Annotated in this window: 33 protein-coding genes, 1 tRNA gene and 12 pseudogenes (2 of these 46 cut by a window edge); 29 read left to right on the forward strand and 17 right to left on the reverse strand. The window is 54.3% G+C overall.

Annotated elements, in window-relative coordinates; genetic code table 11:
• From ldtD to AU509_RS06890, 3 genes and pseudogenes are all read left to right on the forward strand, one after another.
• Window positions 1-1,453 (forward strand): annotated as a pseudogene (ldtD, locus tag AU509_RS06880) (L,D-transpeptidase); it begins 265 nt to the left of the window's first position.
• 167 nt (window positions 1,454-1,620) lie between these two features.
• On the forward strand, window positions 1,621-2,169 hold the full coding sequence (locus AU509_RS06885; protein WP_026742703.1) for a YcbK family protein: 549 nt from the start codon (window positions 1,621-1,623) through the stop codon (window positions 2,167-2,169).
• A gap of 65 nt (window positions 2,170-2,234) precedes the next feature.
• On the forward strand, window positions 2,235-2,879 hold the full coding sequence (locus tag AU509_RS06890; protein WP_094117979.1) for an MBL fold metallo-hydrolase: 645 nt from the start codon (window positions 2,235-2,237) through the stop codon (window positions 2,877-2,879).
• 89 nt (window positions 2,880-2,968) lie between these two features.
• On the opposite strand, the gene AU509_RS06895 is transcribed toward AU509_RS06890, so the two are convergent.
• The 5 genes and pseudogenes from AU509_RS06895 to AU509_RS18875 all read right to left on the reverse strand — a co-directional run bounded on the left by AU509_RS06895 (window position 2,969) and on the right by AU509_RS18875 (window position 8,548).
• Complete coding sequence (locus AU509_RS06895) at window positions 2,969-4,159, reverse strand: amino acid aminotransferase (protein ID WP_094117980.1); 1,191 nt, start codon at window positions 4,157-4,159, stop codon at window positions 2,969-2,971.
• Between the two features lie 243 nt (window positions 4,160-4,402).
• Window positions 4,403-5,470 carry a porin gene (locus AU509_RS06900; RefSeq protein ID WP_085650857.1) on the reverse strand — a complete coding sequence of 356 codons (1,068 nt, stop codon included), beginning with the start codon at window positions 5,468-5,470 and terminating at the stop codon, window positions 4,403-4,405.
• 292 nt (window positions 5,471-5,762) lie between these two features.
• Window positions 5,763-7,162, reverse strand: a pseudogene (gene asnS / locus AU509_RS06905) (asparagine--tRNA ligase).
• Between the two features lie 181 nt (window positions 7,163-7,343).
• Window positions 7,344-8,291, reverse strand: a complete 948-nt coding sequence (gene pncB, locus AU509_RS06910; protein WP_303393917.1) for a nicotinate phosphoribosyltransferase — start codon at window positions 8,289-8,291, stop codon at window positions 7,344-7,346.
• Window positions 8,195-8,548 (reverse strand): beta/alpha barrel domain-containing protein, encoded by a 354-nt coding sequence (locus AU509_RS18875; RefSeq protein ID WP_303393918.1) that lies wholly within the window; start codon window positions 8,546-8,548, stop codon window positions 8,195-8,197. The genes pncB and AU509_RS18875 overlap by 97 nt, the downstream gene beginning before the upstream one ends.
• A gap of 577 nt (window positions 8,549-9,125) precedes the next feature.
• Here AU509_RS18875 and pepN point away from each other — a divergent pair.
• Window positions 9,126-11,741, forward strand: coding sequence for an aminopeptidase N (gene pepN, locus AU509_RS06915; protein WP_094117981.1), 2,616 nt, complete (start codon window positions 9,126-9,128; stop codon window positions 11,739-11,741).
• 274 nt (window positions 11,742-12,015) lie between these two features.
• On the opposite strand, the gene ssuB is transcribed toward pepN, so the two are convergent.
• The 5 genes from ssuB to ssuE are packed head-to-tail and all read right to left on the reverse strand — an operon-like array spanning window position 12,016 to window position 16,296.
• Complete coding sequence (ssuB, locus tag AU509_RS06920) at window positions 12,016-12,810, reverse strand: aliphatic sulfonates ABC transporter ATP-binding protein (RefSeq protein WP_094117982.1); 795 nt, start codon at window positions 12,808-12,810, stop codon at window positions 12,016-12,018.
• Window positions 12,807-13,598, reverse strand: a complete 792-nt coding sequence (ssuC, locus tag AU509_RS06925; RefSeq protein ID WP_094117983.1) for an aliphatic sulfonate ABC transporter permease SsuC — start codon at window positions 13,596-13,598, stop codon at window positions 12,807-12,809. The genes ssuB and ssuC overlap by 4 nt, the downstream gene beginning before the upstream one ends.
• Before the next feature lie 9 nt (window positions 13,599-13,607).
• Window positions 13,608-14,753 (reverse strand): FMNH2-dependent alkanesulfonate monooxygenase, encoded by a 1,146-nt coding sequence (gene ssuD, locus AU509_RS06930; protein WP_085650851.1) that lies wholly within the window; start codon window positions 14,751-14,753, stop codon window positions 13,608-13,610.
• A gap of 22 nt (window positions 14,754-14,775) precedes the next feature.
• Window positions 14,776-15,729, reverse strand: a complete 954-nt coding sequence (locus tag AU509_RS06935) for a sulfonate ABC transporter substrate-binding protein (protein WP_094117984.1) — start codon at window positions 15,727-15,729, stop codon at window positions 14,776-14,778.
• Window positions 15,730-15,738: 9 nt separating this feature from the next.
• On the reverse strand, window positions 15,739-16,296 hold the full coding sequence (gene ssuE / locus AU509_RS06940; protein WP_085650849.1) for an NADPH-dependent FMN reductase: 558 nt from the start codon (window positions 16,294-16,296) through the stop codon (window positions 15,739-15,741).
• A gap of 249 nt (window positions 16,297-16,545) precedes the next feature.
• Between ssuE and pyrD the strand changes: the two genes are divergently transcribed.
• From pyrD to rmf, 8 genes and pseudogenes are all read left to right on the forward strand, one after another.
• Window positions 16,546-17,553 carry a quinone-dependent dihydroorotate dehydrogenase gene (gene pyrD / locus AU509_RS06945; protein WP_094117985.1) on the forward strand — a complete coding sequence of 336 codons (1,008 nt, stop codon included), beginning with the start codon at window positions 16,546-16,548 and terminating at the stop codon, window positions 17,551-17,553.
• 158 nt (window positions 17,554-17,711) lie between these two features.
• Window positions 17,712-18,271 (forward strand): annotated as a pseudogene (locus tag AU509_RS06950) (cell division protein ZapC).
• Between the two features lie 524 nt (window positions 18,272-18,795).
• Window positions 18,796-20,912: pseudogene (gene rlmKL, locus AU509_RS06955) on the forward strand (bifunctional 23S rRNA (guanine(2069)-N(7))-methyltransferase RlmK/23S rRNA (guanine(2445)-N(2))-methyltransferase RlmL).
• Between the two features lie 4 nt (window positions 20,913-20,916).
• Window positions 20,917-22,836: an ABC transporter ATP-binding protein gene (locus tag AU509_RS06960; RefSeq protein WP_094117986.1), complete on the forward strand. Its 1,920-nt coding sequence runs from the start codon at window positions 20,917-20,919 to the stop codon at window positions 22,834-22,836.
• 58 nt (window positions 22,837-22,894) lie between these two features.
• Window positions 22,895-24,135 (forward strand): annotated as a pseudogene (pqiA, locus tag AU509_RS06965) (membrane integrity-associated transporter subunit PqiA).
• Between the two features lie 13 nt (window positions 24,136-24,148).
• Window positions 24,149-25,791 (forward strand): annotated as a pseudogene (pqiB, locus tag AU509_RS06970) (intermembrane transport protein PqiB).
• A gap of 3 nt (window positions 25,792-25,794) precedes the next feature.
• Complete coding sequence (pqiC, locus tag AU509_RS06975; RefSeq protein ID WP_085650842.1) at window positions 25,795-26,358, forward strand: membrane integrity-associated transporter subunit PqiC; 564 nt, start codon at window positions 25,795-25,797, stop codon at window positions 26,356-26,358.
• A 255-nt stretch (window positions 26,359-26,613) separates the two neighbouring features.
• A complete protein-coding gene (gene rmf / locus AU509_RS06980) occupies window positions 26,614-26,781 on the forward strand; it encodes a ribosome modulation factor (RefSeq protein ID WP_071999766.1) in 168 nt (55 codons plus the stop codon).
• Between the two features lie 83 nt (window positions 26,782-26,864).
• On the opposite strand, the gene AU509_RS06985 is transcribed toward rmf, so the two are convergent.
• Together AU509_RS06985 and ppsR are read right to left on the reverse strand one after the other, a co-directional pair.
• Window positions 26,865-27,962 carry a 3-deoxy-7-phosphoheptulonate synthase gene (locus AU509_RS06985; RefSeq protein WP_094117987.1) on the reverse strand — a complete coding sequence of 366 codons (1,098 nt, stop codon included), beginning with the start codon at window positions 27,960-27,962 and terminating at the stop codon, window positions 26,865-26,867.
• 134 nt (window positions 27,963-28,096) lie between these two features.
• Window positions 28,097-28,924 (reverse strand): posphoenolpyruvate synthetase regulatory kinase/phosphorylase PpsR, encoded by an 828-nt coding sequence (ppsR, locus tag AU509_RS06990; protein WP_085650840.1) that lies wholly within the window; start codon window positions 28,922-28,924, stop codon window positions 28,097-28,099.
• A gap of 277 nt (window positions 28,925-29,201) precedes the next feature.
• On the opposite strand from ppsR, the pseudogene ppsA reads away from it, so the two are divergent.
• Window positions 29,202-31,578, forward strand: a pseudogene (ppsA, locus tag AU509_RS06995) (phosphoenolpyruvate synthase).
• 502 nt (window positions 31,579-32,080) lie between these two features.
• Here the strand turns inward: ppsA and ydiK are convergent.
• A pseudogene (ydiK, locus tag AU509_RS07000) lies at window positions 32,081-33,185 on the reverse strand (AI-2E family transporter YdiK).
• Window positions 33,186-33,485: 300 nt separating this feature from the next.
• Here ydiK and ydiJ point away from each other — a divergent pair.
• Entirely contained in the window at window positions 33,486-36,539 is a 3,054-nt protein-coding gene (ydiJ, locus tag AU509_RS07005) for a D-2-hydroxyglutarate dehydrogenase YdiJ (RefSeq protein WP_094117988.1), read from the forward strand.
• Window positions 36,539-36,961 (forward strand): hotdog fold thioesterase, encoded by a 423-nt coding sequence (locus tag AU509_RS07010; RefSeq protein ID WP_094117989.1) that lies wholly within the window; start codon window positions 36,539-36,541, stop codon window positions 36,959-36,961. The genes ydiJ and AU509_RS07010 overlap by 1 nt, the downstream gene beginning before the upstream one ends.
• A 15-nt stretch (window positions 36,962-36,976) precedes the next feature.
• Here the strand turns inward: AU509_RS07010 and AU509_RS07015 are convergent, their stop codons facing one another.
• On the reverse strand, window positions 36,977-37,378 hold the full coding sequence (locus AU509_RS07015; protein WP_085650835.1) for a hypothetical protein: 402 nt from the start codon (window positions 37,376-37,378) through the stop codon (window positions 36,977-36,979).
• Between the two features lie 419 nt (window positions 37,379-37,797).
• Here AU509_RS07015 and sufA point away from each other — a divergent pair, with 419 nt between their 5' ends.
• From sufA to AU509_RS07050, 7 genes and pseudogenes are all read left to right on the forward strand, one after another.
• Window positions 37,798-38,169 carry a Fe-S cluster assembly scaffold SufA gene (gene sufA / locus AU509_RS07020; protein ID WP_085650834.1) on the forward strand — a complete coding sequence of 124 codons (372 nt, stop codon included), beginning with the start codon at window positions 37,798-37,800 and terminating at the stop codon, window positions 38,167-38,169.
• A 14-nt stretch (window positions 38,170-38,183) separates the two neighbouring features.
• Window positions 38,184-39,725 (forward strand): Fe-S cluster assembly protein SufB, encoded by a 1,542-nt coding sequence (gene sufB, locus AU509_RS07025; protein ID WP_094117990.1) that lies wholly within the window; start codon window positions 38,184-38,186, stop codon window positions 39,723-39,725.
• 61 nt (window positions 39,726-39,786) lie between these two features.
• Entirely contained in the window at window positions 39,787-40,533 is a 747-nt protein-coding gene (gene sufC, locus AU509_RS07030) for a Fe-S cluster assembly ATPase SufC (protein ID WP_094117991.1), read from the forward strand.
• The gene (gene sufD, locus AU509_RS07035; RefSeq protein WP_094117992.1) at window positions 40,508-41,803 is read left to right on the forward strand and encodes a Fe-S cluster assembly protein SufD; all 1,296 of its coding nucleotides are present in this window, start codon (window positions 40,508-40,510) and stop codon (window positions 41,801-41,803) included. The genes sufC and sufD overlap by 26 nt, the downstream gene beginning before the upstream one ends.
• Window positions 41,800-43,026 (forward strand): cysteine desulfurase SufS, encoded by a 1,227-nt coding sequence (sufS, locus tag AU509_RS07040; RefSeq protein WP_085650830.1) that lies wholly within the window; start codon window positions 41,800-41,802, stop codon window positions 43,024-43,026. Before sufD ends, sufS begins: the two co-directional genes overlap by 4 nt.
• A 19-nt stretch (window positions 43,027-43,045) precedes the next feature.
• Window positions 43,046-43,461: pseudogene (gene sufE, locus AU509_RS07045) on the forward strand (cysteine desulfuration protein SufE).
• Window positions 43,462-43,707: 246 nt separating this feature from the next.
• Window positions 43,708-44,712: a L,D-transpeptidase family protein gene (locus tag AU509_RS07050; protein ID WP_085650828.1), complete on the forward strand. Its 1,005-nt coding sequence runs from the start codon at window positions 43,708-43,710 to the stop codon at window positions 44,710-44,712.
• Between the two features lie 186 nt (window positions 44,713-44,898).
• Here AU509_RS07050 and AU509_RS07055 read toward each other — a convergent pair whose 3' ends face one another.
• Both AU509_RS07055 and pykF read right to left on the reverse strand, forming a co-directional pair.
• Window positions 44,899-45,135 (reverse strand): major outer membrane lipoprotein, encoded by a 237-nt coding sequence (locus tag AU509_RS07055; protein ID WP_026740320.1) that lies wholly within the window; start codon window positions 45,133-45,135, stop codon window positions 44,899-44,901.
• 335 nt (window positions 45,136-45,470) lie between these two features.
• Window positions 45,471-46,883, reverse strand: coding sequence for a pyruvate kinase PykF (gene pykF, locus AU509_RS07060; RefSeq protein ID WP_085650827.1), 1,413 nt, complete (start codon window positions 46,881-46,883; stop codon window positions 45,471-45,473).
• A gap of 647 nt (window positions 46,884-47,530) precedes the next feature.
• On the opposite strand from pykF, the gene licT reads away from it, so the two are divergent.
• The 6 genes and pseudogenes from licT (at window position 47,531) to AU509_RS07095 (ending at window position 56,550) form a co-directional block, all read left to right on the forward strand.
• Window positions 47,531-48,385, forward strand: a complete 855-nt coding sequence (licT, locus tag AU509_RS07065; RefSeq protein WP_085650826.1) for a BglG family transcription antiterminator LicT — start codon at window positions 47,531-47,533, stop codon at window positions 48,383-48,385.
• Window positions 48,386-48,650: 265 nt separating this feature from the next.
• Window positions 48,651-50,539 (forward strand): annotated as a pseudogene (gene bglF, locus AU509_RS07070) (PTS beta-glucoside transporter subunit IIABC).
• Between the two features lie 26 nt (window positions 50,540-50,565).
• Window positions 50,566-51,957 (forward strand): annotated as a pseudogene (locus AU509_RS07075) (glycoside hydrolase family 1 protein); the annotation flags it as partial.
• A 92-nt stretch (window positions 51,958-52,049) separates the two neighbouring features.
• On the forward strand, window positions 52,050-53,750 hold the full coding sequence (locus tag AU509_RS07080) for an alpha-L-rhamnosidase-related protein (RefSeq protein ID WP_208640005.1): 1,701 nt from the start codon (window positions 52,050-52,052) through the stop codon (window positions 53,748-53,750).
• Between the two features lie 136 nt (window positions 53,751-53,886).
• Window positions 53,887-55,472: pseudogene (locus tag AU509_RS07090) on the forward strand (carbohydrate porin).
• Between the two features lie 85 nt (window positions 55,473-55,557).
• On the forward strand, window positions 55,558-56,550 hold the full coding sequence (locus AU509_RS07095; protein ID WP_244200948.1) for a nucleoside hydrolase: 993 nt from the start codon (window positions 55,558-55,560) through the stop codon (window positions 56,548-56,550).
• A gap of 411 nt (window positions 56,551-56,961) precedes the next feature.
• Here AU509_RS07095 and AU509_RS07100 read toward each other — a convergent pair.
• Window positions 56,962-57,038, reverse strand: a tRNA-Val gene (locus AU509_RS07100).
• Between the two features lie 547 nt (window positions 57,039-57,585).
• Here AU509_RS07100 and AU509_RS07105 point away from each other — a divergent pair.
• Window positions 57,586-57,671: the 5' portion of a response regulator transcription factor gene (locus tag AU509_RS07105; protein ID WP_085650821.1), read on the forward strand. 475 nt of this gene lie beyond the right edge of the window; only the first 86 of its 561 coding nucleotides appear in the window; its start codon is at window positions 57,586-57,588; the stop codon falls past the right edge of the window.

A 57,671-nucleotide genomic window follows, 5' to 3' on the forward strand; every position in this document is an offset into this window, starting at 1 on the left:
CAGTCAGTGCTTTCCAGCAACAATTAGCCGAGCTTGCGCTAGCTGGCATTCAGCCACAGTTCACCACCTGGGTTTCTTGGTTGACCGATCCTAAACTGACCGGGTTGGCGCGGGATCGTGTGCTTTCCGATGCGATGCTGGGCTATCTGCAGTTTGTCTCCGGCGTAGAAAAAAACGGAAGCAACTGGTTATACGCCAATGTGCCCTATACGTTATCTTTGCCTCCGTCAGGCTGATTGCGGAGTGGCAAAATGCGGTTAAAGAAGGTCGCAGCGCCGAGTTTGTGGCCTCTTTGGCGCCAAGGCACTCCCAATATGCGAAGATGCATGAAGCGTTGAAGGCGAGCCTGCTGGATAATCGCCCATGGCCGAAATTGCAGCTTGCGGGAACCTTGCGTCCGGGCGATCAAAGCAGCGAGTTGACCGTTCTGCAGGAAATTTTGCAACGCACCGGGATGTTGGCGTCGAATACGACCACGCTGCCGCTGTTCAATGAATCTTCTTCGACCGACGGCAGTGTGAACGTCACGCCATCAGGAGCAGAGAATGTTTACACGGGCGAATTGGTGGATGCGGTTAAGCGCTTCCAGCATTGGCACGGTTTGCAGGATGATGGCGCGATTGGGAAACGAACTAAAGACTGGCTGAATGTGTCCTCGCAGATGCGAGCAACGTTGCTGGCGCTAAACATTCAGCGGCTGCGTTTAATTCCCGACAATGTATCAACCGGTATCCTGGTCAATATTCCTAACTTTTCACTGACCTACTATCAAAATGGTGCGGAAATTTTATCCTCTCGCGTCATTGTCGGACAGCCAAAACGCAAAACCCCGATGATGAGCAGCGCCTTGGTCAACGTGGTGGTAAATCCCCCTTGGAACGTACCAACGACGCTGATCCGTCAGGACATCATCCCTAAAGTGATTATGGATCCGGGGTATTTGCAGCGTCATGGGTATACGCTGTTGTCTGATTGGAGTGAGAATGCTCAGCCAATCGATCCTTCCATGATCGATTGGTCTCAGGTTTCGGCTGAGCGATTCCCCTATCGTCTGCGTCAGGCTCCGGGAAGCACTAACTCGTTGGGGCGCTACAAATTCAATATGCCGAATTCCGAGGCCATCTATCTTCACGATACGCCGAACCATAATCTGTTCCATAAAGATATTCGGGCACTGAGCTCGGGTTGCGTGCGAGTCAATAAGGCCGCTGAGCTGGCGGGCTTGCTGTTGCAAGATGCGGGCTGGAACAGCGCGCGGGTTTCTTCCACGTTGGAAGAGGGCAATACGACTTATGTCACCATGCGCAAACGTATTCCGGTGAGCTTCTATTACCTGACGGCTTGGGTCGCAGAGGATGGTAAAGCGCAATATCGTACAGATATTTACAATTATGATGGCCGGTCAAAAACCGGTGAAAGCACACTGTCTAAAGTCGGGTTATTACTGCAGTAAACAAGGATTTCCGTAAGTTACGGCTGAGTCAGCCCGCCCAGGGGGGAGAAAAGGTGATAACGCCCCCCTGTCGGGCGGGTTGACTCAGCTAATGACGACGGTTAAGGTTCAAAGCGGTGCGCGTTTTGTGCCCTCACACCGATTATTAGCCTGGGTAATATTGTTATATGGAACACATCGATAACCATCGTCGCAAATGGTTGACGCTCGGAGGAGCTGCTCTGGGCATAGCCTTGCTTCCCGGTCAGTCACTCGCCTCATTATCAACTGCACGTCCTCGAATTTTAACACTCAATAATCTTAATACGGGCGAACGCCTCAAAGCAGAGTTTTTCGATGGACGACGGTATATCAAAGAAGAACTTACCCGATTAGATTATTTCTTTCGTGACTATCGTGCGAATAAAATCAAAAGCATTGATCCGCAACTTTTCGACCAGTTATATCGATTGCAGGTCATGTTAGGAAACAATAAGCCGGTACAGCTGATTTCTGGTTACCGCTCTCGTGGCACGAATGAGGATCTTCGCTCGCACAGCCGTGGCGTTGCCAAGCAAAGCTACCATACGCAAGGTAAAGCGATGGACTTCCATATTGAAGGCGTGCAACTCGCGAATATTCGAAAAGCTGCCGTCAAGATGCGAGCTGGCGGCGTCGGATACTATCCGCGTAGCAACTTCGTCCATATTGATACCGGTCCCGCGCGTACCTGGTAAGGCATAGAATAAAAACGCGGCCAGGTTCAATGAATCATCGGCTGTGAAGGCGAAAGCGGAGCGATATGAAATACCAAATTATTCCTGTGACGGCATTTAGCCAAAACTGCACCTTGTTGTGGGCTGAAGAGAGTGGGGATGCTGCTTTAGTCGACCCAGGCGGAGAGGCTGAAAAGTTGAAGCAAGCCGTGGCCCAAGCTGGTGTGACGGTTAAGCAAATCCTTTTGACCCATGGACATTTGGACCATGTTGGGGCGGCAGCGGAACTTGCCAGCTATTATCAGGTGCCTATCAAAGGTCCGCAGCGTGCCGATGCATTCTGGTTGGATGGTCTGCCAGCGCAAAGTCGGATGTTTGGTCTTGATGATTGTCAGCCATTGACGCCGGATGAATGGCTGGATGAAGGCGATACTGTGGCCATCGGCGAAGTACAGCTCTCAGTCTTGCATTGTCCGGGGCATACGCCGGGCCACATTGTCTTTTTTAATGAGTCTGCGCGGCTGGCGATTTCCGGCGATGTGATCTTCAGAGGCGGCGTGGGTCGTAGCGACTTCCCCCAGGGGAATCATGAAGCGCTGATTCAGTCGATTACCACAAAACTGTTGCCGCTGGGTGATGATGTTGCTTTTATCCCCGGGCATGGACCGATGTCGACTTTCGGTGAAGAACGCCGGACTAACCCGTTTTTGCAGGGAATGACTGTCAGGTAACAGATCGGTTGAACACCTAAACTCAGGCGAATAAAAAAGCCAGCCCGGTTGATACGGAGCTGGCTTTTTATTGTCTATCGATTCACGTCTTATAACACGGCAACAATAGCCTCACACAGCGGAGCCATATTTTCTGGCGTCATGCCGGCCACATTGACCCGGCCGGAATTGACGGCATATACGCCAAACTCATCGCGCAGGCGAATGACTTGCTCTTTGCTCAGTCCGCTAAACGAGAACATACCGTTCTGCTGGATTATGAAAGAGAAATCCTGTTGCGCGCCTTTTTCTTGAAGGGTATTCACAAACAGCTGACGCATACGTTGAATACGCTCGCGCATCGCTGTCAGTTCCTGCTCCCAAATCCCCCGTAGAACGTCGTTAGACAAAATCGTCGCTACGACAGCAGCTCCATGAGAAGGCGGGTTAGAGTAGTTTGCACGAATCACCGCTTTTATCTGACTAAATGCGGTATCGACTACCGCGCTATCCGCGGCAACCAACGTACAGGCTCCCACTCGTTCGTTATACAAGCCAAAGTTTTTGGAATAGGAGCTCGCGACCAGCAGTTCTTGATGTTTGGCAGCGAAAGTGCGCAGACCCTGAGCATCTTCATCCAAACTGTTAGCAAATCCCTGATAGGCGAAATCAAAGAGGGGCAACCAGCCTTTCTGCTGTGAGAGGGAAGCCAATTGGCCCCACTGTTCAGGCGTAGGGTCAATCCCCGTAGGGTTATGGCAACAACCGTGGAATAAAACGATGTCGCCAGTCTGAGCGGCACTCAGGCTTGCCACCATGCCATCGAAATCCAGTTTGTGCGCAGTGGCATCGTAGTAGTCGTAGTCACAGACTTCCAGTCCCACCGCTGCAAAGACGTTTCTGTGGTTAGGCCAGGTTGGATTACTGATCCAAATACGTTTAGCCGAGGTGTTATGCGCAATAAAATCCGCTGCAACACGCAGAGCTCCGGTGCCCCCAGGTGTTTGGGCTGTCCGAGCGCGCTTATTTGTGATGATGTCGTTATCTTTGCCGAACAGCAACTCTTGGGTGCGGAGTGCAAATTCCGGTAAGCCATCGATGCTGAGATAGTTTTTGCTGACTTCATTTTCAAGCAAATACTGTTCTGCTTTTTTTACGCTGGTTAATACAGGTGTTTTTCCGGTTTCGTCCTTATAAACACCGATACCCAGATTGATTTTATGAGGACGCTCGTCAGCGCGAAAGAGATCGGCTAACCCAAGAATAGGGTCGGCTGGAGCAGCAGAGATTTTTTCAAACATTGCGCAGTAGTTCCGTGACTGAATTTAAGCAATAGAGCTAGCAGGTTAACGCTAGCGCCAGGCTTTGCCAACCGTTTGCATCAAAGAAATGACATTTACTGGGAAAGGAAGAACACAAGCAGGTCAACAGAATGTTAGCTTTTACATAAACTAAAACGCCAGCCGGAGATACCGGCTGGCGTGTAATCTAAACCTGGTTTTTTCAACTAAACTACCAAAAAAGGCAGATAATCTTTACTCAGATTAGAACTGGTAAACAACACCCAGTGCTACGCGGTCATCGTTAGCGACACGGTATGCGTTATCGTTGTCCAGCAGGTTGATGTCGTATTCAGTGTAGACGGACATGTTTTTGTTGAACGCGTAGTTAGCACCCAGGCTGACGTATTTGCTTACGTAGTCATTGTTGCCGTTAGAGTCGTCTTTCGCTTTGGCGGAAACGTAACCCAGAGACGGAGTCAGACCGAAGTCGAAGGTGTACTGCGCGACAGCTTCGAATACTTTGGTTTTGTCTGCGGTGCTTGTGAAAGCGGTTAAACCGTTACCGATATAGGTCAGGTTGCGGTATTCACCGTAGGTCGCGGCCAAATAAACGCTGTTAGCGTCATATTTCAGACCTGTAGCCCAAGCTTCAGCACGGTCACCGTGACCATCGTCTGATTGATCGGTAGTACGGTCAACGGTTTCATAAGAACCGATTACACCCACGCCGATCGGTGAAGTGTAAGAAGAAGACACACCCCAGCCGTCGCCATTCTGGCGTTCTACAACACGAGAACCTTCGTTTTTGCCTTGGTACTGTACGGCGAAGTCCCAGCCATCAACCAGGCCGAAGAAGTTTTTGTTGCGGTAGGTTGCTACGCCAGAGCTACGGCCTGTGATGCTGTCGGTGTACTGGCTGTCGCTGCCAAATTCTGGCAGAACGTCGGTGTAAGAAATACCGTCGTAGGCGATGCCCAGGTTACGACCGTAGTCGAATGAGCCGTAGTCAGCGAATTTGAAGCCAGCGTAAGCGTAGCGAGTTTTGCTAGCAGATGCATTCTGGTTTTCAGCGCCTGAAGCATTGAATTCATATTCGAAACGACCGTAACCGGTCAGTTCGTTAGTGATCTGAGTTTCACCTTTGAAGCCAAGACGAGCATAAGTTTTGTCGCCATCGTTATCGGAGTCATCGGAGAAGTAGTGCAGGCCAACAACTTTGCCGTAAAGATCCAGCTTGTTGCCGTCTTTATTATAGACTTCAGCTGCATTTGCTGCGCCTGCAGCTAACAAAGCCGGGATTACCACTGCAAGAAAATTGCGCTTCATCATTGTTACCCTCATTGGTGTTATTGGACACCTACATTTGCCTCGAAAATTTCTTACGGAACTTTTGTGGCAATTGTGATGTCTTCCTGTGTCTGCACGCAGTTTTCCATTCACTAGGTCGTTAAGCTACCCTAAAAATGATACTAAGTTCGTAATCAGGTAACCATTGGAAAATATGTATTACAAAATGTAAAAACCACTGAACTTTTTACAAGAATGCTAAATAAAAGAAGGGGCCGTTATAAACGGCCCCTTCGCTATTCTAGATATTTGTTTTGCTTATATTAATTTTTTATTAAAAGCTCGCGTTACGTGGAGTTCGAGGGAACGGAATGACATCTCGAACATTTTGGACGCCGGTCACATAAGCGACCAAACGTTCGAAACCAAGACCGAATCCGGAGTGGGGAACCGTGCCGTAACGGCGCAGATCGCGGTACCAACTGTAGTCTTCTTTGTTCAGTCCCATTTCTTCCAGGCGACGGTCAAGATGGTCAAGACGCTCTTCACGTTGAGAGCCACCGATAATTTCACCGATACCCGGCGCCAAAACATCCATCGCGGCAACCGTTTTACCATCATCATTCATGCGCATATAAAACGCTTTGATATCTTTCGGGTAATTTTTAACCACCACGGGCGCTTTAAAATGTTTCTCAGCCAGATAGCGTTCGTGCTCTGAAGACAGGTCGATGCCCCAAGAAACCGGGTTTTCGAATGTTTCGCCGCAGTTTTCAAGAATAGTGATTGCGTCTGTGTAATCCACCTGAGAGAAATCGGCATGAATAAATTCCTCCAGACGGGTCAGCGCCTCCTTATCTACGCGCTGAGCGAAAAATGCCATATCGTCCGCGCGTTCTTCCAGAACAGCTTTAAACACAAACTTGAGCAGGTCTTCAGCCAGTTTGGCCGTATCTTCCAGATCGGCGAAAGCGACTTCGGGCTCGATCATCCAAAATTCAGCAAGGTGACGACTGGTGTTCGAGTTTTCAGCGCGGAAGGTCGGGCCAAAGGTGTAGATTTTGGATAGGGCGCAGGCGTAGGCTTCCCCATTCAGCTGGCCGGATACGGTCAGAAAAGCTTCTTTACCGAAGAAATCTTCATTGAAATCAACCGCTCCCTGTTCGGTACGCGGCAGATTTTCCAAATCCAATGTGGATACGCGGAACATTTCGCCAGCGCCTTCAGTGTCGGAGGCGGTAATCAACGGAGTGGAAACCCAGTTGTAACCTTGCTGGTGGAAGAAGCGATGGACGGCTTGAGCCAGTGTGTTACGGACGCGGGCGACAGCGCCGATCAGGTTGGTGCGTGGACGCAAGTGAGCGACTTCCCGCAGGTATTCTATACTGTGACGTTTGGCCGCCATAGGGTAGGTGTCCGGATCGTCAACCCATCCCACTACGCTCACGTTAGTCGCCTGCAGCTCGAAGCTTTGGCCCTGACCGGGGGATGCGACGACTTTACCCGTGATTTCCACTGAGCAGCCGGTCGTCAGGCGCAGAATATCACTCTGATAATTCTCAAGATTATTATTAACCACGGCCTGTAGTGAATCAAAGCAGGAACCGTCATAGACGGCAATGAAGGAAATACCGGCTTTAGAATCTCTCCGGGTACGTACCAGCCGCGCACGGTGACTTCGTTGTCAACGGCGACACGGCCTTGCAGTACGTCGACTACAGGCACTACGCTCATAACATTCTCTCTTTGAATAAAATATGTTTAAAAAACAGTAAACGCCCTAGCTTAGGGCAGCATTGCTATGTTACTTGCCGGTATGCAGGACACAAGTAGAAATCACCGGAATGCAATAAGTTTTGTGCATTCCGGCGTCACTGGATTAAAGATTAAGCGATGGTCAGTGGGAACCGGCGTTTTAACTTGCCTTACGGACCTGTGGCAGGTCAAAAGCTTCACGCAGAGCGCTAACGAATGCCGGGTCGTGGCAAATGGTTTTTCCCGGGCTGTCAGATAATTTTGCTACCGGTCGTCCGTTACATTCGACCAACTTGATGACGATATTGAGCGGGGTGACGCCCGGAATATCGCAGGTAAGGCGCGTACCGATGCCAAAAACAAGATCGATGCGCTGCCAGAAATGGCGATATAGCGCGATTGCTTTATCCATATTCAGGCTGTCAGAGAAGACTAACGTCTTCTCCATCGGATCTATGCCGAGCGAAAGGTAATGCGCGATTGCTTTTTCGCCCCACTGGATAGGATCCCCTGAATCGTGGCGCAAGCCCTGATAGGCTTGCGCAAAGCGCGGGTCAAAATCCCTGAGGAACGCATCCATGGCGATGCAGTCTGTCAGAGCGATACCCAGTTGGTCGGGATATTCCTGTAGCCAAGCTTCCAGCGCCGCACGCTGGCTGTTTTCGAGCGTTGGACTGATTTGTTGATGCGCCTGAAACCATTCGTGAGCCTGGGTTCCTACCGGCGTCAGCTGCAGTCTCCGCGCGAGATCATAATTGCTGGAACCAATCAGATAAGGAAACTCAGCTTTCAGCGTACGCACGATGTTGAATTGCACATCGCGAGAGAATCGACGACGTGTGCCGAAATCCATCAGCTTGAAACGAGACAAATCCATGCCGGCGTTTGCCGTTTTGAACTGGTTGAGCGTTTGTTGCAGCTGTGCGAGTGCGTCGTTCACGCTGACCCGCGGTGAGCGCGAGCGGTGAACGACTTCGCTGACGACCGACAATAAAGGCACTTCCCACAGAATCACTTCACGCCAGGGGCCCGCGATGCGAATATCCAATCGGCCTGATGATTGCTGATGTGAACCTGTCGGGGATTGAAGCGAAACGTCTTCAGCCAATTCAGATAATCCGTTTTGAAGAAAGGCAGCGCCGAAAGATAGTCAAACTCGTCCTCGCTGAGCGCCAGGCTGCCCATGGCCTCCACCTGTGCGGAGATCTCCTCCGCATACACGCCTAGTTTTTCGTCACCGCGGCAGCGGAACTCCGCCGCCACCTCAACATCGTAATACTGATGGTAGACAGCCTGCTGCATATGCAGTTTGTAGGCATCGGTATCCAGCAACGAGGTCAATATCGGGGAAGGGTTACAAGTCATAATGCGTTACAGCATCCTCGTTCAACGCAGTTAAGCGGTTAAAACGATGACGGAAGGGCTCGGAACCTTCCCAAAATCGTCTGTTTGTTCGCGCTATATCACCATAACGGGCGGATTTAGGCGAGATTCAAATGTGCGATTGTGAAAATAAAGTGTCTATTTTTTTGCCGTTTTTAACATTAGTGTTTGAAACCCAATGTTTTTTATACTAAACAAAAATTTAAAAAAAAAACGCGTTGCTCATGATTCAAAAGCGAGAAATAGGGAATGTTTGCATTCCGTATCAGAGATCCTTTTAATAGAGGTAACAGTTTGTTCAATAAAGAATCTGTGTGTGAAAAAACCGCATTTTGATGCGTTGTTCCGACGGTTCGAAGGGAAATGACAAACGCTGAATTCACCTCTTGGTACGTCTATATTGAAAGACTCGGTGGTTTAACTCAGTTTACGCACCGTCGAACAACGCCGGCGCTGAATGAGAAAAACTCGCGTCCTTATTGAAATGGCGCTTCTGAACTCCGGCGGGCCTGATTGCATGACCTGTCGCCATTACTGTCCGTCACAAAGGTAACGATTTATGAGCCAGCAACCCCAAGTAAAATATCGGCACGACTACCGCGCGCCGGACTACACCATCACCGACATCGCATTAGATTTCGACCTGGGCCCGGATAAAACGCGGGTGATCGCTACCAGTCAGGTTATTTTGCAGGGCGAAACCGGCGCCCCCTTGCGGCTGGACGGTGAAGGATTGCACCTGATCGATATTCTGGTGGACGGCCAGCGCTGGACAGAGTACCAACAGCTTCCCGATGGCCTGGAACTTAATGGGTTGCCGGCCAAATTCGCGTTGCAGATCGAAACAGAAATCAACCCGGCCGCCAACAGCGCGCTGGAAGGGCTGTATCAGTCCGGCGATGCGTTGTGTACCCAATGCGAGGCCGAGGGGTTCCGCCACATCACCTATTATCTCGACCGTCCCGATGTACTGGCGCGTTTCACCACCCGCATCACCGCTGATAAAAATCGTTATCCCTACCTGTTGTCGAACGGCAACCGCGTTGCACAGGGCGAACTTGCCGATAACCGCCACTGGGTTGAATGGCAGGACCCGTTCCCCAAACCTTGTTATCTCTTTGCCTTGGTGGCGGGCGATTTTGACGTTTTACGCGACACGTTCACCACGCGTAGCGGTAAAGACGTCGCACTGGAACTGTACGTCGATCGCGGCAATCTCGATCGTGCCGATTGGGCCATGACGTCGCTCAAAAATGCAATGAAGTGGGACGAAACGCGCTTTGGTCTGGAGTACGACCTCGACATCTATATGATCGTCGCCGTCGACTTCTTCAACATGGGGGCGATGGAAAACAAAGGACTGAACGTCTTCAACTCTAAGTACGTTCTGGCTAAAGCGGAAACCGCAACCGATAAGGATTATCTCAATATTGAAGCGGTGATCGGACACGAGTATTTCCACAACTGGACCGGCAACCGCGTTACCTGCCGCGACTGGTTCCAACTCAGCCTCAAAGAGGGCCTGACGGTCTTCCGCGATCAAGAATTCAGCTCCGATCGGGGGTCGCGTCCCGCTAACCGGATCGACAACGTTCGCGTTATGCGCGGTGCGCAGTTCGCCGAAGATGCCAGCCCGATGTCGCATCCTATCCGACCGGATCAGGTCATTGAGATGAATAACTTCTACACCCTGACGGTCTACGAAAAAGGGTCTGAGGTTATTCGAATGATGCATACGCTGTTGGGCGAAGAGAAATTCCAGGCCGGAATGAGGCTGTATTTCGACCGTCATGACGGCAGCGCCGCAACCTGCGACGACTTTGTTCAGGCGATGGAAGATGCTTCTGGCATCGATTTGACGCAGTTCCGTCGCTGGTATAGCCAGTCCGGAACGCCTGTGCTGACGATCCAGGACGACTACGATGCGGCGAATGAGCAATATCGTCTGCAGGTTACGCAAAACACGCCGGTCGGTCATGACAAGCTGCGTAAACAGCCGCTACACATCCCACTGGATATCGAACTGTATGACCACGAAGGTCAGCCGATCCCGCTGGTGCAAAATGGTCAGTCAGTCGGTTCCGTGCTCAGCGTGACCGAACCCGAGCAGACGTTTGTGTTCGAACAGGTGCCATGTCAGCCGGTGCCTTCTCTATTAAGAGAGTTTTCTGCGCCGGTGAAAGTCAACTACAGCTGGGGCGACGAACAACTGACCTTCCTGATGCGTCATGCGCGCAATGCCTTTTCGCGCTGGGATGCGGCGCAAAGTCTGCTGGCTAGCCACATCCGTCTAAACGTAGCGCGCTATCAGCAGAAACAGCCGTTATCGCTGCCATTGCATGTGGTTGACGCTTTCCGCGGCGTTTTATTGGATGATTCGCTGGACCCGATGCTGGCCTCGCAGATCTTGTCGTTGCCTGGCGAAAATGAAATCGCGGAACTGTTCGATATCATCGATCCTGAAGCGATTTCCGCCGTGCGTCATGCGTTGACCCAAACGCTGGCGAAGGAAATGGCTGACGAGCTGCTGGCGGTGTATCGCGACAATCAGACGCCGGCCTATCGCGTCGATCAGGACGACATGGGGAAACGCGCGCTGCGTAATGTGTGCCTGCACTATCTGGCGTTTGGCGACGAACAGCAGGCGGATGCTCTGGTGAGTCGTCAGTTCGAACAGGCCGACAATATGACAGACTCCCTGGCGGCGCTGTCAGCGGCGGTGAGCGCATTATTGCCGTGCCGCGATGCGCTGCTGGCGTCATTCGACGAACGCTGGCATCAGGATGGTCTGGTCATGGATAAATGGTTTACGCTTCAGGCGACCAGCCAAGAAACCGACGTCCTTGATCGTGTGCGAGCGCTGTTGAAACACCGCTCTTTCAGCTTGAACAACCCGAACCGTTTGCGGTCATTAGTGGGTGCCTTTACCTCAGCCAACCCGGCGGCCTTCCATGCTTCTGACGGCAGCGGCTACCGTTTCCTGACAGAAATGCTGGTCGATCTCAATACGCGCAATCCACAGGTCGCCGCCCGTTTGATCGAGCCGTTGATCCGCTTGAAGCGCTACGATCACGGGCGTCAGGAACAGATGCGCAAAGCGCTGGAAACGCTGAAAGCGTTGCCTAATTTGTCGGGAGATTTGTTCGAGAAGATTACGAAGGCATTAGAAGCCTAAACGCTTTTAAGCGCAGCCTTGAGCCTATCGCTGGCGTCGCCGTCATATAAACTGGCGACGTAAAAAGGGTTAACACAGAAAGTCGAGGGGCGTTTCATCGCAGGATAGTCGAGGCCATGTTGAAGCACGAAAGCAGGGCTTTAATGTACCGCAACGTTTTGACGATGATGAAAAGCAGTGGTGCTTCACACGAAAAAACATCGCTTTATGTCACTCTGAAACAGCCGCTCGCCTGCGAAAGGTAGCGGCTGTTTTTTTCGTCTTATGACAGAGACTAGAATGCGGCCCGAGTCAAAGATGCATGATGCTCGGGTTTGGCGGGGGTCAGAATGCGCTCCAACACACTAGCTTCCAGCTCGGCCAGTTTCGCCGAGCCCCGGCGCCGAGGACGCGGTTGATCGACCAGAATATCCAGACCGACCTTGCCATCTTCAATCAAGATAACGCGGTCTGCCAGTGCGACCGCTTCGCTGACGTCATGGGTGACCAGCAGGACGGTAAAACCTTGTTCCAGCCAGAGTGATTCGATCAGTCTCTGCATTTCGATACGCGTTAACGCATCCAGTGCGCCCAGCGGTTCATCCAGCAGCAGCAGACCGGGGCGGTGGATCAATGCGCGAGCCAGCGCCACACGCTGTTTTTGTCCGCCGGAAAGGGCGGCTGGCCATTCGTTTGCACGCGAGGCCAGTCCCACGGCCGCCAGCGCATCCTGTGCGGCAGTGCGCCATTCACCCCGCAGCCCCAGCCCTACGTTATCAATCACTTTCTTCCAGGGAAGCAGGCGAGCCTCCTGAAACATCAGTCGGATATCGGACCGAGACTGGCTCAACGGGGCGCTGCCAGCCAGAAGTTCCCCGGATGAGACGGTTTCCAGTCCGGCAAGCAGGCGCAGCAGAGTACTTTTGCCGCAGCCGCTGCGGCCAACGACGGCGACAAACTGACCCGCCGGGATAGGCAGTTGAATATCCTGCAGGATAGTGCGTTGGCCGTAACGTTTGCTCACGCCATTGATTAATAGCGGCATACCTGCGTTAAGACGCGCCGGTGAGGATAGCGAAGTAAGATTCATGCAGGTTCCTCCTTAGATTGATAGGCGGGGTGCCAGCGTAGCCAGACGCGCTCCAATAACACGGTGCTGACGTCAGCCAGCTTGCCCAGGCAGGCGTAGAGAATGATGGCGACTACCACGACATCGGTCTGGAGAAACTCGCGGGCATTCATCGCCAGGTAACCAATTCCCGAGCTGGCTGAAATGGTCTCCGCCACAATCAGCGTCAGCCACATCAGCCCTAACGCGAACCGGACGCCGACCATGATGGAAGGCAGCGCGCCGGGCAGCACGACCTGACGAAACAGGCTGAATCCCGACAATCCATAGCTGCGCGCCATTTCCAGCAAACCACCATCGAGATTACGGATGCCGTGATAGGTGTTGAGGTAAATAGGAAACAGGGTGCCCAGTGCGACTAAAAAGATCTTGGCGCTTTCTTCAATGCCAAACCACAGGATCACCAGCGGAATCAGCGCTAAATGTGGAATATTGCGCAGCATCTGGACGGAGGTATCCAGTAGACGTTCGCCCGTGCGGGAAAGTCCGGAAATAAAGCCGAGCAGCAGGCCAAGCGATCCGCCAATGGCGAAACCGATCAACGCGCGCCAGGTGCTGATCGCCAGATGTTGCCACAGCTCGCCGCTGACGGTCAGCCGCCAAAAAGCGGCGACGATGGCTTCGGGAGAGGGCAGGATTCGGGTGGACAGCCAGCCGGTTTGCGACGCGATCTGCCAAACCACCACCAGCAGCAGCGGTAGCGCCCAGGGCGTGAGTTGATAAGCCGCCTGTCGCGATAGCGTTTTCATGAGCGATCCTTAGCTTTGCGCGGCCTGGAGTGGCACATAGTTGTTGCCGATCACTTCGCCCAGCGCGGGTAGCGTTCGGGGCGCAGGCACGTCGGGAACCGCGACGTCCAGATGGGGGAACAGCAGTTCGGCTACACGATATGCCTCTTCCAGATGCGGATAGCCGGACAGAATAAACGTGTCGATGCCGAGGTTCGCATACTCCTGAATGCGCTCTGCGACCGTCTCTGGATCACCTACCAGCGCCGTTCCCGCGCCGCCGCGCACTAATCCAACGCCTGCCCAGAGGTTAGGGCTGATCTCCAGTTTGTCGCGTTTACCGCCGTGCAGGGCGAGCATGCGCTGTTGGCCTACGGAATCGTAACGTCCCAGCGCTTGCTGGGCTTTGGCGATGGTGTCGTCATCCAACTGAGAGATCAGTCTGTCCGCCGCTTGCCAGGCTTCTCGAGTGGTTTCCCGCACAATCACGTGCAGGCGAATGCCGAAACGCACCGTGCGGCCTTGGGCTGCGGCTTTGGCGCGCACCTGCTCAATTTTCTCTTTGACCTGCGCCGGGGGTTCTCCCCAGGTGAGGTAGAGTTCGACTTGCTCCGCCGCCAGATCCTGTGCGGCGTCGGAGGACCCGCCAAAGTACAGCGGCGGCCTTGGCTGCTGCACGGGCGGGAAGATCAACCGGGCGCCTTTAACCTGAAGATGTTTGCCGTCGAAATCCACGGTTTCACCTTCCAGTACCCGCCGCCAGATATGGGTGAACTCGGCGGACGCCTCATATCTCTCTTCGTGATTGAGAAACAGACCTTCGGCGGCCAGCTCGTCAGGATCGCCGCCAGTCACCAGATTGAACAACGCGCGGCCATTGGAAAGACGGTCCAGCGTCGCCGCCTGACGGGCAGCCAGCGTCGGTGAAATGATGCCGGGACGAAGTGCGACCAGAAAACGCAGCCGCTGTGTGACGGGGACGAGTGATGAAGCCACCAGCCAGGAGTCTTCGCAGGAACGGCCTGTGGGGATCAAGACACCACCGAAGCCGAGTTGATCCGTCGCCTGAGCGATTTGTTGCAAATAGCGGTAATCCACAGGTCGTGCCGATTCTCCGCTGCCGAGGTAATGACCGTCGCCGTGTGTGGGGAGAAACCAGAAAATGTTGAGGCTCATGACGTATCTCCAGTCAAATTTATTATTCGGAAGGGGCGTGCCAGACCTGCGTTGAGATCGTGATTGGCACCGGAATCAGACGGTTTTGATAGAACAAATCCGCCGTTTCCTGCTGTGCGCGGATGACGTGCTGATCGAGGGGGCGGATCACCGTCACCGGGCGATGATCCAGATAGCTTGTGATCACCGCACGTGGAAGTCCTATCGCATTCGCCAGCAGGTCCGTGCTTTGCGGACGTTCGCTGACCGTGAATTTTTCAGCCTCTGTCAGCGTGTCCAACACCTGTCGGATAAACGTTCCGTTGCGCTCGGCGTAAGCACGCGACGCCAGATAAAACGCGCCGGTCTGGTTCAGTTGAGTGCCGTCGGTCAACACGCGCACGTCGCCCTGCAGCTGGGCGGCGGAATAGTAGGGATCCCAGATGGCCCAGGCATCCACATTTCCTTGTTGAAAGGCGGCGCGAGCGTCGGCTGGCGACAGGTAAGCAGGCTGAATATCGCTAAACGACAGTCCCGCCTGTTGCAGCGCACGCAGCACCAGATTGTGTGAACTGGAGCCTTTCTGGAACGCCACTCTTTTGCCTTTCAGATCCGCCACGCTATTAACCGGACTATTGGCGGAGACCAAAATGACTTCAGCTTTGGGTTTCGGGGGTTCGACGCCGATGTAGAGGAGATCTGCGCCAGCGGCCTGAGCAAATATCGGTGGCGTATCGCCGGTACTGCCGACATCAATGCTGCCGACGTTCAGCGCTTCCAACATTTGCGGCCCGGCTGGAAACTCAATCCAGCGAATGGCGGTATGCGGAAAACGTTTTTCCAGTAGCTGGTGCGTTTTTGTAAGCAACAGACTGACCGATCCCTTTTGGTAACCGATCCGCAACTGCGGCGGACTCTCGGCGGCAAAGGTGACGGAAGCCAGCCCCAGCGTGCCAACCATCAGCCAGGGCGATTGTCTTTTCAACCATGAGAACATGCGGCAATCCTAGGCGCTGTGCTGCAGTTGGGGATAGCGCTGACGTCTCAGCAGCGCCTGGAACAGATTCTCTAACGACTCCTGCAGCCGCTCTTGCAGCGCACTGGAGAATTCTGGCGTGCGGTCGTAATCACGGATCTGGCTGTCGTCGGCAAACACGCTTTGGAGGATCTCCTGCGCCTTCAGCGCATTGAGTACCGGCAGGAGGCTGTAGTCGACAGCCAGCATGTGCGCGAGCGAACCGCCGGTGGCGATGGGCAGTACGGCCTTATGAGCCAGAGCCCGCTCGGGCAGGACATCCAATAAGGCTTTTAGACCGCCGGTAAAAGAGGCCTTGTAAATCGGGGTGGCGATGATAACGCCATCCGCCGTGGACAACTGTTCGTTGAGCGTTTGTAAGGCCGGACTGTCGAAGCGGGCATTGAGGAGATCTTCCGGGGGGAAATTGTGTAGATGCCAGGGAAGGACTTCCACGCCCTTGGCTGTCAGCCACTTGCCCGCATGCTGCAAAAGCGCGGTGGACCGTGACGGGTAGCGGGGACTCCCTGCTAAAGTGATAACGCGCATAGGCACTCCTTCCAACATATTGTTAGCAACTCTTACCATTAGGCAACATGCTGTCAGTCTGGCAGACGCCGGCTTATTCCATTAAATGATTTATTGTGTAATCGAAAGACTGAAAGTGCATAACATTGTCAGCGCTATCGCCCGCTCGCCGTTATCCGCGAGGCCTTTTTTGTCACAGGTCAATTCCCTTTCTGGAGCGGATGGCCGATAATACTGCCCCGGTCTGCAACCGGGAATCCAGGAGAGTCCATGTACCCCCTTATTCGTAAAGCGTTATTCCAGCTCGACCCAGAGCGCGCGCATGAGTTTACCTTTCAGCAGTTGCGTCGTATCAGCCATACCCCACTCGAATTTCTTGTCCGTCAGTCTGTTCCTACCAAACCCGTGACCTGCATGGGGCTGTCGTTTAAAAACCCGTTGGGGCTTGCCGCCGGTCTGGATAAAGACGGCGAATGCGTGGATGCGCTGGGGGCGATGGGATTTGGCTTCATAGAAGTCGGGACCGTGACGCCGCGTCCTCAGCCGGGAAATGATAAGCCGCGCTTATTTCGTTTGGTGGAAGCCGAAGGATTAATTAACCGCATGGGATTTAATAATCTCGGGGTGGATAACCTGGTGGAGAACGTTAAAAAATCTCATTTCGGCGGCGTATTGGGGATTAATATCGGCAAGAATAAAGACACGCCGGTAGAGAATGGAAAGGACGATTATCTGATCTGCATGGAGAAGACTTATGCTCACGCAGGTTATATCGCCATTAATATTTCATCGCCGAATACGCCAGGACTACGAACGCTTCAGTACGGCGAAGCCCTGGATGATTTGTTACAAGCGGTAAAAAATAAACAGGCGGAATTGGAAGCCCAGCATCAGAAATATGTGCCAGTGGCGGTGAAAATAGCGCCGGATCTTTCAGAGGAAGAATTGATCCAAATTGCAGATAGTCTGGTGCGACATAATATCGATGGCGTGATCGCGACCAATACCACGTTGGATCGTCAATTGATCCAAGGGTTAAATCACAGCGGTCAGACGGGGGGATTAAGCGGTCGTCCATTACAGCTGCTCAGTACCGAAGTGATACGTCGTTTATCTCAGGAACTAAACGGTCGTCTACCCATTATCGGCGTTGGAGGGATTGACTCTTTGATGGCGGCCCGGGAAAAAATGGCGGCGGGGGCAACGCTGGTGCAAATCTACAGTGGGTTTATTTTCCGTGGACCAGGTCTAATTAAAGATATCGTCACTCATATCTAGTTTTTTCATCTTCATTCATAGCCGGGGGTTTATTTCTGCTCCCGGCTAGTCTATATTTTTTTGGCTGTATAAAAATAACGCATTCGAGTTCCCTAAGGGTTAATTTTGCAGGCGCTAAATATCGCAGGCAGCGCAAAAGGAAGAATGAAGGTATTACGATGAAATTAAAACCTGACGATAATTGGCGTTGGTATTTTGACAGCGAACAGCAGCGCCTGATGTTGGATCTGGCCGACGGAATGTTATTCCGATCCCGTTATCCGATGTCGATGTTAACCCCAGATGCTTTTATGGACAGCGCATTTTGCGTCGATGATGCTGCGTTATTTTTTACCTATCAGGAAAAGTGCCAAAGAATAACGCTTCCTCAAGCTGAAAAAGCCGAACTGATATTAAATGCGCTGGTTGCGAATCGCTTTATGAAACCGCTGATGCCCAAAAGCTGGCATTTCACGCCGCAATCAGGTGAGAGCTACCGCCCAACTACCGGGGACATCGTTAACGTCCAACTCGTCGATCGCGATGAAGATGCCAGTCTTCTGGTAGTGGAAGAGGGGGAGAAAGCCAGTCTGTGTTTATTGGCGCAAAGCAACTGACGCTAAATGCGAAGACGCTGCAGCTTGGCGACCCCATCAAAATTATGCATGACCGGCTGTCGCCAGCAGCGTCAATTGATGATGTCGACAGCGATTCGTCGCAGTATGCCTGCGTAGGCTGATCTCGCCGATGACGGATGCACCACATGAATCTGGCATTAATCGGTGAGGCATATCGTCCCATGGCCAGGCGATTGTCAGGCGAATGACCGTCTTATCTTCTTGATGTCGTTATTTGGCTGTTGCGTCTGTCTCCATCCCGTTCTGACTTTCTCTCCCAGGCTTATCACGCATTTTCACGTTGCCTGACTCATTGAGCTTCCTCTCAGGAGCGTCGGCCTAAACGTCTAAGGATTTCCGTTCACGCCTTCTTTATACGTTTTGTGCGGCCTGTTACCTGCTTTTGGGGCTTACCTCAACCTGAATTTCCTCCGCTGACAGCACCACAGTCTCGTCCCATCGGCCCGCAGGTGCCGTGACGTGGCGCTATCCTTCCCCCAGCGCGCATCGTTAGGCTCAAGAAGCAGGGGAGCCAAACCTCGCATGGCTAAGCGCATGATGACGTCGATCGGCTGCGGTGCATTATGACAACCGGTGGGGATTAGCTATAATGCGCCTCAATTTTCTTTAAGGTGATATCTGCTCTATGAACTCTCTGTTTGCCAGCACGGCGCGTGGTTTGGAAGAATTATTAAAAAGCGAACTTGAGGCGCTGGGCGCTCAGGATTGCGCGGTCGTGCAGGGGGGCGTGCATTTTCAGGGAGACGATCGCCTGGTGTACCAAAGCCTGATGTGGAGCCGTCTGGCTCCCGCATCCTGCTTCCGCTCAATGAATTCAATGTCTACAGCGATTTGGACCTCTATTTGGGGGTTCAGGCGGTGGACTGGTCGACCATTTTCAGCGTCGATAAAACGTTCGCCGTCCATTTCAGCGGGACCAACGACGAAATTCGTAATAGCCAATATGGCGCACTGAAAGTCAAAGATGCCATCGTCGATAGCTTTACCCGCCGTACCGGCCAGCGTCCCGACGTGGCGAAACAGCAGCCGGATATCCGCATCAACGTTTTCCTGCAACGTGAAAAAGCCAGCGTGGCGATTGATCTCAGCGGCGATGGCCTGCATATGCGCGGCTACCGTGAACTGGCCGGTCAGGCGCCCCTCAAAGAAAATCTGGCTGCGGCTATCGTGCTGCGGTCCGGGTGGGAAAACGGCACGCCGATGGTCGATCCCATGTGCGGCTCCGGGACCTTGTTGATCGAAGCGGCCATGATCGCCGCCGATCGGGCGCCGGGGTTACATCGCCATCATTGGGGATTCCTGGCGTGGGAGCAATTCAATCCGACGCTGTGGAAAGAGGTCACCACCGACGCGCAGCAGCGCGCCCGCGCCGGCGTGCAGGCCACCGCGTCCCGCTTCTTCGGTTCTGATAACGATCGTCGGGTTATCGACATCGCTCGCGCTAACGCCCGCCGCGCTGGCGTCAGTGAACTGATCCGGTTTGATGTCTGCGACGCCGTACAACTAAAAAATCCGCTGCCGGAAGGTCCTACCGGAACGGTGCTGAGCAACCCGCCTTACGGCGAACGTCTGGAAAGTGAACCGGCCCTGATTGCATTGCACAACATGCTGGGACGGATTATGAAAGCCTCTTTCGGCGGCTGGCAGCTGTCCCTGTTCAGTGCCTCGCCGGAGCTGCTGAGCTGTTTACAGCTGCGCGCCGACCGCCAGTTCAAAGCCAAAAACGGCCCGCTGGATTGTGTGCAGAAAAATTACCAGCTGGCGGCGAACAGCGCGGAAAGCGTCAGCGCGCCCGCGGATGATTTTGCTAACCGACTGAAGAAAAACCTGCGTAAGCTGGACAAATGGGCCAAACAGCAGGGCATTGAATGCTATCGCGTCTACGATGCCGATCTGCCGGAATACAATGTCGCCGTCGACCGTTACGGCAGTTGGGTGGTCGTGCAGGAATATGCGCCGCCGAAGACGGTGGATGCTCAGAAAGCTCGCCAGCGTTTGTTCGACGTGATCAATGCCACGTTGAGCGTGCTGGGCGTGCCGACCAATCAGCTGATTCTCAAGACGCGTGAGCGTCAAAAAGGCAAAAGTCAGTATGAGAAACTGGCTCAGAAAGGCGAGTTCCTGCTAGTGGACGAGTACAACGCGCGACTGTGGGTCAACCTGACCGACTATCTGGATACCGGGCTGTTCCTGGACCACCGCGTCGCCCGTAAAATGTTGGGTGAATTGAGTCACGGAAAAGATTTCCTGAACCTGTTCGCCTACACCGGTACAGCCAGCGTTCACGCAGGCATCGGCGGCGCACGCAGCACGACTACGGTAGACATGTCGCGCACTTATCTGGAATGGGCGGAGAAGAACCTGCGGGCCAATGGGCTCACCGGGCGTAACCACCGATTGATCCAGGCGGATTGCCTGGGCTGGTTAAGCCAGTCTAACGAACAGTTCGACGTGATCTTTATCGATCCGCCGACATTCTCCAACTCCAAACGCATGGAGGCCACGTTTGATGTGCAGCGTGATCATCTGATGCTGATGAAGGATTTAAAGCGCCTGCTGAAACGCGGCGGCACCATCATGTTTTCCAACAATAAACGGGGCTTCCAGATGGATATGGAAGGACTCGCCGCGCTGGGTCTGGAAGCGCAGGACATCACTGCCCGCACCCAATCGCAGGATTTCGCCCGTAATCGTCAGATTCACAACTGCTGGCTGCTGAAGCACGCCGGAGAGGAAAAGTAATTACATGTCATTAATCAGTTTATCTGGCGCCTGGCTGTCATTCAGCGACGCGCCGCTGTTGGACAACACCGAGCTGCACATCGAAGACAACGAACGTGTTTGTCTGGTCGGTCGTAACGGCGCCGGGAAGTCCACGTTGTTAAAAATCCTTGCGAAGGATATCCCTCTGGACGATGGACGTTTGGTCTTCGAGCAGGATCTGATCGTCGCCCGATTGCAGCAGGATCCGCCGCGTAATGTGGCAGGCAGCGTGTTCGACTTCGTGGCAGAAGGCGTCGCGGAGCAGGCCGAGCATTTGAAGGCGTATCATGCCGCGCTGCGTCTGGTCGAAACCGATCCCAGCGAGCGGAACCTGAATCAACTGGCTAAGGTTCAGGAAGTGCTGGACCATCAGGGACTCTGGAAACTGGAAGACCGCATCAACGCCGTTCTGGAACAGTTGGGCCTGACGGCAGATACGCCGCTGTCTTCCCTGTCCGGCGGCTGGCTGCGCAAAGCGGCGTTGGGCCGGGCGCTGGTGAGCGCTCCCCGCGTATTGCTGCTGGACGAACCGACAAACCATCTGGACATTGAAACCATAGACTGGCTGGAAGGATTCCTGAAATCCTTCCAGGGCAGCATCATTTTCATTTCCCATGACCGTTCTTTCATCCGCAATATGGCGACCCGAATCGTTGATTTGGACCGCGGCAAACTCGTTTCCTGGCCGGGCGACTATGATAAGTATCTGGCGGGCAAGGAAGAGGCTCTGCGAGTGGAAGAACTGCAGAACGCGGAATTTGACCGCAAACTGGCGCAGGAAGAGGTTTGGATCCGTCAGGGCATCAAGGCGCGACGCACCCGTAATGAAGGGCGTGTGCGCGCCTTGAAGGCCCTGCGTCAGGAGCGTACTCAGCGTCGTGAAGTGATGGGATCGGCCCAAATGCAGGTGGAAGAGGCGGCGCGCTCCGGCAAGATTGTCTTTGAACTGGAAAACGCCAGCTATCAGGTGGGCGGAAAAGTCTTGCTGAACAACTTCTCCGCTCAGGTGCAGCGCGGCGATAAAATTGCGTTGGTCGGGCCTAACGGCTGCGGTAAAACCACGTTGTTAAAGCTGATGCTGGGTCAACTGAAGGCAGACAGCGGCCGCATCCACTGCGGGACCAAGCTGGAAGTGGCTTACTTCGACCAGCACCGGGCCGAACTGGACCCTGAGCGGACCGTGATGGACAACCTGGCCGAAGGCAAGCAGGAAGTGATGGTCAATGGCCGTTCTCGCCATGTGCTCGGCTATTTGCAGGACTTCCTGTTCCATCCTAAACGGGCGATGACGCCGGTGAAGGCGTTGTCTGGCGGGGAGCGAAATCGCCTGTTGCTGGCGCGACTATTCTTAAAGCCCAGCAACCTGTTGATTCTCGATGAACCGACCAACGATCTGGATGTGGAAACGCTGGAACTTCTTGAAGAGCTGCTCGACAGCTATCAGGGCACGGTATTGCTGGTGAGCCATGACCGTCAGTTCGTCGACAACTCGGTAACGGAGTGCTGGATTTTCGAAGGCAACGGCGTCATCGGGCAGTATGTCGGGGGGTATTACGACGCACAGCAGCAGCGTTCGGTCGCGACTCCGCTGCGCGCGACGGCTCCCGCCGCACCGGCCGAGACCAAGTCTGCGCCCGTCGCAGCGCGACCGGCTAAACAGGCTGCCACGGTTAAGCTGAGCTATAACCAGCAGCGTGAGCTGGCGCAGCTGCCTCAACAGTTGGAAGCTTTTGAGCTTGAAATTGCCTCCTTGCAGGAACAGATGAACGATCCGTCGTTTTTCTCACGTCCTCATGAGGAAACACAGCCGGTGCTGGACGCGTTGGCGCTGGCCGAACAACGTCTGGAAACCAGTTTCGCCCGCTGGGAAGAGCTTGAGTCTTTGCAAAACGGCAACGCGTAGCTTTTGACGTCAGGCAGACCCGCGTCGCGGCTGCCTGGCTGGCAACAGGAGGTTATTGATGTGCACCCACTCCCACTCTGCGGAGAGTAAGATGCTGTGCCCGCAGTGCGACCTGCTGGTCGAACTTCCTGACTTACGGCCAGGTCAGCGGGCGCTGTGCCCGCGCTGCAGTACGCTGCTGACGAGTCATCGTCCGGAAGCGCGCTGGCGTTCGGTGAGTTTCGCCGTCAGCGCGCTGGTGATGCTCTTCCTGTCTGCGCTATTTCCCTTCGTCTCCATGCAGGTGGCGGGGATCACCAGCGAAGTCACTTTGCTGGAAATACCCAAAGTCATGGTGGATGAGAATTACGCCAGCATGGCGACGCTGTTCATGCTGTTCGTTCAATGTATTCCCGCCAGTTGCATGCTCATTATTATCGGGCTGTGTGGACGTGTTCGGATGAGCCTTGAGCTCACCCGACTGCTGGCGCGGATTTTGTTCCACCTGAAAAGCTGGGGCATGCCGGAAATCTTTTTGGCCGGTGTTCTGGTGAGTTTCGTTAAACTGATGGCTTACGGCAGCATCGGCATCGGCATCAGCTTTATTCCTTATGTTCTGTTTTGTCTTCTGCAACTGCTGGCTTTCCAAAGTCTCGATCGCCGGCGGCTATGGCATGACGTCACGCCGGCACCGTCAGTGCCGGATTCGCTGGAAGCCGGGCGCAGCGGCATTGCGCAGGGCGTACGCTCGTGCAGTTGTTGCACGGCGGTGCTCCCGGCTGATGAATGGGTTTGCCCGCGGTGCCATACGCATGGACATCTTCGTCGGCGGCACAGCTTGCAATGGACGCTGGCGCTGCTGATCACATCGCTGATGCTGTATATCCCGGCGAATATGTTGCCCATTATGGTGACGGAGGCGCTGGGCAATCGTATGGACTCCACGATTATGTCCGGCGTGGTCATGCTGTGGGGCTCCGGGTCTTATCCGGTCGCCTGGTGATTTTTATCGCCAGTATCATGGTGCCGACGCTCAAGATGATGGCGTTGGGCTGGCTATGCTGGTGTACGCAAGGCAAAAGCCGCCACGATACCGAGCGAATGCACTTGGTCTACGAGGTGGTGGAATTCGTGGGACGTTGGTCCATGATTGATGTGTTCGTGATCGCCGTGCTGTCCGCGTTAGTTCGCGTCGGTCGTTTTATGAGCGTGTATCCTGAAATCGGCGCAGTGCTGTTTGCCGCGGTGGTTATTCTGACCATGCTTGCCGCTATTATGTTTGATCCCCGCCTGTTGTGGGATCGCTACAACCGTGAGTGAGAGGAGTTTTCCATTGACGAAAAATAACCACAGCGCTGCGGAGATTGAATCGCTTAAGCGCTGGTCTCCGGTCTGGATTGTGCCCATCGTCACGTTGCTGATCGGCGCCTGGATCCTGTTTTACCACTTCAGCCATCAAGGCCCGGAAATTACGCTGACGGCGCAAACGGCTGATGGGATTGAGGCGGGGAAAACGCCCATCAAAAGCCGCAGCGTTAACGTCGGCGTGGTGGAAAGCGTGGTGCTGAGTAAAGACCTCCACCAGGTTGAGATTAAAGCGCGTTTGAATAACGACATGGATCACCTGCTGAGCACCGATTCGGTGTTCTGGGTGGTGAAAGCTCAGGTCGGGCGTGAAGGGATATCCGGTCTCGGAACGCTGCTGTCTGGGTCGTTCATCCAGTTGCAGCCGGGTTCCAGCAAGGAAGAAAGCCGAGACTTCAAACTCTTAGACAGCCCGCCGTTGGCCTCCCCGGATGCTAAAGGGATCCGCGTCTCGCTAACCAGCGAGCGCGCCGGGCAGCTGAATGCGGGCGATCCGGTGCTGTTTCGCGGTTACCGCGTGGGTTCGGTGGAAACCAGCCACTTTGACCCCGCGGCGCGAAAAATGAGCTACCGACTGTTCATTAATGCGCCCTATAACTCGCTGGTAACCAGCAATGTTCGCTTCTGGAAAGATAGCGGCGTCGCGCTCGATCTCTCTGCGCAGGGGATGCGCGTCGAAATGGGTTCGCTGACGACGCTACTGAACGGCGGCGTAAGCTTCGACGTGCCGAGCGGTTGGGAGCTGGGCGATCCGGCGAAAGAACATGCCGAATACCAACTCTATGACAGCCAGCGCAGCATTCAGGACACGCTGTATACCCGGTACAAAGAATATCTGATGTTCTTCGACGAGTCCGTACGCGGTCTGCAGCCGGGCGCGCCGGTCGAGTTCCGCGGCATCCGTCTGGGGACGGTGTCTCAGGTGCCGTTCTTCCCGCATGAAATGAAGCAGAGTCTGGCTAATGACTACCGTATTCCGGTCATGATCCGCATCGAACCGGATCGTCTGCAGGCGCACGTCTGGGACCAGCTGAATCTGGAACAGGAAATCAAGGAAGCGCCAGCCTTGGGGCTGCGAGCCTCCATGAAAACGGCCAATATCCTGACCGGCGCGCTGTATATCGATCTGGACTTCTATCCGCAGTTGAAGGGACGCCCAGTGTCGATGGTCAAAGTCGACGGTTACGAGGTCTTGCCCACCGTGAGCGGCGGATTGTCGCAGATCCAGCACAAGGTGATGGCGGTATTGGATAAGGTGAATAACCTGCCGTTGACGCCGATGGTGTCTCAGGCACCCAAACGCTGGCCGAAAGTCAGGCGACCTTGCGCGAGCTTCAGAAAACACTGGCGTCGCTGAATCAGATCACCGGCAACAAGTCGATGCAGCAGCTGCCTCAGGATATGCAGCGGACGCTGCGCGAGCTGAATCGTAGCATGCAAGGCTTCCAGCCGGGCTCTCCCGCCTATAACAAGATGGTGAATGATATGCAGCGGTTGGATCAGGTATTGCGTGAACTGCAACCGCTGTTGCGCACCTTGAACGGTAAGAGCAATGCACTGGTGTTCGAAGCATCCGGTGGTCAGGATCCGCAACCGAAGAAGGCGAAATAAATCATGATGAAAGGATGGACATTGGCATTGGTGCTGCTGCTGGGAGCATGCAGCAGCGACTCGCAGAAAGTCTACTACCAGCTGCCGTCGGAGGGCGACAAAGCCACGGCCTCCGTCACGCCGGCTTCCGCGCCTCATCTGTGGGTGCGCGGGGTCGCGCTGGCTGATTCGCTGTCGAACAGCGGGATTGTGTATCAGACGTCTGACGTACGATACACCATTGCCAGCAACAACCTGTGGGCCAGCCCGCTGGATCAGCAGTTGCAGCAGTCGTTGATAGCGACGCTGCAACAGGGGCTGCCGTCATGGGGCGTGGTCAGTCGCGAGCCGGATGGCGATCGGGCGACGCTGGATATCACCGTTTCGGCCTTCCAGGGCCGCTATGACGGGAGTGCGGTGATCCGCGGGGCCTGGACGCTGCGTTATCAGGATCGCATCATTACTCAGCCGTTCAACGTCACGCTGCCGCAGACTGACGACGGCTATGATGCGTTGGTGAAAACGCTGGCCGCCGGCTGGCAACAGGTGGCTCAGTCCATCGTGCGTCAGGCTGCCGCACTGTCCTAATTTGTTCTAAAAACAGGCCGCTGAATGTCGAATTTTTTATAAGCAAAGACACTCAGCGGTTTTGTTTTCCTCTCAAACGCTTACCGTTCCCTGTTCCCGCCTTTAGGTAAAAGATTCCGATATTGGCTCACAAATATGACAATGGCGTGAATATTGCGCCTTGATCTTCAGACCAGGAATCGCTATTCCTTAAGTGTGGTTGCTTACAAAGTAATCACCATTCTTTCCACCAGACTCGTATGAGGGAAATGAGGCATGAAGAGACAGAAACGAGATCGCCTTGAACGGGCGCATTCACGCGGTTATCAAGCAGGTATTTCTGGTCGACCTAAGGAGCTTTGCCCCTATCAATCGATCAATGCTCGGTCTTACTGGTTGGGAGGGTGGCGACAAGCCATGGAAGATAGGGCAGTAGCCGCTTAGCGGCTGCCTTATCTATCGAAAAGGAACCACCTCCGCCTTGCTGCGGAGGTTTTTTATGGCGGCTCCCATCGCTGTGACGACCGTCATAACGACGGGGTTGGGATGGGGCTCTTCACATCCTCGCTAGAAGCAAATGACAAACGGCTGCTCATCGCTTCGGCCAACTGCGCCAGCAGGCGTTCGCTGTCTTCCCAGCTCAAACACGGGTCCGTAATGGACTGGCCGAACGTCAGCGAGGCGGGATTCAACGACGGCTGAGTCCCCTCCACCAGGAAACTTTCTATCATCACTCCCGCAATAGCCGTGCTGCCTTCTGAGAGTTGCCGACAGACCGAGAGGGCGACCTCTTTCTGACGCAGGTGCTGCTTCTGACAATTACCATGACTAAAATCGATGATAAGCCGCTGCGTCAGGGAAAATGACGCCAGCTGTTGGCAGGCCTGCGCCACATCTTCGGCATGGTAGTTGGGGCGGGTGCCTCCGCGCATAATGATATGGCCGTGCGGGTTTCCCGATGAGCGGTAGACCGCCATCTGGCCTTGTTTATCCGGCGACAGGAAACGATGAGGCGCCTGAGCGCAGCGGATCGCGTCAATCGCAATGCGGATATTGCCGTCCGTGCCGTTTTTGAAACCGACCGGGCAAGGGAGCGCTGACGCCATTTCCCGATGAACCTGACTCTCCGTCGTGCGTGCGCCAATGGCGCCCCAGCTGATCAAATCGGCAATATACTGGCCGGTGACGATATCCAGAAATTCGGTGGCCGTCGGCAGTCCCAGCGCGTTGATGTTCAGTAGCAACTGACGGGCGAGTTTTAAGCCGGTATTGACCTGAAAAGATCCGTCCAGATGGGGATCTGCGATTAATCCCTTCCATCCCACCACCGTACGCGGTTTCTCAAAATACGTGCGCATCACGATTTCCAACTGATGTTGATAACGCGTGCGTAGCACGGCTAAGCGGCGAGCGTACTCCAGAGCGCTTTCGGGATCATGAATGGAGCATGGGCCGATGATGACAAGCAGGCGCGGGTCTCGCCCGGAAAGAATATTTTCAATATGGGCTCGCGCCGTGGTTACGGTTTCGGCGACGTCTGGCGTGACAGGCAGGAGGCCGATCAGTTGGTCCGGCGTCAGCAGCGTATCAAGGCGTGAGCTGCGAAGTGCATCAGTCTGGGGCATGAGAGCATTCTCTTTAATGAGGAAGACGCGGTGCTGAAATAGGGAAGGCGGAGCGCATGAAACAAGGATCAAGGCTCCGGCGGTTCTCCCGTCAGCACGATGCCGAGAAGTCTACCATCTACTGTATTTGTGTACTAGTACATGCGCCTGCTCATACCCAGAATATCAATGATGCGAGCGGATATCTCTTCCACTGAATAATTGGTGGTATTGATGTATTTGATTTGATAGCGGCGGTAGAGCGCCTCCACTTCCCGCAGCTCCAACCGACATTGACGCAGTGATGCATAGCGGCTATTGCCGCGGCGCTCTTCGCGAATGGCGGCCAGTCGTTCCGGGTCGATGGTGAGTCCAAACAGCTTGTCCTGATATGGACGCAGCGCTTCAGGCAGCCGCAGATTCAGGTTGTCCAAATCTTCTGCGATAAACGGGTAGTTGGCGGCGCGGATGCCGAACTGCATCGCCAGATAAAGGCTGGTCGGCGTTTTCCCGCAGCGGGAAACCCCAAGCAGGATGACCTGAGCCTGATCGAGATTACGCAAAGAAATGCCATCGTCGTGCGCGAGCGTGTAATCAATAGCGGCGATGCGGGCGTCGTATTTGATCAGGTTATTGGCCGTCAGTCCATGAGTCCGGTTCGCCACCGGGCTCGGCGCGATGTTCAACTCCTGCTGCAACGGGGCGACCAAAGCCTGCACGATATCCTGACAGAAGCCTGCGCTGCTGACGATAATGTCCCTGATCGCCGGCGTCACGATAGAGTAGAACACCAACGGGCGCACACCGCTTTGTTGGTAAATCGCGTTGATCTGCTCACGGACGGCGTTGGCCCGGCTGGTGCTTTCGACAAACGGGAGGGTATAGCTGGTGATATCGACGGGAAACTGAGAGAGCACGGCATGCCCCAGCACCTGGGCGGTAATGGCGGTGCCGTCGGAGACATAAAAGACGCTTCGTTCCACAGAGACTCCTCAAGGCGACAGGCTCTGTCTATCTCTGGCATGGTTCGGCATCCAGCACGAAGACAGAACATATCTTTCTGATTAGGTAGGCAAACCTGCTTACTATTGATGTTTTTTCCTGGCCGCGCAATGTGAATCCGAAACGACAATTTTTTTTCACTGGGTTGATCGATTCACCTTTCCCTGCTTTACAAAACGCTATGCTACGCTCGAAAAAGCTGAGGTTTTCATCAGCAATGCTTCCATACCCTACATTGTATGCAGAAGGATAATTTCGATGTCCAACAACGGTACAGATCAGCGTAATGTCTTGTGGTACGACCAGCTCGGTATGCATGACGTGGAACGGGTAGGCGGCAAGAACGCCTCTCTGGGTGAGATGATCACCAACCTGTCATCGCTGGGCGTGGAGGTTCCCAACGGCTTCGCCACCACTGCCCAAGCGTTCAATGATTTTCTGACGCAAAGCGGCATCAATCAGCGTATTTACGCGCTGCTGGATCAAACCGATATTGACGACGTGAATCAGCTGGCGAAAGCGGGGTCCCAAATTCGCCAATGGATTGTGGATACGCCATTCCAGCCTGCGCTGGAACAGGCGATACGCGACGCCTATCGGCAACTGGCGGAGGACGATCCGGACGCTCCTTCGCTGTCCGCTCGTCGGCCACCGCTGAAGATATGCCCGATGCGTCGTTCGCCGGTCAGCAAGAGACGTTTCTCAACGTTCAGGGCTTTGATGCCGTGCTGACGGCGGTTAAGCATGTATTCGCCTCACTGTTCAACGATCGTGCGATTTCTTACCGTGTACATCAGGGCTACGACCATCGTGGAGTCGCGCTGTCTGCCGGGATCCAGCGGATGGTGCGTTCCGATTTGGCGGCGTCCGGCGTGATGTTTACGTTGGATACGGAGTCCGGATTTGATCAGGTGGTGTTCATTACGGCGGCCTGGGGGCTGGGTGAAATGGTCGTGCAGGGCGCGGTCAACCCGGATGAGTTTTACGTCCACAAACCCACGTTGTTGAATAACAAGCCTGCGATAGTGCGTCGCAATATGGGGTCGAAGAAGATCCGCATGGTCTACGCGCCTAGTCAGGAACATGGCAAGCAGGTCAGCATCGAAGACGTACCAGAGGCGCAGCGTGACCGTTTCTGCTTAACGGACGATGAAGTGCAGGCGTTGGCGCATCAGGCGCTGCTGATTGAAAAACATTATGCGCGTCCGATGGATATCGAGTGGGCGAAGGATGGTCACACCGGTCGTTTGTACATCGTGCAGGCGCGTCCGGAAACCGTGCGCTCGAATGGTCAGGTTATGGAGCGCTATCATCTTCCCGCCAGCGGTCAAGTGCTGGTGGAGGGCCGCGCTATTGGTCACCGTATTGGCGCGGGTGAAGTGAAAAATATTAACGACATCAGTGAAATGCATCTGGTTAACGCTGGCGATGTACTGGTGACGGACATGACCGATCCCGACTGGGAGCCGATTATGAAGAAGGCCGCGGCGATCGTCACTAACCGGGGCGGGCGCACCTGTCACGCGGCGATCATCGCTCGTGAGCTGGGTATTCCGGCGGTTGTCGGCTGCGGCGATGCGACGGAGCGGCTTGGCAACGGGCAAAAGGTGACCGTCTCCTGTGCGGAGGGCGATACCGGCTACGTCTATCAGGATCTGCTGGACTTCACGGTCAAAAGTTCACCCGTTGACGCGATGCCAACCTTGCCGCTCAAAATCATGATGAACGTCGGAAACCCGGATCGCGCTTTCGACTTCGCCTGCCTGCCGAACGACGGCGTAGGGCTGGCGCGGCTCGAATTTATCATCAACCGCATGATTGGCGTGCATCCGCGCGCGCTCCTGGAGTTTGATCAGCAGACGCCGCAGTTGCAGCAGGAGATCAAAAGCCTGATGCAGGGCTATGACGATCCGGTCGAATTCTATATCGAGCGCCTGAAGGAAGGGATCGCCACGCTGGCCAGCGCCTTCTGGCCGAAGCGCGTCATTGTGCGGTTGTCTGACTTCAAATCTAACGAATACGCCAATTTAGTTGGCGGCGAACGTTATGAGCCGGACGAAGAGAACCCCATGCTGGGATTCCGTGGCGCGGGCCGCTACGTGTCGCCTGATTTCCGGGACTGTTTTGCGCTGGAGTGTGAAGCGGTCAAACGCGTGCGCGATGTGATGGGGCTGACCAACGTCGAGATCATGATCCCCTTCGTCCGTACCGTGGAACAGGCGGAAGCCGTGGTGGCGGAGCTGGCGGCACAAGGCTACGCCGTGGCGAAAAAGGACTGAAAATCATCATGATGTGCGAAATCCCGTCCAATGCATTACAAGCTGAAGCGTTCTTGCAGCATTTTGATGGGTTCTCGATTGGTTCGAATGACATGACGCAGCTGACGTTAGGCTTGGATCGTGACTCCGGTGTGGTGTCGGCATTGTTCGATGAGCGTAATGAGTCAGTAAAAATACTGCTGGCGATGGCGATCAAAGCCGCGAAAGCGCAGGGAAAATACGTTGGCATCTGTGGGCAGGGACCGTCAGATCATGAAGACTTTGCGGCATGGCTGATGGATCAGGGTATCGATAGTCTGTCGTTGAATCCGGATACCGTGGTGCAAACCTGGCTGAGTCTGGCGGAAATCCGCTAACGAGAGTCAAACTGATGCACTCATGTCGATATCGCTCCGGTATCGTCGCGGTATAAAAACGCTCGATGGCAATCTGATTGCCGCGGGCGTTTTTTTATGGACGGATCGGCGGTATTTTGCTTGATGACCATTCACTATTTTCAAGCAAAAAAAAGCCATCACAGGGGATGGCAAAGACTACACACAGCAATTCGTTACTGGCTCTGACGAGGAGGAATCCTCCGGACAGATGTTACTTCAACACTAGCTTCGACATTCATAGTATGAACTCGAGCTGAATTCGTCATTAAGAATCATCCTAATGGTTAATTGTTTTTTAACGATTTTTTTTAGTTACACAGTTCCTTTGCTGATATTCCCTTGTGGAAAAGGATTTACGGAATTCCAGTGAATTGGGTTAAATCAGAGTTGTCCTAAATAGGTTAGCTTCTCTTAATTATTGCTTATTCTCCGAGGCCGAAAATGCCTCGGAGAATCTCGTCAGACAGGAAGCGCCGGTGAGTTACAACCGGGTGCTTTTAGGATCGACATGCACGTCGGACATTGACGGCGGTTCCGGGGTATCCTGCATCCAGGCGGAGAGCAAACGATAAGACACCGCCAACACGACCGGGCCAATGAAGAGCCCAATCATGCCAAACGCCAGCAGGCCGCCGATGACGCCGGACAAGATCAGCAGCAGCGGCAAATCGGCGCCCATCCGAATCAATATAGGTCGAATGACGTTATCCAGCGTGGCGACAACGCCGCTCCAAACCAGCAGCACGGTTCCCCAGGTGGTGTCGCCCGTCCAGTACAGCCAAATGATGGCGGGTATCAGCACCGGCAACGGACCGAGCTGGGCGACGCAGCACAGGAACATCAGCACGGTAAGCAGTGTCGTGTAGGGAATACCGGCGATCGTCAGGCCTATCCCGCCAAGCACGGATTGAACGATCGCCGTCACGACGACGCCCAGCGCCACAGCGCGTATGGCCTGCGCGGCCAGGATCACCGCCGCATCTCCGCGCTCTTGTCCTAACCGTATGGCAAATCGACGTACGCCGTAGGCACCTGATCGCCTTTGCTATACAGCAACACGCTGAACAACACCATCAGGCGCAATGCATCAGGAAGCGACCGACGTGCGCTGCTTGCGCCACTACCCAGGTTGCCGTTTTCCCAACATAGGGTTGAACTTTCGACATCAGGGCGGTGCCGCCGCTGTGGATTAACGTCTGCCAGCTGCTATACAGCTTTTCACCGACCATCGGAACGGATTTCAACCATTCCAGCGTGGGGGGAGCCATGTGCTCCTGGGAAGAGGCCCAGCCGATTAACGTTGAAGAATTATCGATAACGCTGCTAACCAGAATAGACGTGGGGATCACAAATAGCAGAATGAGGAGCAGGGTCATGGCGATAACCGCCAATGAACGACGACCCCAAAGCAGTTTCTGCAGGCGAATCAGCAGCGGCCAAGTGGCGATAACCACCATACTCGCCCAGGCAAAGCCCAGGATAAAGGGCTGAATAACCCAAAAGCAGGCAATGATCATTATGGCAATGAACAAGAGCGTGAATAGCATTGTAGCAAGGTCGAAACGCGGTGACTGAGAGTGTTCCATCGACGAATATTACCTCTGTGAGCGAATGTCTTATCGACTGACAATAGCTCTTGTCAGCGAGAACGATAATAGCGGTAAAAAAGCTAACATGCTGCATTTACTGTGGTTGGGGCGTTCAGTCACGATTGCTCGGCCCGCGCCGAAGAGGACGTGTTCTCCTCAAGTTTTTATCGTTACGGAGCGCGCCCCGGCCTGAAATGTGATAAAACAAAAATTGTGCGGCGCCGGGAAATGAGGCGCCACGCCTATAATTCCATCACTGTTTTTGCAAACACTATTCTACAGACAGGGTCAACCATAATGATCCCACAGATCACTCAGGCGCCTGGCCTCGTTCAGCCGGTGCTCGACTTTTTGGAAGCATTAAAACAACACGGATTCACGGGCGATACCGCCACCCACTACGCAGACCGCCTGACTATGGCGACGGACAACAGCATTTACCAGCTGTTGCCGGATGCCGTGGTTTTTCCGCGCTCTACCGCCGATGTCGCGTTGCTGGCGAGGCTGGCGGGCGAAACGGCATATTCCTCTATTACCTTCACCCCGCGCGGCGGCGGCACCGGCACCAACGGACAGGCCCTGAACCGGGGTATCGTGGTGGATATGTCGCGCTACATGAACCGGATTATTGAGATCAATCCCGAGCAGGGGTGGGTGCGCGTCGAAGCCGGCGTCATCAAAGATCAGCTCAATCAGTATCTCAAACCGTACGGGTATTTCTTCGCGCCGGAGCTGTCCACCAGCAACCGCGCGACGTTGGGCGGGATGATTAATACGGACGCCTCCGGGCAGGGTTCTCTGATGTACGGCAAAACGTCTGACCACGTTTTGGGCGTTCGGGCCGTGTTGTTAGGCGGCGAGATGCTGGACACGCAGGCCATGCCGGTCACGTTGGCGGAGCAACTGGCCGAGGAGCCGTCTCCGGTCGGGCGGATATACCACACCGTACTTAACCGTTGCCGCGAACAGCGCTCGCTGATCGTCGACAAGTTTCCCAAGCTGAATCGATTCCTTACCGGTTACGATCTCCGCCATGTGTTCAGCGATGATATGCAGACTTTCGACCTGACACGCATTTTAACCGGTTCGGAAGGCTCTCTGGCTTTTATCACCGAAGCCAAGCTGGATATCACGCCGCTGCCGAAAATTCGGCGGCTGGTGAATGTGAAGTACGACTCTTTCGACTCCGCGCTGCGCAACGCGCCATTTATGGTGGAAGCAAAGGCCTTGTCCGTAGAAACGGTGGACTCCAAGGTGCTGAATTTGGCGCGCGAGGATATTGTCTGGCATTCCGTCAGCGAACTGATCACGGATGTCCCCGGGCAGGAAATGCTGGGGCTGAATATCGTTGAGTTCGCCGGAGACGATGAAGACCTGATCGATGAGCGCATAGGGGCGCTGTGCCAGCGGCTCGATGCTTTGCTGGCGAAGCGGGAAGAGGGCGTCATCGGGTATCAGCTGTGTCACGATCTGGCGGGTATCGAGCGGATCTACGGCATGCGAAAAAAAGCGGTTGGTTTGCTGGGCAACAGCAAAGGACAGGCCAAGCCGATTCCGTTTGCCGAGGATACCTGCGTGCCGCCTCAGCATCTGGCGGATTATATCGCCGAGTTTCGGGCGCTGCTGGACAGCCACAAGCTGAGCTACGGCATGTTCGGCCACGTGGACGCCGGCGTGCTGCATGTTCGTCCTGCGCTGGATATGTGCGATCCACAGCAAGAGATGTTGATGAAACAGCTTTCAGATCAGATTGTGGCGTTGACCGCCAAATACGGCGGTCTGCTCTGGGGAGAACACGGCAAAGGCTTTCGCGCAGAGTATAGCCCGGCCTTTTTTGGCCCTGAGCTGTATGAAGAGCTGCGACGTGTCAAAACCGCTTTTGACCCATACAACCGCCTTAATCCGGGAAAAATTTGCGCGCCAATAGATATCGATGCGCCGATGATGAAGGTCGATGCGGTGAAGCGTGGCACCTATGATCGCCGCATTCCGCTGGCGGTGCGTACCTCTTTCCGGGGGGCGATGGAGTGTAACGGCAATGGCCTGTGCTTCAACTTCGATGCACGCAGCCCGATGTGTCCGTCAATGAAGGTGACCGGTAATCGGATTCATTCGCCCAAAGGCCGCGCTTCGCTGGTGCGTGAGTGGCTACGGCTGTTGGCGGAGCAGGGGGTGGATCCGCTGGCGCTGGAAAACCGTTTGCCGGAGCAACGCGTCAGCTTCCGTACGCTGGTGCAGAAAACGCGCAACAGCTGGCAGGCGCGTCAGGGCCACTATGATTTTTCACACGAAGTGAAAGAGGCGATGTCCGGCTGTCTGGCCTGCAAGGCCTGCTCGACGCAGTGTCCGATCAAGATCGACGTACCGAGCTTCCGTTCACGTTTCTTGCAGTTGTATCACACGCGCTATCTGCGACCGGCGCGTGACTATCTGGTCGCGGGCGTAGAGAGTTATGCGCCATTGATGGCGAAAGCGCCGAAAACGTTTAACTTCTTCCTCAAACAGCCGTGGGTCGGCGGCCTAAGCCGCAAATTCATCGGCATGGTCGATCTTCCGTTGTTGTCTTCCCCCTCGTTGCGTCAACAGTTCGCGGGGCATCCGGCGATGACGACCACGTTGGAACAGCTGGAACAGCTTTCCCCGCAGGCGCGCGCCGACTATGTACTGATTGTGCAGGACCCGTTCACCAGTTATTACGATGCCAAAGTCGTGGCGGATTTCGTCAAGCTGGTCGAAAAGCTGCATTTCAAACCGGTGCTGGTGCCGTTCTCGCCCAATGGTAAGGCGCAGCACATCAAAGGATTCCTGACCCGTTTTGCCCGCACGGCGCGTAAAACCGCGGATTTCCTGAAACGCGTGGCGGAACTCGGGCTGCCGATGGTCGGCGTCGATCCGGCGCTGGTACTGTGCTACCGAGACGAATACCGCGAAGCGCTAGGCGACCAACGCGGCGACTTCAAGGTACAGTTGGTGCATGAGTGGCTGGTGAACGCATTGCCAGACGGCACGGACCGAGATCAAGCAGGCGAGCCGTGGTATCTGTTCGGTCACTGTACGGAAGCCACCGCGCTGCCGACGAGCACGCAGCAATGGGGCCGCATCTTCGCGCGATTCGGCGCCAAATTGGAAAATGTCAGCGTCGGCTGCTGCGGGATGGCGGGAACCTATGGTCATGAAGCGCCTAACCTGGATAACTCCAAAAAGATTTATGCGCTCTCCTGGCGGCCGGCGTTGCAAAAACTGCCGCAACAGCGTTGTCTGACGACGGGATATTCCTGCCGCAGTCAGGTGAAACGGATGGAAGGGCAGCCCTTCAAACACCCCTTACAGGCATTGCTGGAGCTCGTGTGATGTTGTGGAAACGAGAGTGCGATCTGGAACAGCTCAATCAGCGGGCGGCCCACTGCATGGTGGGTCATCTCGGTATCCGGTTTACCCGCATTACCGATGATACGCTGGAAGGCGTGATGCCGGTTGATGAACGGACGCGACAACCTTTTGGCCGACTGCACGGCGGGGCGTCCGTCACGCTGGCGGAATCGTTGGGGTCCGTCGCGGGCTATTTGTGTTCGCAGGACGACCAGCAGGTGGTGGGGGTGGAAATCAACGCCAATCACCTGCGGGGCGTCGGCGAAGGCGAGGTTCGAGGCGTCTGTCGGGCGTTGCATGTCGGTAAACGGCATCAGGTGTGGCAAATCGACATCTACGATCCCGATGATCGCCTGTGCTGCACGTCGCGTTTGACGACGGCGGTCATCACACCCGATGGGTGAGTCTCTGCGTTCGTCCTAGGGCATAAACGCGACGCGCTTCGCGAAGTCGGCCTGAAATGCAGTGACTTTCTGCCAGCAACCTTGTTGGCTGAACTGATTGCAAATCAGCTGTAGCGTTTGTCGGCCGAAGTGATAGCTCTGCAGGCGGCACAGATGACAGCGTTGCGGGTTGTTGATCTCTTGAATGAGCCGGTGATGCATTTTGATTATCGTCAGCAGATAGCTGTCGTCATCGCCGTAACGCTGGCTCAGTTCCACCATCCTCATACCGGAGAGGTAATAACCTCGAATATGAGTGATATCGCTATCGGGATTATCCAGATTCACTTCTGCCATATACATTTCCATCGTGGCGTCACGCAATGACGCACGGTAGTCATCAATATGGGATTGCAGCCAGGCATTGAAAGGAAACATGGGGTCAATCCTTCGTTAAATGATAATCGTTATCATATTTTCCCTCAAAGTGACATGCAATGGTTGAGAAGTAAATAGCAGCAAAAAGCCAAAAATAGCGGGAAAATAGTGGCTGATTCCTCCTGTTTATAAAATAGGTTCCAGCGATAGATGTTATACTTATGATAATAAAATGTTGAATAATCCTTCGGCGCGACCACTTCGAATTCAATTATTGTTCTTTTATTTCATATGGTTAGAATAAGCGATACCCCGTAGATCGACCCCGAAAGTGTTCGGGGAGGTTAAAAAAAACAGGATTTTAGGTCACGGCACCGTATAGCCCTAGAAATCACGAGGTTGAACCCCCCTCACTATTATCACTACCATTAGGGCAGATCCGCTAAAAGCGGAAAATTTGGAGAGACGAGGTAATTCCCATGCAATCGCAAAATGTAGAGACTTTTTCACTGGACGAAAATGTCTGGCAGGGACTCACGCTGACTGAAAGTGCAGCGGCCCATATTGTACGACTCATGCAACAGGACGCCGAGGTGCAGGGACTACGACTGAGCGTGAAACAGTCGGGATGCGCGGGTTTCGGCTACGTGTTGGATATGGTCAAACAGCCTGATGCTGACGAGCAAGTGTTCCAGCGCGACGGCGCCCGTCTTTACGTTCCTCTCAAGGCAATGCCTTTTATCGACGGCACTGAAGTGGACTATGTCCATGAAGGGTTGAATCAGGTGTTTAAATTTAACAACCCCAAAGCTCAACACGCCTGCGGGTGTGGTGAGAGCTTTGGGCTCTAAGCGGCGACACTATTATGGCGCGTAGTAACGTAGATGTATCCGATGATGTACAGATCTGGCTCGGCGACGGCCGCTATAAAGAGGGCTTCTTCACCGAACTGGCGACGGATGAGCTGGCCAGAGGGATCAATGAACAAGTGGTGCGGGCGATTTCCGCCAAGCGTAACGAACCCGAATGGATGCTTGAGTTCCGTCTCAATGCTTTCCGCGCGTGGCTGGAAATGGAAGAACCGCACTGGCTGAAGGCGCATTACGACAAGCTTGATTATCAGGACTACAGCTATTATTCCGCGCCATCCTGCGGGCAGTGCGACGACACCTGCGGATCGCAGCCCGGCGCGGTGCAGCAGTCCGGCGAAGACGGCGCCAGCACGTTGCATGAACAGAACTACCTGACGACCGAAGTCGAAAAGGCGTTTGACCAGCTCGGCGTACCGGTGCGCGAAGGCAAAAAAGTGGCCGTCGATGCTATCTTCGACTCCGTCTCCGTCGCCACCACTTATCGTCACGAGCTGGCGAAACACGGCGTGATTTTCTGCTCGTTCAGCGAAGCGATTCAGGAACACCCGGATCTGGTGCGTAAATATCTGGGCACCGTCGTGCCGTCCAACGACAACTTCTTTGCCGCGTTGAACGCCGCTGTGGCTTCCGACGGCACGTTCGTCTACATCCCGAAAGGGGTGCGTTGTCCGATGGAGCTGTCGACCTACTTCCGTATTAACGCGGCGAAAACCGGTCAGTTTGAACGTACGATCCTGATCGCGGATGACGATAGCTACGTCAGCTACATCGAAGGGTGTTCCGCCCCGGTGCGCGACAGCTATCAGCTGCATGCCGCTGTCGTAGAAGTGATCATCAATAATCGTGCGGAAGTGAAATACTCCACCGTGCAGAACTGGTTCGCGGGTAAAGACAGTGAAGGCGGGATTTTGAACTTTGTGACCAAGCGCGCGCTGTGCGCCGGGGAAAGTTCGAAAATGTCCTGGACCCAGTCTGAGACCGGCTCCGCCATCACCTGGAAATACCCGAGCGTGGTGTTACGCGGCGACAACTCGGTCGGTGAGTTCTTCTCCGTTGCCCTGACCAGCGGTCATCAGCAGGCCGATACCGGCACCAAGATGATTCACATCGGGAAAAATACCCGCTCCACCATTATCTCGAAAGGGATTTCGGCGGGCAGCAGCGAGAACACCTATCGCGGGCTGGTGAAAATCATGCCGACCGCGACCAATGCCCGTAACTTTACCCAGTGCGATTCGATGCTGATCGGCAGCGAATGCGGCGCGCACACGTTCCCGTACGTTGAAGTGAAAAACAATACGGCGCAGCTGGAGCATGAGGCAACCACGTCTCGAATTGGTGAAGACCAGCTGTTTTACTGTTTGCAACGTGGCATCAGTGAAGACGATGCGATTTCGATGATTGTTAACGGTTTCTGTAAAGATGTCTTCTCCGAACTGCCGCTGGAGTTTGCGGTGGAAGCCCAGAAGCTTCTGGCCATAAGCCTTGAGCATAGCGTGGCTAATCGCCGTAAAGTGACAATGTCACCTATTTAACACACGCACTCCGGTGCCTATAAGACGAGCGCCTGCGGCAAAGGCGTCTGAAGGATAAAGTATGTTGAATATTGAAAATTTAAGAGTCAGTGTCGAAGAAAAAGAAATTATCAAAGGGCTGAATCTTCAAATCAAACCTGGCGAAGTCCATGCCATCATGGGGCCGAACGGTTCCGGTAAAAGCACGCTGTCCGCCACGCTGGCTGGACGCGAAGATTACGAAGTGACGTCTGGTTCCGTCACGTTTAAAGGTAAAGATTTGCTGGATCTGGCGCCGGAAGATCGCGCGGGCGAAGGCATTTTCATGGCGTTCCAGTATCCGGTCGAAATTCCGGGCGTCAGCAACCAATTCTTTTTACAGACGGCGGTCAATGCCGTTCGTCAGTATCGTCAGCAAGAACCGCTCGATCGCTTTGATTTTGAAGACTTTATCGAAGAAAAGATCAAACTGCTGAATATGCCGGCCGACCTCCTGACCCGTTCGGTGAACGTAGGTTTCTCCGGTGGCGAGAAAAAACGTAACGATATCCTGCAGATGGCTGCGCTGGAACCCGAACTGTGCATCCTGGATGAAACCGACTCCGGTCTGGATATCGATGCGCTGAAAATCGTGTCCAACGGCGTCAACACGCTGCGTAACGAAAAGCGCGCGTTCATCATCGTCACCCACTACCAGCGTATTTTGGACTACATCAAGCCGGACTTCGTTCACGTGCTGTATCAGGGACGAATTGTGAAATCCGGCGACTTCACTTTGGTTAAACAGTTGGAGGAGCAGGGCTATGGCTGGCTTACCGACCAACAGTAATACGAAAGCGACGCAGGCGCTGCAACAGTGGCAGCGGTTGTTCGACAGCGCCGGTGCTCGCTCTGAAGAGGCGGGTAAACACTGGCAGCAGGTGTTGCAGCTGGGCGTACCGAATCGTCGTCAGGAGCATTGGAAATACACGCCGCTGGACGGCCTGTTCGGTCAGGAATTCACCGAACCCGCTGCGCGGACGGTGGATGCGGCGCAGCGTGATGCGCTGTCACTGCCGCTTGATGCCTGGCGGATGGTGTTCGTCGACGGTCGTCTGAGTCCCGAGCTCAGCGACGCCGACTGGGGGCCTTATCAGGTCGAAGTGGCGGCGTCCTCCGCGTCACTGCCGCTGGCCGCGCCTATCCAGCCGGAGGTCTTCTTGCACCTGACGGAAAGTCTGGCCGCCGAGCGGATGCAGATTCGTCTCGCCGCCGGCGTACAGGCTGAAAAGCCGCTCTATCTGCTGCATATCAGCTCCGGCGACGGCGCGATGTTGAACACGGTTCACCATCGCCACGATCTGCAGGTCGGAGCCAACGCCGCCGCCACGGTGATTGAACACTATGTCAGTCTGGATGAGACCGCGCATTTCAGCGGCGCTCGTCTGACCCTGGACGCGGGTGAAAACAGCGATGTCACGCACTACAAGCTGGCGTTTGAAGCGGCCGCAGGTTACCACTTCGCGCACAATGACGTACGGATGGCGCGCTCCGCGCGTGTCTCCAGCCACAGCTTCTTGCTGGGGGCGGGGCTGACCCGTCATCAGACCAGCGCGCAGATGAACGGCGAAGGGGCTAACTTGACCCTCAACAGCCTGATTCTGCCGCGCAACAGCGAAGTGTGCGACACGCGGACCTATCTGGAACACAATCAGGGCCACGGCGAAAGCCGTCAGCTGCATAAAACGATCGTCCGCGATCGTGCGAAGGCGGTATTCAACGGCATGATCAATGTTGCGCCTCACGCGTTGAAAACCGACGGTAAGATGACCAACAACAATCTGTTGTTAGGGCGTCTGTCTGAAGTGGACACCAAGCCGCAGCTGGAAATCTACGCCGACGATGTCAAATGCAGTCACGGTGCGACGGTAGGCCGTATCGATGAAGAACAGCTGTTTTACCTGCGCGCTCGCGGTATCAGCGGGGAAAACGCACAGCAAATGATTATCTTCGCTTTTGCCGCCGAACTGACGGAAGCGATCTCTGACGACGCCTTGCGCGACGTTGTGATCAAACGCATAGCGGAACGCCTGATTGGCGCCGCGGGAGGTCAGCAATGAGTGATTATCCGATAGAACGCGTCCGGGCGGATTTCCCCATCCTGAAACAGGAAGTCAACGGTCAGTCGCTGGTCTATCTGGACAGCGCGGCTAGTTCGCAAAAGCCGCAGGCGGTCATCGATCGTGAGCTGAATTTTTATGAGAACGAGTATGCCGCGGTACACCGCGGCATTCACACGTTGAGCGCCCAGGCGACGACCGCGATGGAAGATGTGCGTACGCTGACGGCGTCATTCATCAACGCCGAGTCTGCGGAAGAGATCGTCTTCGTCCGCGGGACGACGGAAGCCATCAACCTGGTCGCCAACAGCTACGGGCGGACCTTCATGCAGCCCGGCGACAACGTGGTGATTACCGGCATGGAGCACCATGCCAATATCGTTCCCTGGCAGATGCTGGCCCAAACGCACGGTATCGAAATTCGCGTTCTGCCATTGACGGCCGACGGTGAGTTGGATGTCGCTTTGTTGCCGGAATTGTTGGATGAACGGACTCGCTTAGTCTCCGTTACCCACATTTCGAACGTGCTGGGAACCGTGAACCCGGTGCAGGACATCGTTCGTCTGGCGCATAGCGTCGGCGCGAAGGTATTGCTGGACGGGGCGCAGGCGATCATGCATGAGCCTGTCGACGTTCAGGCGTTGAACTGTGACTTCTACGCGTTCTCCGGCCATAAAATTTATGGGCCTTCGGGGATCGGCGTATTGTATGCCAAACATGCGTTGCTACAGGCAATGCCGCCGTGGGAAGGTGGGGGCTCGATGATTCGTGAAGTCAGCCTCACCAAAGGAACGACCTACGCCGATGCGCCCTGGCGCTTCGAAGCCGGCTCCCCCAATACCGCCGGTATCATGGGGCTGGGCGCCGCGTTGGATTACGTCTCGGCGCTAGGGCGCGAAGCGATCCACCGCTACGAAACCGACCTGATGCACTATGCGGTATCCGCGCTCAAGACGGTGCCGACGATCGTGATGTACGGTCCGGAAGAGCGTCAGGGCGTGATTGCCTTCAATCTCGGTCAGCATCATGCTTACGATGTAGGGAGTTTCCTCGATCAGTACGGCATCGCTATTCGTACCGGCCACCACTGCGCCATGCCGTTAATGGAACACTACGGTGTTTCCAGCATGTGCCGTGCGTCTCTCGCCGTTTACACGCAGCGTGAAGATATCGACCGGCTGGTCGCCGGGCTACAACGTATTCATGGGTTATTAGGCGGTTAAGTTAACCGCGGAGGATATTATGGCAAGTCTGCCGGAGCCGCAGAAACTGGTACGCAATTTCTCTCGCTGTCACAACTGGGAAGAAAAGTATCTTTACATCATGGAGCTGGGCGCCCGTCTGGAGCCGTTGAACGACGACCTGCGACAGGAAGAAAACCGTGTTAACGGCTGTCAGAGTCAGGTCTGGATCGTGGTGACGCTGGATGAACAGGGGCACGTTGTGTTGCAGGGCGACAGCGACGCGGCGATAGTCAAAGGCTAATCGCCGTCGTTTTCAGCCTGTATCAGCAGATGACGCCGCAGGACATCGTTGCGCTGGATGTTCGACCGTTTTTCCAGGAACTGGCGTTGACCCAGCACCTGACCCCATCGCGTTCGCAAGGGCTGGAAGCAATGCTGCGCGCGATCCGCAGCCGGGCCGCCGAGCTGGCTTGATCGCTTTCTCCCGACGGCGTTGGCACTGCGCTGACGCCGTTCTCTCCTGACTCCTTCATGCTTTCAGAGTTCGCCCGTGGATCTGCGGGAGATCTGCTCTTATTCTTAATATTCGCTTTGCAACAAACTGAATGTTAAACAATTCAATTCAAAATAGTCCGACAAGCGATCTATGGGGCTGTACGGGCCTTTCCGCGACAACCTCACGGGTCACAATATTCAAGCTGTAAGAATAGGGAACTGATGATGAAACGCGCGTTGACGTTAATGGGGCTGCTTCTGGCGTCGTATATCGGCGGTATGCCGGCGGGGCAAGCGACGGAATATCCGCTGCCGCCGCCCGATAGCCGTCTAATCGGTGAAAACACGACCTATGTGGTTCCACACGATGGCCGTTCTCTGGAGGCGATTGCTTCTGACTACAAGATAGGTCTGTTAGGGATGCTGGAAGCGAATCCTGGTACCGATCCTTATCTCCCCAAGCCTGAAACCACGCTCACCATCCCCACCCAAATCCTGTTGCCGGATACGCCGCGCGAGGGCATCGTCATCAACCTGGCTGAGCTACGGATGTTCTATTATCCCAAAGGTCAAAATACGGTGATCGTTTATCCTATTGGTATTGGCCAACTGGGCCGGAACACGCCGGTCATGACCACCACCATTATCTCTAAACACCCGAATCCGACCTGGACGCCGACGCCGAATATTCGCAAGCACTATAAAGAGCAGGGTATTGACCTGCCTGCCGTCGTTCCTGCGGGACCGGATAATCCAATGGGGCTGTTTGCGATGCGTATGGCCAAGAGCGGTGGTGTTTACCTGATTCACGGCACCAACGCGAATTTCGGTATCGGCATGCGTGTCAGCTCCGGCTGTATTCGTTTGCGGGCGGACGATATTGAAGCCCTATTCAATGCGGTGGAGCCAGGAACGCGGGTACAGGTGGTCAACGAGCCGATAAAAGTCGCGGTAGAGCCTGATGGAAAGCGCTATATCGAAGTTCATCAGCCGTTGTCTCGTACTGATAAAGATGACCCGCAGACGATGACCATCGCGCTCAGCAAGAAAGTGAAAGGCTTCATCAACAATGAAGAGACGAATAAAGCGGTCGTCGATAGCGCCATTGTGCGTCGCTCTGGCATGCCCGTATTGGTGAATATGGGTCAACCGATTCCGACTCAACAGACAGCCGAAGAAGCCGCGGCGCCCGTGACGAGCATAAACGCTTCAGCATCGCAACAGCCGTAATCGCGGCGGCAGCATAACTTGCTGACAGAGAATGACGCCGTCGGGACTGACAGGTTATCTCAGGACCTCGACGTTCTAGCGGCGTTAAGCAGAGCTGGGTGTGATGATAAATAAGCGGCAGCTTGATTTATTTGAGACAAAAAAAATGGCGCACAATGTGCGCCATTTTTCATTTCACAGATTCGATTACTTTTTGTAAGTGCGAACCTGGTTATCCAGACGCTGGTTAGCACGAGCTGCATCATCTTTAGCAGCCTGTACGTCAGAGCGGATTGCGGTTACATCGTTGGACAGCTGATCAACTTTGCTGTTCAGAGTCTGAACGTCAGAAGACAGTTGATCGATTTTAGCATTGCTAGAACAGCCAGCCAGCAGAGTAGAACCCAGAATTACCGCGCCCAGTACCAGTTTAGTACGATTCATTATTAATACCCTCTAATTGAGTTAATCTCCATGTAGCGATACAAGTATTACACAAACTTTTTTCTAATGAGAATAAATTTTTGATGAGAAGACGCTTAATTTGGATTGTTCGCTCAAAGAAGCAGCGCCTTTTATTTTGGAGACAAAAAAAGTAAGGAAAACAGGCGAGTTTTATCAGATTACTCTGAATAAGTGTTAACTGATATGTCTTTTTAGCATAACTGACTGGAAGGACCTCTGCCCGAATCGCAGAGAAAAGTAAAATAAAGTCCCCCATAAAAAAAGCGCCCCGAAGGGCGCTTTAATATTTATCGATGACTTTTCGCCGTGGCGTATTACAGGCGATGTACGGAAGCGGTGTTGGTGGTGCCGCTCGGTACCAGAGCGCCAGAAACCATAACCACTACGTCGCCGGCTTTAGCAAAACCGCTTTCCAGCGCGGCGTCTTTACCAATGCGGTAGAAGTCGTCGGTAGAAGCGATTTCTTTGACTATCAGCGTTTCTACGCCTTTGGTCAGAATCAGCTGACGAGCGGTCACTTCATTGGTGGTCAGCGCCAGAATGCGTGCATCCGGGAAGTATTTACGGATGGACTTGGCGGATTTACCACCGCTGGTGGCTACAACGATCAGCGGCGCTTCCAGTTTTTCTGCAGTTTCAACCGCGCCGCGGCATACGGCTTCAGTGATGCGCAGGCGACCGGTGTTGGCAGCGCGTTCCAGACGCGGTTTCATGACTTTGTCAGTACGTTCACAGATGGTGGCCATGATGCTGACAGCTTCCAGTGGGTATTTACCCTTGGCGCTTTCGCCAGACAGCATAACGGCGTCGGTGCCGTCGATGATGGCGTTGGCAACGTCACCGGCTTCCGCACGGGTCGGACGCGGGTTTTTGATCATGGAATCCAGCATCTGAGTCGCGGTGATAACGACTTTACGTGCCTGATTACATTTCTCGATCATCATTTTCTGAGCGAAGATCACTTCTTCAACCGGGATTTCCACGCCCAGGTCGCCACGAGCAACCATGATGCCGTCGGATGCTTCCAGGATTTCGTCGAAGTTGTTCAGACCTTCCTGGTTTTCGATTTTGGAGATGATCTGAATGTGTTCACCGCCGTGCTGTTTCAGGTGAGCGCGGATGTCTTCAACGTCAGAACGTTTACGGATAAAGGAAGCGGCAATGAAATCCACACCCTGTTCGCAACCGAAGATCAGGTCGCGTTTGTCTTTTTCTGCCAGAGCCGGCAGCTGGATGGAAACGCCCGGCAGGTTAACGCCTTTGTTTTCGCCCAGGTCGCCGTTGTTCAGCACGTTACAAACGACTTCGTTACCGTTGATGGCAGTCACTTCCATACCGATCAGGCCGTCATCTACCAGAACGGTGTTACCGACGCTCAGGTCTTCCGGGAATCCGGCATAGGTAACCGCTACGCGATCTTTGTTGCCGATGACGCTCTGGTCGGTTGTGAAGGTGAAGGTCTGGCCGGCAGACAGAGAAACGTCAGCGCCGTTTTCCAGCTTCATAGTACGAATTTCAGGGCCTTTGGTATCCAGCAGGATGGCGGCTTTCTGCCCGGTTTTCTGCATGATAGCGCGCAGGTTCGTGATGCGTTGACCGTGTTCGGCGTAGTCACCGTGAGAAAAGTTCAGGCGCATAACGTTCATGCCTGCGTTTAACAGCTTGGCCAGCATTTCCTCGGACTCAGTTTTCGGGCCGATAGTACAAACGATTTTGGTCTTTTTCATAACGGTTAATTTCTACAAGTTGTGATGGATAAAAATGGGAACCGGTGGTTATGGATGCTAACCCCCGATAGGGATTTGCTGAAAAAAGAGACAGAACGCGTTGAGTGCAGATAGTGACAGCAAGCGAAATTTTGAAGGCACTCATGGTCAGATATCATCCTAAAAGAGTGGATGAAACGAGGTAATACCGTTTTAAAACTTGTTATTAATCTTGGCACGGTAGTTTGCTGAAACCATTCAATAAGACAACGCCCGTATTATAGTTGCTGAGTGATGAGAAACAAGCGGTGAGGCAGTATGATAACCTATATTTTAGTGCGTTTACGCAAAAAAATAGGCGATTTTTCACTTTTGCGCGATGGCGTTGCGCAATCTCTCTGCAGTGTTTTTGTCTGGCAGATAAAAATAATGCAATGTGATGATTCCACGTAATATTTCGCTATGCCGACCGAACTTAAAGAAAACAATGTGTAATTTTTGAACCTTTGTGTCGATCTTCGTCACGTTTCTTTGTGATGCATATTGAGAGAGTTCGAGGTGAAGTTGATGATGGAGCTCAGGGTTGTTACTGCTCACGGCAGGCAAGACCAGATATTCGCTTTTCGAAGAGTGGATGTCTGGTCTTTTTGTTTCCAGGGTTCGTAAAAATGAAAATAGCCAAAATACTCAATAATAATGTCGTAACCGTCTTGGATGAACACCATAACGAACAGGTTGTGATGGGGCGAGGGCTAGGTTTCAAAAAGCAGATTGGCGATCGCCTCGATAAGGCGCTGATTGAAAAAGTGTTCGAACTGCGCAGCAGCGAACTCACGTCGCGGCTGAGCGAGATTTTGCAGGGAATACCGCTGGAGGTGTTCACGACCGCCGACAAAATCATCGCGTTAGCGCGAGAACAGCTTCCGGGAAAGTTGCAAAACAGTATCTATGTCTCGTTGACCGATCACTGTCACTTCGCCATTGAGCGCCATCGGCAGGGCGTCGATATTCGCAACGTCCTGCTGTGGGAAATCAAACGGCTGTATCAGAAAGAGTTTGCGGTAGGGCTGGAAGCGCTGGAGATCATCCATCGCCGACTTGGCGTGCGGCTGCCGGAGGACGAAGCGGGGTTTATCGCACTGCATCTGGTCAATGCGCAGCTCGACAGCCAGATGCCGGAGGTGATTCACATCACCAAGGTGATGCAGGAAATACTGAATATCGTCAAATATCACCTGGATGTGGACTACAACGAGCAGGCGCTCAGCTATCACCGGTTTGTTACGCATCTGAAATTTTTTGCGCAACGACTCGTCGGGCATGACCCGGTCTCCAATGATGACGAATCCTTGCACGACGTGGTGAAGGAGAAATATGCCCAGTCCTATGCCTGCGCAGAGAAAATTCAGACGCACATTCATCGGCAATACGATTACTTTCTGACGAAAGAGGAGCTGATGTTCCTGACCATTCATATCGAAAGAGTGCGTGCGGATATCTCCGGTCAAGAGCCGGAGGCGTGATAAATCAAAAGAGTGTTGTGCGTCACAAATTAATTGTCAGCTAATTAAAGTCGCTTGCCGCGATGATGAAAACGCCGCAAGCTGAGACTCAAAATCTGGATTGTTACTGCATTCGCCATTAGGCAGTGCAGGCGAAACCTGAATCGCTTCCTGAGCCGTCATGAGACCGCCGGGGAAGTGATTCAGGTTTTTTTTCGTCTTAAAAACAGCCTCGCCAGTAATGTCGGATGTTATCTGGCTGTGACCTCGTACTAAGGAATGTCCTATGGAATATAAGATGTTAGCCAGTGAGATCATTGAGGGTGTAGGCGGCCGGGACAACATCAACAGCGTCCTGCATTGCGCCACTCGCCTGCGTTTCAAACTCAAGGACAGCGCTAAAGCCGATGCCGCCACGCTGAAAAACAATCCCGGCGTGATTATGGTGGTGGAAAGCGGCGGTCAGTTTCAGGTCGTGATCGGTAATCACGTCAGTGACGTTTATCGTGACGTCGTGGCCGCGGCGGGGATGGAAAACAGCGAAAACGCCGACTCGCCGCAGGAGACCCCATCAGACAGTCTGTTTTCCCGTTTCATTGACATCATCGCGGGCATCTTCACGCCGTTTATCGGTGTCATGGCGGCGTCGGGCATACTCAAAGGTCTGTTGGCCTTATGTCAGGCGCTGGGGTGGTTAAACGAAAGTCACGGCACGTATCAAATCTTGTATGCGGCCAGCGATGCGCTGTTTTATTTCTTCCCGGTGATTCTGGGATATACCGCGGGTAAAAAATTTGGCGGCAACCCGTTTACGACGATGGTCATCGGGGGAACGCTGGTGCATCCCTTGATGATCACCGCTTTCAACGCGATGCAGTCGCTGATTATCAGCCAATGACCTTTCTGGGCATCCCCATTACATTTTTAAATTACAGCTCCTCAGTCATCCCGATCATTTTCGCCAGTTGGGTATCGTCCAGACTGGAGAAGAAATTGAGCGCGCTGCTGCATGCCAACGTCCGTAATTTCTTGACGCCGTTGCTGTGCATCTGCATTACGGTGCCGCTGACTTTTCTGGTGATCGGTCCCTGCGCGACCTGGCTTAGCGAACTGCTGGCCAGCGGCTATCAGTGGCTTTATAACCTTAACTCGGTCGTCGCAGGCGCGGTAATGGGGGCGATCTGGCAGATTTGTGTGATTTTCGGCCTGCACTGGGGGCTGGTACCGCTGATGCTGAACAACCTCAGCGTGTTGGGACACGATACGCTGCTGCCGCTGTTGACGCCGGCAGTGCTGGCGCAGGCGGGCGCGACGTTAGGCGTACTGCTGCGTACCCGGGATGCCAAACTGAAAGGTATCGCCGGCTCCGCTTTCTCCGCGTCGATCTTCGGCATTACCGAACCGGCCGTCTATGGCGTCACGCTCCCGCTGCGTCGTCCGTTCATCTTCGGCTGCATTGGCGGCGCGATTGGCGCGGGCATCATGGGCTATTTCCATACCACTATTTACTCCTTTGGTCTGCCCAGCATATTCACCTTCACGCTGATCATTCCTCCCGAAGGTTTCAACAGCAGCGTCTGGGCTGCCATTGTCGGTACGGTGGTCGCTTTCCTTTTCGCCGCCGTCGCCAGCTGGATGTTCGGTATTCCGGCCACGCCGCTTGCCCCTAAAAAGAATGACACGGCGGCATCTGCGCCGGTCGACAACGCGCTGGGCGTGCGTACGGAAACGTTGGCAAGCCCCCTGACCGGACAGGCGATATTGCTGGAAGAAGTTAGCGACAGCACCTTTGCCAGCGGGCTGCTGGGGAAAGGCATCGCAATAGTGCCGGACGAAGGCACGCTCTATGCGCCCGTGGACGGCACGGTGGCGTCGTTATTCAAAACGCATCACGCCATGGGTTTGGCCGCAGATAACGGCGCTGAAGTGCTGATCCACGTGGGTGTGGATACGGTGAAACTCGACGGTTTGTATTTCACGCCCCATGTCGCCGTCGGCGACGTCGTCAAGCAAGGCGATCGGCTCCTGACGTTCGACGTCGAAGCGATTGCCGCGGCGGGCTATGACCTCACCACCCCGATCATTATTTCCAACAGCGACGGCTATCTTGATGTGTTGCCGTTAGCCCGCGGCGCTGTCTCCGCCGGCGCGCCGCTGCTGTCGTTGGTGCATTAACTCACTTTTGCCTACAGGAGAAACTGATGAACACTCGTTTTCCAAAAGACTTTTTATGGGGCGGCGCGATTGCCGCCAATCAGGTGGAAGGCGCCTATCAAGATGATGGCAAAGGACTCTCCACGTCCGACCTGCAGCCACAGGGGATCTTCGGCGCTATCGTTGAGCGGGAACCCGGCGACAGCAGCCTCAAGGATATCGCCATCGATTTTTATCACCGCTATCCGCAGGACATCGCGCTGTTTGCTGAAATGGGGTTCCGCTGTCTGCGCGTGTCCATCGCCTGGACGCGTATTTTCCCACAGGGCGACGAACTGACGCCGAATGAAGCCGGGTTGGCCTACTACGACAACCTGTTCGACGAACTGGCGAAGCATCACATCCAGCCGCTGGTCACACTCTCGCATTATGAAATGCCCTATGGGCTGGTGAAACGTGTCGGTGGTTGGGGCAGCCGCACAACCATCGACTGCTTCGAGCGTTATGCCCGGACCGTCTTCAAACGCTACCGCAACAAGGTCAAGCTGTGGTTGACCTTTAACGAAATCAACGTTTCGCTGCATGCGCCGTTTACCGGCGTCGGTTTGCCGCCAGACAGCGATAAAGCAGCGATTTATCAGGCCATCCACCATCAGTTAGTCGCCAGCGCCAAGGCGGTGAAAGCCTGCCACGACATCATTCCCGACGCCCGGATCGGCAACATGTTGCTGGGCGCGATGCTCTATCCGCTGACCTGCAAACCGAACGACGTGATGGAGAGCCTGCGTCAAAACCGCGAATGGCTATTCTTCGGCGATGTTCAGGCACGGGGTGCCTATCCGGCGTATATGAAACGCTTTTTCAAAGAGCAGGGGATTGCGCTGCACATCGAGGAGGGCGATGTCGAGGCGTTGAAGGAAACGGTCGATTTCATTTCGTTTAGCTATTACATGACCGGCTGCGTCACTCAGGACGACGACGAAATTCAAAAAGCGCGCGGCAACATCCTGAACATGATCCCCAACCCCTATTTAGACAGCTCCGAATGGGGCTGGCAGATAGATCCGGAAGGGCTGCGTTACCTGCTTAACGTCCTGTACGACCGTTATCAGAAACCGCTGTTTATCGTGGAAAACGGGCTAGGGGCAAAAGACCAGGTGGAGGCCGATGGCGCGATTAACGACGACTACCGCATTCAGTACCTCAATGACCATCTGGTGCAGGTGGGCGAGGCGATCGCCGACGGGGTCGAGGTCATGGGGTATACCAGCTGGGGTCCCATCGATCTGGTGAGCGCGTCGAAGGCCGAAATGTCCAAACGCTATGGTTTCATCTATGTCGATCGGGACGATCAGGGCGCAGGAACGCTGGCGCGTAAACGCAAGAAAAGCTTTTACTGGTATCAATCGGTCATTCACAGCAACGGTGATGTGCTGAAGTCATCGACGGGCGGGCGTAGCGTTTGCCCTGCCTCCACACCTGATGACGGGCTGCGCGGCAGTCGCGCCCGGCCCGCCCAAAAAGGGGACTGATGACCATGAACAGAAGAGAGTTGCTGATTCATGCGGCCGTCGTCACGGCTTGCGCCCGCATCGCGCCGCTGCGCGCGACGGATAAAACGGCAGATACAGTGAAAACCGGCGTGGTTCAGCCGAACGCGCTGACCCGGCAGCAGCATTGGGTCGCGATGGCCGAAGTGCTAACACCGACGCTGTCCGAGGTGACTTACCCCGCGTTGAATGTCGTTGCGCCTCGGGAAGCGCCCGAGCATCTGTTACGCGTCGCCATGACGCCGCAGTATGACATGGAGGAATTGGCGAAAAAGAGTTTCAAAACCGGCGAAAGTTTTATCGTGGATTTCGGAGAACACTACACCGGTTATCTCATGTTTTCATTGGGGTGGCAGGGCGTCTCCTGCGATGCCCCGGTGCGTTTGCGGTTGATCTTCGGGGAGGTCGCCACCGATGTGACGCAGCCGCTTTATCCCTATCACGGCTGGATCAGCGCTTCCTGGTTGCCGGATGAAATTCTGAATGTCGATTTTCTGCCACAGCAGGTCAGGATTGAACGCCGCCACGCCTTCCGCTTTGTCAAAGTCGAGATCGTTTCCACATCGACGAACTTCAGCGTCACGTTTAACTCAATGCAGGTGAAAGCCGTCTCTTCCGCCGGTCTGGATCGCTTCGCGCCGGCGCGCTATGACAGCGAACTACTGCGGGATATCGATCGTGTCAGCCTTAGGACATTGCACGAATGTATGCAGACCGTTTTCGAGGACGGGCCGAAGCGCGATCGGCGGCTATGGGTGGGCGATCTGCGTCTGCAGGCCATGGTCAACTATGTGAGCTTCAACAACACGGCGTTGGTGCGGCGCTGTTTGTACTTATTTGCCGGGCTACAGCGGGACGATGGCTATATCACGGCCTGCGTCTATGAACAGCCGGAGCCGCGCATCGGCGAGGTGGTGCTGATCGACTATGCCGCACTGTTCGGCAGTATCGTGCGCGATTATCTGCGAGCGAGTCGAGACACCGCGACGGCGCAGGAACTGTGGCCGGTGGCTAAACAGCAGCTCACGCTGGCGCTGAAGAATGTCAACGCGCAGGGGCTATTCGTCGCCCCGGAAAAGGATTACGTGTTTATCGACTGGAATCCGGGAACGGACCAAAGCGCCGCATTGAAAGGGCTGGATAAGCAGGCTGCCATTCAGGGCGTCCTGATTTACAGCTGTCAGGAAGGTATCGAACTGGCGAGAGCGTTGGGACGCGAGGCCGAGGTTCAGCCTTTCAGTGAAGCAGTCGCACGAATGAAACAGGCGGCGCGCGGGTTGTTTGATGAACCATTGGGCGTGTTTGTCAGCGGCGAGCAGCGGCAAATCTCCTGGGCTTCTCAGGCATGGATGGCGTTGGCCGACGTGTTGCCTCAACCGCAGATGGCGCGAGCGCTGGCTCGCGTCATGACGATGCCCGACGCCGTCCGTCCTCTGACGCCCTATCTGTACCATCACATGGTTGATGCGCTCATTCGCTGTGGCCTAAGCCAGCAAGCGCGCAGGCTGGTGGAAGACTATTGGGGAGCCATGATCAAAACCGAAACGAATACCTTCTGGGAAGCGTTTGATCCCAAAAATCCGCTGTCGTCTCCCTATGGCAGTAAGCAAATCGACAGTTATTGCCATGCCTGGAGCTGTACTCCCAGTTACTTTATCCGCCGCGGTTTCGCGCGCGGATAAGCCTAAATAAAAAGCGTTAAAGGTGAGGGGGCGGAACATCGCCGCTTCGAATAAAAAAGTTGAACAACCTACGTTGACCGGGAATAGCGGGCTGGTGCGTTTGCGCCCCCCGCGAATCAACATCGGAAATACCATAATGATAAAACTTAACTCTGCATCCCTAAAAATTATCACGCTGGCTTTATTCTCCGCCGGTGTGCCCTATCAGGCGCTGGCCGCGAAATTAACCGTGGAGGAAAGACTCGAATTACTCGAAAAAGAGTTAAACGCCACCCGAAAAGAGTTACAGGAATATAAAATCGCCGCCGGTCAAACCCAACAACATACGGCGCCGAAACCTGGCGAGGTTAACGTGACGGTGGCCACCCCCCACCAGAGTCCACCGAGAAAGCCTCCCATTCATCCACCGCTGCGGCCAATGACCGTCCTGACGCCACCGGCTCTTCGACGCCGATGACGCTCGACGATATCAGCCGCTACGTGAAAAACGACATCGGTTTTACCTACTCGGGCTATTTCCGCTCCGGCTGGGCCACCTCATCGCGCGGCGTGCCCAAGTCTTATGCGATAGGTTCTCTGGGGCGCTTCGGCAACGAGCACAGCGGCTGGTTTGACTTGATTCTGAACCAGCGCGTCTACGATCAGGATGGCAAAACGGCTCATGCCGTCGTCTGGCTCGATGGCAACGTGGGGCAGTCCTACAGCAACGGCGTGTTTGATTCCAGCAGTGATAACCTGCTGCAATTTTCCGATATGTACGTCACCACGACGGGCTTTATTCCCTTTATACCGGAGGCCTCGTTTTGGGTCGGGAAACATTATCTGAAAAATTATGAAATACAGATGCTGGACTGGAAAGCGCATAAGGCGGATTCGGCGGGCGCGGTGGGTCTGGAGAATATTGATGTGGGCGTGGGGAAATTGGATATGGCGTTACTACGTCAAGATCTGGATCTCTACAATAAGTCCTACACCTCCACCACGCAGGTGAATACCAATGCGATTGATATCCGCTACCGGGACATTCCGCTCTGGGATAAGGCGACGTTTGAAATCGATGGAAAATACAACACGGCAAATGAAAGCGACAGCCAGCATTCAAGCAATTATTTCGAATTAAAAGACGCGTGGCTGGCGACCGGCGTTCTCCGTCAGAAATTCGACAACGGCGGATTTAATGAATTCGCCCTCCAGTACGCCAGCAACTCGATTGCCAGTGGTTTCATGCGGATATCTGATGCCAATCCGGACTACGGCGATGGCAAATATTATTACGGCGAACATACCGGAGGAACGGCATTGCGGCTGATTTCGCAGGGAGAAACCTACCTGCATCCCGACGTGATTATGGCCAACGCGCTGGTCTATGGCCGCGGCAACGATCTGTACAGTTATGAAACCGGCGCGCATACCGATTTCGAAACGTTCCGTGCGGTCGTTCGTCCCGCCTATATTTGGGATCAATACAACCAGACCGGCGTCGAGCTGGCTTATTTTAATCAGACCAACAAGGCAGGCGGGGTCAACTATCGGGAGTCGGGATACAAAACTACGTTGTTCCACACCCTGAAGGTCAGCACCAGCATGCTGACCTCGCGCCCGGAGATCCGTTTCTACGCCAGTTATCTGAAATCGCTTGAAAACGGCATCTCTCAATTCAGCTTCGAGGACGACAAAGACGATCAGTTCAGCCTTGGCGTTCAGGCGGAAGTTTGGTGGTAATGCGGCGCAGGGATGTTATGGCGTTTTCACTTATGAGGATCTTTTGATGATTATCCGTAGAAATAAGAAACGTAGATGGACGCTGATGAACGGGGTTCTGGCTCTGGTTTTTCTCGCGCAGTGGAGCGCGTCGTCGCTGGCGGCCGTGCTGCCGTTTGAGGTCGCAGAGCATAAGCAAATCAGAGTCATGATCAGCAGCGATGCTAAAAACGAAGCGGACGACGATTTCGCCGTGGCGCATGCGTTGATGACGCCCACGCTGAAGGTGACGGGTCTGATTGCCGCGCACTACGCACGAACAGCACCGATGATGAAACGAGATGGCGCCAACAGCATGATGGAGAGCTACCGTGAATTGCAGCGGTTAACACAGGTGATGGAAAAAACGGGGGTGCCGGTTTATCGCGGGGCGACCGGTCCGCTCGAGGGCAAACCGGCTCTAAGCGAAGGGGCTCAGCAGTTGATCAACGAGGCGAAAAAAGACGATCCTCATCCGCTGTTCGTGCTGGTGCTCGGCGCACTGACTGATGTTGCCGCCGCGCTGCAGGCGGATCCCACAATCGCCCAGAAAATGACCGTGATTTGGATCGGCGGCATGCCTTATCCCAAAGGGGGTTGGGAATACAATATGTTTAACGATCCGCAGGCGGCGAATGCGGTGCTCCAGTCCAGCGTTCCGCTCTGGCAGGTGCCGCATAACGTTTATATGTCAGTCAGGGTTTCTCTGGCGGAGCTGGCTGCGCGCGTCAAACCGCAGGGCAAGGTCGGAGAGTATCTGTGGCAGCAGTTGCTCGACTTTAATCGGGAGATCTCGATGACATTGAAGGACGTGCCTTGGCCGAAGAGCGAAGTGTGGGTATTGGGTGATAATCCGTCGGTCGCCCTGTTGCTGGATGACCACGAATACCAGTATACGCTGCGTGATGCCCCGCGAATTAACGATGACCTGAGCTATGGCGCGCAGGAAAACGCCCGCCAGATCCGTGTTTACCATGCGGTGGACGGTCGTTTTACGCTGGAAGATTTCTACGCCAAACTGAGCTTGCTCTACGGACAGAAGGCAGCACAGGCACAGTAATCATCGGGCTAACCACGGTGGTTCTATTGTGTTTTCACGTCAACCCAGCATTAACGTCACCCAAGCCGTCACATAAAACGTGGCGGCTTTTGTTTAGCGCATCCGCCAGGCTTAAGAAGTTTTAGCGGGTCGACATCGTTCCCGTCAGAGGACTTGCCGCAAAACGTGATGTGGAGCGCTGAAGAAGGTGTCGCTCACTCTGGCGACGTTTATCTCTAAAGGTTCGGTCGCAGGGAAGTGACAGCGGCGTAGGTAAGTACGGGTAGGCGGCGACATCAGGGCGAATGATGCAAAAGCAAACAGAACAGGGAAAATAAGCAGAAATATCAGGAAAGCAGCGATAATAACGAGAGGGTAACTTGAAACATCGAGTATGCCGGGTAAACGGCAGCTGCCGGAGGCAGAAAGAATTGGTACGACCGAGTGGACTCGAACCACCGACCCCCACCATGTCAAGGTGGTGCTCTAACCAACTGAGCTACGGTCGTACAGGGTGCTTTGCATAAAATCTAGAGATAACTCATTGATTAAAATGCTTTTTCTTGCGTTCCAGTAACTGGAATGGACGTCATTATGGACTGCTCCAGCATGGATGGCAAGCCCTTTGTTCTTTCTCTTTATCAAGTGTCGAATCTTTGTCCGTCATTGTACAAAGATACGCCTGAGTAGGGTTGATGTGAGGGAGTTTTGTTCATTCGCACATCACTACCCCGGTTTTTGGGCGTATTACCGCATCTCATCAACACCACGTGGTAAAGAAAGCCTGTCGATTAATAGATAGCAACAAAATGGATGGCGGACGGAAAGTCAGAGGGGGGAATGAATAAACGCATAAATAATACGCGAACAGAAAGTTAAATTGATGGGTAATAAGAGAGCAGACCAGTGAAGTCCAGATTTAACCTACCATAATTTTTGTTAAGTGCTATGGTTTATGGGAATTGCTTAAACGATAAAAATTCATACTGTTCGATTTAGCCGCATTAAAACGGCTCTACTTGGTTTCTATTGCTTGCGGTATGGGGGTGGTAAACAATGGACTATGTGTTCCTGGTTGAGAATGAAATCATTTCTTATTCTCTACAGAATATCATTATCAGTAAAATAATGACGGATAGCGA

Origin of the sequence: Lonsdalea britannica, from assembly GCF_002111595.1 — a bacterium.
Classification (GTDB): Bacteria; Pseudomonadota; Gammaproteobacteria; order Enterobacterales; family Enterobacteriaceae; genus Lonsdalea; species Lonsdalea britannica.

What these genes read in the sequence shown, in the direction of transcription:
- AU509_RS06885 (WP_026742703.1), top strand. Translation starts at nt 1,621, where the DNA reads ATGGAACACATCGATAACCATCGTCGCAAATGGTTGACGCTCGGAGGA.
- AU509_RS06890 (WP_094117979.1), top strand. Translation starts at nt 2,235, where the DNA reads ATGAAATACCAAATTATTCCTGTGACGGCATTTAGCCAAAACTGCACC.
- AU509_RS06895 (WP_094117980.1), bottom strand. Translation starts at nt 4,159, where the DNA reads ATGTTTGAAAAAATCTCTGCTGCTCCAGCCGACCCTATTCTTGGGTTA.
- AU509_RS06900 (WP_085650857.1), bottom strand. Translation starts at nt 5,470, where the DNA reads ATGATGAAGCGCAATTTTCTTGCAGTGGTAATCCCGGCTTTGTTAGCT.
- AU509_RS18875 (WP_303393918.1), bottom strand. Translation starts at nt 8,548, where the DNA reads ATGACTTGTAACCCTTCCCCGATATTGACCTCGTTGCTGGATACCGAT.
- pepN (WP_094117981.1), top strand. Translation starts at nt 9,126, where the DNA reads ATGAGCCAGCAACCCCAAGTAAAATATCGGCACGACTACCGCGCGCCG.
- ssuB (WP_094117982.1), bottom strand. Translation starts at nt 12,810, where the DNA reads ATGAATCTTACTTCGCTATCCTCACCGGCGCGTCTTAACGCAGGTATG.
- ssuC (WP_094117983.1), bottom strand. Translation starts at nt 13,598, where the DNA reads ATGAAAACGCTATCGCGACAGGCGGCTTATCAACTCACGCCCTGGGCG.
- ssuD (WP_085650851.1), bottom strand. Translation starts at nt 14,753, where the DNA reads ATGAGCCTCAACATTTTCTGGTTTCTCCCCACACACGGCGACGGTCAT.
- AU509_RS06935 (WP_094117984.1), bottom strand. Translation starts at nt 15,729, where the DNA reads ATGTTCTCATGGTTGAAAAGACAATCGCCCTGGCTGATGGTTGGCACG.
- ssuE (WP_085650849.1), bottom strand. Translation starts at nt 16,296, where the DNA reads ATGCGCGTTATCACTTTAGCAGGGAGTCCCCGCTACCCGTCACGGTCC.
- pyrD (WP_094117985.1), top strand. Translation starts at nt 16,546, where the DNA reads ATGTACCCCCTTATTCGTAAAGCGTTATTCCAGCTCGACCCAGAGCGC.
- AU509_RS06960 (WP_094117986.1), top strand. Translation starts at nt 20,917, where the DNA reads ATGTCATTAATCAGTTTATCTGGCGCCTGGCTGTCATTCAGCGACGCG.
- pqiC (WP_085650842.1), top strand. Translation starts at nt 25,795, where the DNA reads ATGATGAAAGGATGGACATTGGCATTGGTGCTGCTGCTGGGAGCATGC.
- rmf (WP_071999766.1), top strand. Translation starts at nt 26,614, where the DNA reads ATGAAGAGACAGAAACGAGATCGCCTTGAACGGGCGCATTCACGCGGT.
- AU509_RS06985 (WP_094117987.1), bottom strand. Translation starts at nt 27,962, where the DNA reads ATGCCCCAGACTGATGCACTTCGCAGCTCACGCCTTGATACGCTGCTG.
- ydiJ (WP_094117988.1), top strand. Translation starts at nt 33,486, where the DNA reads ATGATCCCACAGATCACTCAGGCGCCTGGCCTCGTTCAGCCGGTGCTC.
- AU509_RS07010 (WP_094117989.1), top strand. Translation starts at nt 36,539, where the DNA reads ATGTTGTGGAAACGAGAGTGCGATCTGGAACAGCTCAATCAGCGGGCG.
- AU509_RS07015 (WP_085650835.1), bottom strand. Translation starts at nt 37,378, where the DNA reads ATGTTTCCTTTCAATGCCTGGCTGCAATCCCATATTGATGACTACCGT.
- sufA (WP_085650834.1), top strand. Translation starts at nt 37,798, where the DNA reads ATGCAATCGCAAAATGTAGAGACTTTTTCACTGGACGAAAATGTCTGG.
- sufB (WP_094117990.1), top strand. Translation starts at nt 38,184, where the DNA reads ATGGCGCGTAGTAACGTAGATGTATCCGATGATGTACAGATCTGGCTC.
- sufC (WP_094117991.1), top strand. Translation starts at nt 39,787, where the DNA reads ATGTTGAATATTGAAAATTTAAGAGTCAGTGTCGAAGAAAAAGAAATT.
- sufD (WP_094117992.1), top strand. Translation starts at nt 40,508, where the DNA reads ATGGCTGGCTTACCGACCAACAGTAATACGAAAGCGACGCAGGCGCTG.
- sufS (WP_085650830.1), top strand. Translation starts at nt 41,800, where the DNA reads ATGAGTGATTATCCGATAGAACGCGTCCGGGCGGATTTCCCCATCCTG.
- AU509_RS07050 (WP_085650828.1), top strand. Translation starts at nt 43,708, where the DNA reads ATGAAACGCGCGTTGACGTTAATGGGGCTGCTTCTGGCGTCGTATATC.
- AU509_RS07055 (WP_026740320.1), bottom strand. Translation starts at nt 45,135, where the DNA reads ATGAATCGTACTAAACTGGTACTGGGCGCGGTAATTCTGGGTTCTACT.
- pykF (WP_085650827.1), bottom strand. Translation starts at nt 46,883, where the DNA reads ATGAAAAAGACCAAAATCGTTTGTACTATCGGCCCGAAAACTGAGTCC.
- licT (WP_085650826.1), top strand. Translation starts at nt 47,531, where the DNA reads ATGAAAATAGCCAAAATACTCAATAATAATGTCGTAACCGTCTTGGAT.
- AU509_RS07080 (WP_208640005.1), top strand. Translation starts at nt 52,050, where the DNA reads ATGACCATGAACAGAAGAGAGTTGCTGATTCATGCGGCCGTCGTCACG.
- AU509_RS07095 (WP_244200948.1), top strand. Translation starts at nt 55,558, where the DNA reads ATGAACGGGGTTCTGGCTCTGGTTTTTCTCGCGCAGTGGAGCGCGTCG.